The organism is Streptomyces sp. NPDC048270 (assembly GCF_040652335.1).
Taxonomy (GTDB): domain Bacteria; phylum Actinomycetota; class Actinomycetes; order Streptomycetales; family Streptomycetaceae; genus Streptomyces.
Window position 1 is genome coordinate 1 of sequence record NZ_JBEZLV010000011.1, and the last position, 57,671, is coordinate 57,671.

Annotated in this window: 49 protein-coding genes (1 of these 49 running past the window's edge); 27 read left to right on the forward strand and 22 right to left on the reverse strand. The window is 73.1% G+C overall.

Going from position 1 to position 57,671, the window contains the following annotated elements; all coding sequences use genetic code 11:
• Positions 1-130 precede the first annotated feature (130 nt).
• Positions 131-1,096 carry an AraC family transcriptional regulator gene (locus tag AB0D66_RS12490; protein WP_362300830.1) on the forward strand — a complete coding sequence of 322 codons (966 nt, stop codon included), beginning with the start codon at positions 131-133 and terminating at the stop codon, positions 1,094-1,096.
• Here the strand turns inward: AB0D66_RS12490 and AB0D66_RS12495 are convergent.
• From AB0D66_RS12495 to AB0D66_RS12520, 6 genes are all read right to left on the reverse strand, one after another.
• A complete protein-coding gene (locus AB0D66_RS12495; protein WP_362300833.1) occupies positions 1,093-2,880 on the reverse strand; it encodes an immunity 49 family protein in 1,788 nt (595 codons plus the stop codon). The genes AB0D66_RS12490 and AB0D66_RS12495 overlap by 4 nt on opposite strands.
• Positions 2,881-2,972: 92 nt before the next feature.
• Positions 2,973-3,437, reverse strand: a complete 465-nt coding sequence (locus AB0D66_RS12500) for a type II toxin-antitoxin system PemK/MazF family toxin (RefSeq protein WP_362300836.1) — start codon at positions 3,435-3,437, stop codon at positions 2,973-2,975.
• A complete protein-coding gene (locus tag AB0D66_RS12505) occupies positions 3,434-3,571 on the reverse strand; it encodes a hypothetical protein (RefSeq protein ID WP_362300839.1) in 138 nt (45 codons plus the stop codon). Before AB0D66_RS12505 ends, AB0D66_RS12500 begins: the two co-directional genes overlap by 4 nt.
• Before the next feature lie 179 nt (positions 3,572-3,750).
• Positions 3,751-5,214: an amidase gene (locus AB0D66_RS12510; RefSeq protein WP_362301212.1), complete on the reverse strand. Its 1,464-nt coding sequence runs from the start codon at positions 5,212-5,214 to the stop codon at positions 3,751-3,753.
• Positions 5,215-5,298: 84 nt separating this feature from the next.
• Complete coding sequence (locus tag AB0D66_RS12515; RefSeq protein WP_362300842.1) at positions 5,299-5,994, reverse strand: alpha/beta fold hydrolase; 696 nt, start codon at positions 5,992-5,994, stop codon at positions 5,299-5,301.
• A 74-nt stretch (positions 5,995-6,068) separates the two neighbouring features.
• The gene (locus tag AB0D66_RS12520) at positions 6,069-7,385 is read right to left on the reverse strand and encodes an MFS transporter (protein ID WP_362300845.1); all 1,317 of its coding nucleotides are present in this window, start codon (positions 7,383-7,385) and stop codon (positions 6,069-6,071) included.
• A gap of 256 nt (positions 7,386-7,641) precedes the next feature.
• On the opposite strand from AB0D66_RS12520, the gene AB0D66_RS12525 reads away from it, so the two are divergent.
• From AB0D66_RS12525 to AB0D66_RS12550, 6 genes are all read left to right on the forward strand, one after another.
• Positions 7,642-8,775 carry a LacI family DNA-binding transcriptional regulator gene (locus AB0D66_RS12525; protein WP_362300849.1) on the forward strand — a complete coding sequence of 378 codons (1,134 nt, stop codon included), beginning with the start codon at positions 7,642-7,644 and terminating at the stop codon, positions 8,773-8,775.
• A gap of 1,142 nt (positions 8,776-9,917) precedes the next feature.
• Entirely contained in the window at positions 9,918-11,117 is a 1,200-nt protein-coding gene (locus tag AB0D66_RS12530; RefSeq protein WP_362300852.1) for a thiolase family protein, read from the forward strand.
• A gap of 204 nt (positions 11,118-11,321) precedes the next feature.
• Entirely contained in the window at positions 11,322-12,761 is a 1,440-nt protein-coding gene (locus AB0D66_RS12535) for an aldehyde dehydrogenase family protein (RefSeq protein WP_362300855.1), read from the forward strand.
• Positions 12,762-12,842: 81 nt separating this feature from the next.
• Entirely contained in the window at positions 12,843-13,235 is a 393-nt protein-coding gene (locus AB0D66_RS12540) for a thioredoxin domain-containing protein (protein WP_362300858.1), read from the forward strand.
• 41 nt (positions 13,236-13,276) lie between these two features.
• A complete protein-coding gene (locus tag AB0D66_RS12545; RefSeq protein ID WP_362300860.1) occupies positions 13,277-14,704 on the forward strand; it encodes an NAD(P)/FAD-dependent oxidoreductase in 1,428 nt (475 codons plus the stop codon).
• Between the two features lie 161 nt (positions 14,705-14,865).
• Positions 14,866-15,633: a metallophosphoesterase gene (locus tag AB0D66_RS12550; protein WP_362300863.1), complete on the forward strand. Its 768-nt coding sequence runs from the start codon at positions 14,866-14,868 to the stop codon at positions 15,631-15,633.
• On the opposite strand, the gene AB0D66_RS12555 is transcribed toward AB0D66_RS12550, so the two are convergent.
• Positions 15,606-15,908: a DUF2087 domain-containing protein gene (locus AB0D66_RS12555; protein ID WP_362300866.1), complete on the reverse strand. Its 303-nt coding sequence runs from the start codon at positions 15,906-15,908 to the stop codon at positions 15,606-15,608. The genes AB0D66_RS12550 and AB0D66_RS12555 overlap by 28 nt on opposite strands.
• 173 nt (positions 15,909-16,081) lie before the next feature.
• Between AB0D66_RS12555 and AB0D66_RS12560 the strand changes: the two genes are divergently transcribed.
• Entirely contained in the window at positions 16,082-18,835 is a 2,754-nt protein-coding gene (locus tag AB0D66_RS12560) for a penicillin acylase family protein (RefSeq protein WP_362300869.1), read from the forward strand.
• A gap of 121 nt (positions 18,836-18,956) precedes the next feature.
• Here the strand turns inward: AB0D66_RS12560 and AB0D66_RS12565 are convergent, their stop codons facing one another.
• The 6 genes from AB0D66_RS12565 to AB0D66_RS12590 form a co-directional block, all read right to left on the reverse strand.
• Positions 18,957-19,607, reverse strand: coding sequence for a hypothetical protein (locus AB0D66_RS12565; RefSeq protein ID WP_362300872.1), 651 nt, complete (start codon positions 19,605-19,607; stop codon positions 18,957-18,959).
• The gene (locus AB0D66_RS12570) at positions 19,604-20,056 is read right to left on the reverse strand and encodes a DUF6114 domain-containing protein (RefSeq protein ID WP_362300875.1); all 453 of its coding nucleotides are present in this window, start codon (positions 20,054-20,056) and stop codon (positions 19,604-19,606) included. The genes AB0D66_RS12565 and AB0D66_RS12570 overlap by 4 nt, the downstream gene beginning before the upstream one ends.
• Positions 20,047-20,676 carry a DUF6230 family protein gene (locus tag AB0D66_RS12575; RefSeq protein ID WP_362300878.1) on the reverse strand — a complete coding sequence of 210 codons (630 nt, stop codon included), beginning with the start codon at positions 20,674-20,676 and terminating at the stop codon, positions 20,047-20,049. Before AB0D66_RS12575 ends, AB0D66_RS12570 begins: the two co-directional genes overlap by 10 nt.
• A gap of 108 nt (positions 20,677-20,784) precedes the next feature.
• A complete protein-coding gene (locus tag AB0D66_RS12580; RefSeq protein WP_362300881.1) occupies positions 20,785-21,540 on the reverse strand; it encodes a MerR family transcriptional regulator in 756 nt (251 codons plus the stop codon).
• 28 nt (positions 21,541-21,568) lie between these two features.
• Positions 21,569-22,762 (reverse strand): methyltransferase, encoded by a 1,194-nt coding sequence (locus AB0D66_RS12585; RefSeq protein ID WP_362301215.1) that lies wholly within the window; start codon positions 22,760-22,762, stop codon positions 21,569-21,571.
• A 70-nt stretch (positions 22,763-22,832) separates the two neighbouring features.
• Positions 22,833-23,177 (reverse strand): tetratricopeptide repeat protein, encoded by a 345-nt coding sequence (locus AB0D66_RS12590; RefSeq protein ID WP_362301218.1) that lies wholly within the window; start codon positions 23,175-23,177, stop codon positions 22,833-22,835.
• A gap of 121 nt (positions 23,178-23,298) precedes the next feature.
• On the opposite strand from AB0D66_RS12590, the gene AB0D66_RS12595 reads away from it, so the two are divergent.
• Complete coding sequence (locus tag AB0D66_RS12595; RefSeq protein WP_362300884.1) at positions 23,299-24,264, forward strand: pirin family protein; 966 nt, start codon at positions 23,299-23,301, stop codon at positions 24,262-24,264.
• A 147-nt stretch (positions 24,265-24,411) separates the two neighbouring features.
• Positions 24,412-26,880: an excinuclease ABC subunit UvrA gene (gene uvrA / locus AB0D66_RS12600; protein ID WP_362300887.1), complete on the forward strand. Its 2,469-nt coding sequence runs from the start codon at positions 24,412-24,414 to the stop codon at positions 26,878-26,880.
• Between the two features lie 93 nt (positions 26,881-26,973).
• Here the strand turns inward: uvrA and AB0D66_RS12605 are convergent, their stop codons facing one another.
• Positions 26,974-28,635 (reverse strand): helix-turn-helix domain-containing protein, encoded by a 1,662-nt coding sequence (locus AB0D66_RS12605; RefSeq protein WP_362300890.1) that lies wholly within the window; start codon positions 28,633-28,635, stop codon positions 26,974-26,976.
• A gap of 585 nt (positions 28,636-29,220) precedes the next feature.
• On the opposite strand from AB0D66_RS12605, the gene dnaK reads away from it, so the two are divergent.
• The 10 genes from dnaK to AB0D66_RS12655 all read left to right on the forward strand — a co-directional run bounded on the left by dnaK (position 29,221) and on the right by AB0D66_RS12655 (position 41,933).
• Complete coding sequence (gene dnaK / locus AB0D66_RS12610; RefSeq protein WP_362300893.1) at positions 29,221-31,122, forward strand: molecular chaperone DnaK; 1,902 nt, start codon at positions 29,221-29,223, stop codon at positions 31,120-31,122.
• 8 nt (positions 31,123-31,130) lie between these two features.
• A complete protein-coding gene (locus tag AB0D66_RS12615; protein ID WP_362300896.1) occupies positions 31,131-31,739 on the forward strand; it encodes a nucleotide exchange factor GrpE in 609 nt (202 codons plus the stop codon).
• A gap of 6 nt (positions 31,740-31,745) precedes the next feature.
• Complete coding sequence (locus AB0D66_RS12620) at positions 31,746-32,705, forward strand: J domain-containing protein (RefSeq protein ID WP_362300898.1); 960 nt, start codon at positions 31,746-31,748, stop codon at positions 32,703-32,705.
• A complete protein-coding gene (locus tag AB0D66_RS12625) occupies positions 32,705-33,112 on the forward strand; it encodes a chaperone modulator CbpM (protein WP_362300900.1) in 408 nt (135 codons plus the stop codon). The genes AB0D66_RS12620 and AB0D66_RS12625 overlap by 1 nt, the downstream gene beginning before the upstream one ends.
• Positions 33,103-35,742, forward strand: a complete 2,640-nt coding sequence (gene clpB, locus AB0D66_RS12630) for an ATP-dependent chaperone ClpB (RefSeq protein ID WP_362300903.1) — start codon at positions 33,103-33,105, stop codon at positions 35,740-35,742. Before AB0D66_RS12625 ends, clpB begins: the two co-directional genes overlap by 10 nt.
• A complete protein-coding gene (gene trxA / locus AB0D66_RS12635) occupies positions 35,739-36,197 on the forward strand; it encodes a thioredoxin (protein WP_362300906.1) in 459 nt (152 codons plus the stop codon). Before clpB ends, trxA begins: the two co-directional genes overlap by 4 nt.
• An 88-nt stretch (positions 36,198-36,285) precedes the next feature.
• Positions 36,286-36,549, forward strand: coding sequence for a UBP-type zinc finger domain-containing protein (locus tag AB0D66_RS12640; RefSeq protein WP_362300909.1), 264 nt, complete (start codon positions 36,286-36,288; stop codon positions 36,547-36,549).
• A complete protein-coding gene (locus AB0D66_RS12645) occupies positions 36,549-38,300 on the forward strand; it encodes an FAD-dependent oxidoreductase (protein WP_362300911.1) in 1,752 nt (583 codons plus the stop codon). Before AB0D66_RS12640 ends, AB0D66_RS12645 begins: the two co-directional genes overlap by 1 nt.
• Positions 38,301-38,471: 171 nt before the next feature.
• Entirely contained in the window at positions 38,472-39,605 is a 1,134-nt protein-coding gene (locus AB0D66_RS12650; RefSeq protein WP_362300914.1) for a hypothetical protein, read from the forward strand.
• Positions 39,606-39,761: 156 nt separating this feature from the next.
• Positions 39,762-41,933, forward strand: coding sequence for an FUSC family protein (locus AB0D66_RS12655; protein ID WP_362300917.1), 2,172 nt, complete (start codon positions 39,762-39,764; stop codon positions 41,931-41,933).
• On the opposite strand, the gene AB0D66_RS12660 is transcribed toward AB0D66_RS12655, so the two are convergent.
• Together AB0D66_RS12660 and AB0D66_RS12665 are read right to left on the reverse strand one after the other, a co-directional pair.
• Positions 41,907-42,449, reverse strand: coding sequence for a phosphate-starvation-inducible PsiE family protein (locus AB0D66_RS12660; RefSeq protein ID WP_362300920.1), 543 nt, complete (start codon positions 42,447-42,449; stop codon positions 41,907-41,909). The two genes, AB0D66_RS12655 and AB0D66_RS12660, sit on opposite strands and share 27 nt — an antisense overlap.
• A gap of 344 nt (positions 42,450-42,793) precedes the next feature.
• A complete protein-coding gene (locus AB0D66_RS12665; RefSeq protein ID WP_362300922.1) occupies positions 42,794-43,174 on the reverse strand; it encodes a helix-turn-helix domain-containing protein in 381 nt (126 codons plus the stop codon).
• 122 nt (positions 43,175-43,296) lie between these two features.
• On the opposite strand from AB0D66_RS12665, the gene AB0D66_RS12670 reads away from it, so the two are divergent.
• Positions 43,297-43,704 (forward strand): RidA family protein, encoded by a 408-nt coding sequence (locus AB0D66_RS12670; protein ID WP_362300926.1) that lies wholly within the window; start codon positions 43,297-43,299, stop codon positions 43,702-43,704.
• A gap of 134 nt (positions 43,705-43,838) precedes the next feature.
• On the opposite strand, the gene AB0D66_RS12675 is transcribed toward AB0D66_RS12670, so the two are convergent.
• From AB0D66_RS12675 to AB0D66_RS12685, 3 genes are all read right to left on the reverse strand, one after another.
• The gene (locus AB0D66_RS12675) at positions 43,839-44,468 is read right to left on the reverse strand and encodes a hypothetical protein (RefSeq protein WP_362300929.1); all 630 of its coding nucleotides are present in this window, start codon (positions 44,466-44,468) and stop codon (positions 43,839-43,841) included.
• A 192-nt stretch (positions 44,469-44,660) separates the two neighbouring features.
• On the reverse strand, positions 44,661-45,854 hold the full coding sequence (locus AB0D66_RS12680) for a fused response regulator/phosphatase (RefSeq protein WP_362300932.1): 1,194 nt from the start codon (positions 45,852-45,854) through the stop codon (positions 44,661-44,663).
• Positions 45,851-47,452, reverse strand: a complete 1,602-nt coding sequence (locus AB0D66_RS12685; RefSeq protein WP_362300935.1) for an ATP-binding protein — start codon at positions 47,450-47,452, stop codon at positions 45,851-45,853. The genes AB0D66_RS12680 and AB0D66_RS12685 overlap by 4 nt, the downstream gene beginning before the upstream one ends.
• 116 nt (positions 47,453-47,568) lie before the next feature.
• Between AB0D66_RS12685 and AB0D66_RS12690 the strand changes: the two genes are divergently transcribed.
• The gene (locus tag AB0D66_RS12690) at positions 47,569-48,342 is read left to right on the forward strand and encodes a response regulator (protein WP_362300938.1); all 774 of its coding nucleotides are present in this window, start codon (positions 47,569-47,571) and stop codon (positions 48,340-48,342) included.
• A 136-nt stretch (positions 48,343-48,478) separates the two neighbouring features.
• Here AB0D66_RS12690 and AB0D66_RS12695 read toward each other — a convergent pair whose 3' ends face one another.
• On the reverse strand, positions 48,479-48,661 hold the full coding sequence (locus AB0D66_RS12695; protein ID WP_362300941.1) for a hypothetical protein: 183 nt from the start codon (positions 48,659-48,661) through the stop codon (positions 48,479-48,481).
• Between the two features lie 171 nt (positions 48,662-48,832).
• Here AB0D66_RS12695 and AB0D66_RS12700 point away from each other — a divergent pair, with 171 nt between their 5' ends.
• From AB0D66_RS12700 to AB0D66_RS12720, 5 genes are all read left to right on the forward strand, one after another.
• On the forward strand, positions 48,833-48,967 hold the full coding sequence (locus AB0D66_RS12700; RefSeq protein WP_362300944.1) for a hypothetical protein: 135 nt from the start codon (positions 48,833-48,835) through the stop codon (positions 48,965-48,967).
• A 172-nt stretch (positions 48,968-49,139) separates the two neighbouring features.
• Positions 49,140-50,480, forward strand: coding sequence for a pectate lyase (locus AB0D66_RS12705; protein ID WP_362300947.1), 1,341 nt, complete (start codon positions 49,140-49,142; stop codon positions 50,478-50,480).
• A gap of 143 nt (positions 50,481-50,623) precedes the next feature.
• On the forward strand, positions 50,624-51,154 hold the full coding sequence (locus AB0D66_RS12710) for a SigE family RNA polymerase sigma factor (protein WP_362300950.1): 531 nt from the start codon (positions 50,624-50,626) through the stop codon (positions 51,152-51,154).
• Positions 51,154-51,885, forward strand: coding sequence for a hypothetical protein (locus tag AB0D66_RS12715; RefSeq protein ID WP_362300953.1), 732 nt, complete (start codon positions 51,154-51,156; stop codon positions 51,883-51,885). Before AB0D66_RS12710 ends, AB0D66_RS12715 begins: the two co-directional genes overlap by 1 nt.
• Positions 51,886-51,987: 102 nt before the next feature.
• Positions 51,988-54,420 (forward strand): SpoIIE family protein phosphatase, encoded by a 2,433-nt coding sequence (locus tag AB0D66_RS12720; RefSeq protein WP_362300956.1) that lies wholly within the window; start codon positions 51,988-51,990, stop codon positions 54,418-54,420.
• 46 nt (positions 54,421-54,466) lie between these two features.
• Here AB0D66_RS12720 and AB0D66_RS12725 read toward each other — a convergent pair whose 3' ends face one another.
• Positions 54,467-57,124 carry a tetratricopeptide repeat protein gene (locus AB0D66_RS12725; protein WP_362300959.1) on the reverse strand — a complete coding sequence of 886 codons (2,658 nt, stop codon included), beginning with the start codon at positions 57,122-57,124 and terminating at the stop codon, positions 54,467-54,469.
• A gap of 68 nt (positions 57,125-57,192) precedes the next feature.
• Positions 57,193-57,671, reverse strand: partial view of a hypothetical protein gene (locus tag AB0D66_RS12730; RefSeq protein ID WP_362300962.1) — the 3' portion only. The gene runs 4 nt beyond the window's last position; only the last 479 of its 483 coding nucleotides appear in the window; its start codon lies beyond the right edge, outside the window; it ends in the stop codon at positions 57,193-57,195.

Here is a 57,671-nt window from a genome sequence, read left to right on the forward strand (position 1 = left end):
CGCACCCACTCCGCATTCGTCAGATCACCCCGCCCCATGCCGGACCTAACGACCGGACAAGCAGACAGTCACAAGATCCGCCGGACAGGACCTAGCGCCCGCCGACCGTTTCGAGAGCTGGCGGGCCCTGATGTCGCAGACGCACGCGCCCATGGAGATGCGCAGCGAGCACGCAGCCGACTTCTGGGTGAACCAGCGCGTCATCTCGCTCGGCGGGATCACGGTCTACCCGATGGAATGCCGCCCCCTGACCTTCCACCGCACACCGAAGCTGATAGCGAGGTCGGACCCCGAGGCGTTCCACCTCTCGCTGATCAAGCGCGGGGCGGGAGCGGTCACCCTGGGCAAGGACACCGTGGTGCACGGTGTCAAAGACATCCACACCAGTGACACATCACGGCCGTTCGACATCAGTTCCGGCCCGCATTCCGTCGAGATCATCGGGGTCGAGGTACCCAAGGCGCTGCTGCCGCTGCCCCCGCACACCGCCGGCCGGGTCATCGGCAAGCGCATCTCGGCCCGGGAGGGAATGGGGGCCCTGCTGGCCACCTTCCTCGACCAGGTGACCAAGGACAGCCGGTCCTACCGGCCGGCCGAGGGCCCGCGCCTGAGCGGCGTACTGGCCGATCTCGTCGCCTCGCTCTTCGCCGGCGTCCTCGAAGCGGACCGGTCCTTGACCCCGGAGACGCACCGGCGCGCCCTGGCGCTCCGCGTGATGGCCTTCATCCGGGACCACGCCGACGATCCCTTGCTGGACGTCCCCGCGATCGCCGCGGCCCACCACATCTCCGTCAGCTATCTCCACCGGGTGTTCCAGCAGGAGGCGGACGGGGCGACGGTCGCGGCCTTCCTCCAGGGCCGGCGGCTCGCGCGGGCACGCCAGGACCTGGCGGACCCGCTGCACCAGGGGGTGCCCGTGCACGTCATCGGCGCCCGGCGGGGCTTCCGGCACGCGTCCGCGTTCAGCCGGGCGTTCCGCGAGGCCTACGGCCTGCCGCCCGCGGCCTTCCGCGCGCAGGCCCGGCAAGATCCGGAAGGGACGGTGCCGCCCGCCGCCTTCCGCGCGGCCCGGCACGATCCGGAACAGACGGCCTAGCCGGGTTCGGCCGTCTCGAGCAGGTGCGGCGGCAGGTAGGCGGACGAGACCCTGATGCCCCAGCCCCGGCGGCGGGCGTGGCAGGCCAGCGCCAGGACGTCGAGGCTGACCGCCGCGTCCGGGTGGTCGGCGCGGTCCGCGACGAGGAAGTGGTCGCGATGGGCTTCGAGGGCGTCCAGCAGCGCCAGGTTGAAGCTCTCCTCGTCCCCCTCGACCAACTGCGACAGGAGCACGGCCGGCGCCTCCTCGAAGCCCCGGCCCCTGACCCGCGGGGCATCGGCCAGCGCCTGGTCGGTGGCGGGCCCGGGGTCCTCGCCGCGCAGGTAGTCGTGCAGGGCCCGGCGGTAGGACGCGTAGGCGGAACGGTCCTGCTCGTGGCAGGCGGGACCGGTGAGCACGAAGGGGGCGAGGTCCTCGCGGCGCCCGGTGGCCAGGGCGAGGAGCACCCCCGTGTGCCACCGCGCGGGGCCCGCGTTCCCGTCACGCCCGGCCGGGTACGCGAGCAGTTCCCCGTCGACGGTCACCTCGACCCGGCTGCCGGGCTCGGCGAGCGCCGCACGGAAGACCGTGGAGCTCAGCCGGGCCGCGAGGTGCAGGCCCTTCCGCAGCGCGTCCGCGGAGTCCGCGGCTTCCGGAGCCTGCGCGGCGCGCGCCTTGAACAGGAGCACGTGGTAGTCCACGGCCTGCGTCAGCTGCCGGATGCCGTGCGGCACCCCCGGCGCCGGTGCGAGGGCCTCGCGGGCGTACTGCTCGAACAGCGCCTCGGCCCCGGGGTGGACGGGCTGCCTGCGCGCCGGCCGCTCGACCGTGACCGGACCGGCGGCCAGCGCGGCGACCGCGTCGGGCCGGCGGGCCCGTCCGTACGCCTCGACCCGCGGCGCGGCGGCCTCGAAGCCGGTGACCAGCGCCCGCGGCAGGTAGCCGGTCTCGACGGGGGGCTGCCATCCCTCGCGGCGCCGGGCGAGCGCCGTCAGGGCCAGCGGGAGGAGGGGGAGCAGGGAGCGCGGGGCGGGGGCCGGACCGCGGCCGGGGGCGGCCCCGAGGGCCGCGTACGGGAGCAGCAGCGCGGCCGACTCCGCACGGAAGGCGTCCCGGTCGCCGAGGGCCAGGGCGCGCAGGGCGCGGAGCCCGGCGCTGTGCGGGTGGCCCGCGAGGTCCTCCCCGCTGCGGGCCCGCCGGTCGGCGATCCGCCCGAGCGCGGCGTCGAGCGCGGCGAGCTTCTCACCGCGGGTCGGCGGGACCTTCTGGTACTCCCTGCCGATGTCACCGCTGACGTAGGCGAGCAGACCGTTGATCAGCTCGGCCGACGGGGTTCCGGCCCCGTCCCGCTGGGGTTCCCGGCGGGCGAAGTGGAAGGCCTCGCCGTGGTGTTCGGTCCTGCCGACGAGAACGGCGAGACAGAAGGCCTCGATCCACTGCTCCGCGCTGACCGGTTCGGGAAGCCCGTCGGGTTCGGCGTCGTACCGCAGGCCGAAGTCCGCGTAGCGGGTGAGGAAGACGTCGAAGGGCACGCGCGGGTAGTACGCGCCGTACGCCACTGCGCCGACGGCGGCCTCGGCGGCGTCGGCGAGGGCCGCCTCCGCCTCCGGTGTGTCGAGAGCGGGCACCTCGACGGAGAGGGCGCCCAGGTAGTCGAGGAACTCCCGTGCGATCAGCCACCAGGAGCGTCCGGTCACCGGACCGGCCTTCGCCATGGAGTGGACCTGCCCGCCGATCCGGTGGCCGAAGTCCGCACGGGCCGCCGACAGCGCGGCCCCGTCCACCCGGTGTCGCTCGATCCGCACTGCCGTCCGCTCCCCTTGCCCTGCCTGCCGTCGCGCCCCAGGCTAGACGAACGGGCCGCGGGGAGGCCGGGCGGGTGGCCGCCCTCCGGCGGCTACTGCCAGCCGTAGCGCTCGCGCAGCCGGTCGACCACCAGCTGGAAGCGGCCCCGGTCCAGGGCGCAGGCCTCGCGCCGCATGCCCGCCTCGTGCACCCGCAGCACCCGGTCGACGTCCACCCACGACTCCCGCCCGGCGCTGTCCCACGGACCGGTGCCGATGGGCACCCACTCCCGGTCGTGGTCGTGCCTCTTGCTGGACAACTGCACGGCCAGCAGCGTCCGGCCGCCCGGCTCCCGCGCCACGACCAGCACCGGGCGGTCCTTGCCGCGGCCGTCGTTCTCCTCGTACGGGACCCAGGTCCAGACGATCTCGCCGGGATCCGGATCGCCGTCCGGGTCGGGCGCGTAGGAGGTCCGTACGGGGCCGATGGCGCGCGGATCGGCTTCGGCCGTGGCGGTGCGGCCGTCGCGTCCGGGCTGGTCGGTGTGGTGGTTGCCGTGGGGGGAGATAGCCGTCATCCGGGTGAGGTTAGCGGGTCGGGATGCCGGTTGCCCGGCGCCGCGGTCGGGCGTCGCGGCCACTCGGCGACCAGGGCCATGACGAGCCCGTCGTAGCCCATGCTGCCGACGGCCACGGCGCCGTCACGCACCACGTTGCCGCCGATGATGACGCTGCCGGGCCGGCTGGGCCTCAGCGCCCACTCGAGGTAGGCGGGACTGGACGGCTGGACGGCTGGACGGCTGGTCGGCGTCGCGCTGCCGGCGGGTTTCCCCCGGGTACGTACGACAGTCCGTCTGGCCGAGTCGCTCACGGACGGGCACCGGCCGGGGGCTACCGGCCCCCGGAGTCCCCGGGCCACCACGCGGACCATCGCTCCGCCGACTCCACCTGCGCCGCCAGGCTCAGCAGTGTCGGTTCCGAGTCGCCCGGGCCCAGCAGTTGCGCGCCCACCGGCAGGCCGTCCTGCGTGAAGCCCGCCGGGACGTTGACGCCCGGCCAGCCCAGCACGTTCCACGTCCAGGCGTACGGACAGGCGGTGATCATCGCCCGGTCCGTGGCCATCGCCCCCAGGCCGGACAGGGCTCCGACCCGCAGCGGCGGGGTGGCCGTCGTCGGGGTCAGGACCACGTCGAAGCGGCCGAAGATCTCCCCGACCCGCCGGCGCAGCACCGACTCCGCCCGCCGGGCCGCCCGCAGCGGCAGGCCGCCGAGGATCCGGCCCGTCCGCACCGCCTCGTGCGTACGGGGGTCCAGCAGCCCGGGATCGGGGACGCGCGACGCCCAGTCCCGGACGCCGCTCGTCGCCCGGGGGACGAAGGTCAGGCCGATCGGGCCGTAGCGCGGGTCCTGCGGGACCACCTCGTGCCCCAGGGACTCCAACCGCCCGGCCAGCCGCTCCACCGCCGAACGGACCTCCGGGTCGAGCGACTTGGGCGTCGCCGTGAACGGCATCGCGAACGAGAGCGCGATGCGCAGCCGGCGCGGGGTGCGGCGGGCCGCCTCGACGGCCGAGATACGGCCCGGGCGGTGCAGGTCCTCGGGGTGCGGGCCGCTCGCGGCGTCCAGCAGGAGCGCCGCGTCGGCGACGGTGCGGGCCAGTACGCCGTTGACGGTGAGCCCGTGGAAGGACTCGGGCTCCGGCCAGGTGGAGATGCGCCCGCGCTGCGGCTTCACGCCGATCAGGTGCGTCCACGCGGCGGGGATGCGGACCGAGCCCGCGCCGTCGGAGCCGAGCGCCGCCGGGACCAGCCCCGCCGCCACGGCGGCCGCCGAGCCGCCCGAGGAACCGCCGGGGGTGTAGGCGGGGTTCCACGGATTGCGCGTCGCGCCGAAGGCCCCTCCCTCGGTGAACGGCCACTGGCCCAGCTCCGGGGTCTGGGTCTTGCCGACGATCACCGCGCCGGCCGCGCGCAGCCTGCGTACGGCCTCGCTGTCGGCGGTCTTGGCGGGGAAGTTCCCGGCGCAGCCGAAGGAGGTCGGCTCGCCGGTCACGTCCATGTCGTCCTTCACGGCGAGCGGGACCCCCAGCAGCGGGAGCCGCTCGCCCGCGGCCAGGCGCCGGTCCGCCGCGTCCGCCTCCGCGAGGGCCGCCTCGGCGCGCACGCTCCGGAAGGCGTTGAGCTCCGGCTGCGCGGCCTCGATCCGCAGCAGCGCGCGCTCGGTCAACTCCCGTGCCGAGACGGAGCCTTCGGTCAGGGCAGCCGCCATCTCCACCAGGCCCGCGGGCCTTTCCGGGCCGTACCCGGGGCCGTACCCGTACCCGGAGCCCCCCGCGGCCGGTCCGGCCGCCGGCACCGTTGACGCTGAAGGATCAGACACCGCGACCACTCCCCATTACCCGTCGGTAAGGAGACCGTAGTGGGGAGTGGCCGGGGCTGACTAGATCCAGCCCTCCAGCGAGGCCATGAACCCGTCGAAGTCGTCGCGGTGGATGGTGTGTCCGGCCCCGGCGACCGAACGGACCTCGAAACCACGGCTCTTGAGGACCGATGCCCGCTCCGGCGAGATCAGCATGCTCGGGTCGGCGAGCTGCACGAGCGAGGGGACCACCGGCGCCGCCGGCATCAGGTCGGCTCCCGCCAGCGGGCCGAGGCTCAGTGCGGTGGCCTCGTCCCACAGCGCGAGGGTCGCCCGCTCGATGTCCACATCGGCCTCGTCCCACCGCGGGTTCATCGCCTGGATCCGCTCCCTGGGCGCCGTCTTGAACTCCGCGAGCAGCTCCGGCCCGAAGCCCTCCGGGGCGGCGGCGAGGTGCCACGCCGGGTCCGAGAACACCGCGCGCCGCGGCCTGAGCCTCTCCACCGCGAGCGACAGCGTCAGGCCGCCGAGCGAGTGGCCCATGGCGAGTTCGGCGCCGGCCGGGAGGGTCTCGACCACGTCGTCCGCGTAGAGCTCCGGGCGGTACTCGCCCCGGCCGCTGGCCCCGTGACCGCGCAGGTCCACGGCGATGACGCGGTATCCGCGGTCGGCGAGCGCGGGACCGACCCGGCGCCAGGTCCGGTGGTCGGCCATCATCCCGTGGATCAGGAGGGCGAGGCGGTCGCCCTCGCCCCAACTCTGGGTGTGCAGCAGCACGGTGGTGCCTTTCGGAGACGAGTGGATGGAAGGAGGAGGACAGGGGCGGGGGGACGGGGGGACGGGGGGACGGGTCAGCGCACGCTGCGGATCGGTTTGACCGCCAGGGCGCCGGCCACCGCCAGGACCGCCGCGACGACGAACAGGGCGGTGTACCCGCCGCTGAGCGAGACGACGACCGAGGCGATGAACGGAGCGACGATCTGCGGGCCGGCGTTGGCGATGTTGAGCACGCCCATGTCGCGCGCCGCGTCCTCGGCCTTGGGGAGCACCATCGTCACGAGAGCGGTGTCCACGGCCATGTAGCACCCGAACGCCAGGCCGTTGACGACCGAGAAGGCCAGCATTGCCGTCCAGCTGGTCGACACGGCCGGGATCACCAGGGCCACCGCCGACAGCAGGGCGGACGCGCCCACGAAGAGCTTGCGGCGGTCGAAGCGGTCCGAGAGGTAGCCGCCGAGGACCGTGGAGACGACCATCGCCACGCTGGTGAGCGGCATCAGCACCGCCACCGCGGCCTCCGGGGCCATGCCGCCGGGCAGCGCCGTGTGGTCCTGGAGGATGTAGAGCTGGTAGCCGCTCACCGCGAAGTAGCCGAGTACGAGCAGCGCCCGCCCGATGAACGCCCACCGGAAGTCGTGGTCGCGCAGCGCGCTCGCGAAGGCGGCGAGCTGGGCCCTGACGGGCAGCGGCGCGCGGGCCGGCAGCCGCTGCTCGCGGGTGCCGGCGGTGAACAGCACGGCGGAGCCCGCCACGAGCGCGCCGAAGACGAGGTAGCCGGTGCGGTAGTCCTCGGAGAAGGCCGCGCCGACCAGCGCGCCGAGCGTGGAGCCGAAGGGCAGGCCCAGGCCGACGGCTGCGGAGGCCTTGCCGCGCGCGCTCATCGGCACCCGGTCGGGCACCACCGAGGTGAGGGCGGCCTGGTAGATGTTCATGACGGCCTGGCCGAGGCACCAGGCGATCGTGATCAGCAGGATCGTGTCGGCGAAGCCGAGCAGGAACATCGCCGGCACGGCGGCGAGTCCGCCGCCGAGGATCCAGGGATTGCGCCGGCCGCTGCGGTCGGACAGGGCTCCGGCGACCGGGTTGAACACCGTGGCGAAGATCGCCGAGACCCCTGCTATCAGGCCGAAGTTCGCGACCTTGTTCGCCGGATCGATGTCTTCCACCTGGAGCGCGAGCAGGACGCCGGCGACGCCGACGTACAGCGCGTACATGGCGGTGTTGCCGACCAGCAGCAGCGGGAGGAGGCCGCGTCCGGGGCGGGAGGGGGCGGGCGTCTCGGGCGTACGGGGCGCGACGGGCGCGTCGGTTGTGGCAGCGCTGGCGGTGGCGGCGGTGTCGGCGCCGTTGCCGTTGCCGTTGCCGCTGCCGGGGGAGGAAAGGCCCACGATGCCCTCCTGGGCAGGTACGAGGGGATGAGGGGTGCGGGGGGAGGGGTGCGCGCCGCCCTGTCGCGACGGCGGGGGTGCGACGGAGCGCGACAGGGCGACGGCACGACTGGGGAAGCAGGCGACGGCGTGCCCGGTGACGAGGATGTGACACCGGGGTTACACGTGTCAATGAATCGTGTAACCACTGTGTAGCATCCGTTTCAGGCCATCCGCTAGACCCCGGCCGCAACCGGTCTGGAAAGATGCCACGGCAATGTCTCAGTCATCGAAATCGCCGAAGCCGCCGGCGCCGGCGGCCGCTTCCGGGCCGGTCGTGCCGCCACCGCTGCAGCCCCCGCCGCCGCCCGTGCCGACCAGCGCCGACGTGGCCCGGCTCGCGGGCGTGTCGCGCGCGACGGTCTCGTACGTCCTGAACAACGCGGAGGCCGTGCGCATCAGCGAGCCGACCCGCCGCAAGGTGCGCGAGGCCGCCGAGGAGCTCGGGTACGTGCCGCACGCGGCGGCCCGCAGCCTGCGCGCCGGACACACCCGGATCGTGCTGCTGCCCACCTCGCACGTGCCGATCGGGCCGCTGTACAGCACCTTCCTCAACGAACTCCAGTGGGCGCTGCGCCGGCTCGACTACACGGTGGTCCAGTACGGCAGCCTCGGCCTCAGCGGTGACGAGGCCGCCCGCGCGTGGGCGGAGCTGCGCCCGGTGGCGGTGATCTCGCTCGGCGAGATCACGCTCTCGGCGCACAACGTGGCCACCCTCAAGCGGGCCGGGGCCCGCGCGGTGATCACCATGGGTCCCGTCAGCGTGCCGGGAGCGCACGCGCTGGTCATGAACCAGGAGGAGGTCGGGGCCCGCGCCGCCGCCCACCTGATCGAGCGCGGCCGGCGCCGGATCGGCGTGGTCGTGCCGGAGGAGGACGGGCTGGAGCTGTTCTCGGGCCCCCGGTACGCGGGCGCCAGGCAGGCGGTGGGGGCGCTGGGGGCGGCGGGGTCCGGGGGGTCCGCGGGGACCGCGGGGTCCGCGGCCGGTCGCGCAGCGGAGATCGAGGCGCTCCCGATGGCCTACTCCGAGGAGTCGGCCGCGGCGCTCGCGGCCCGCTGGCGCGGACTGGGGCTCGACGCCGTCTTCGCGTACAACGACGAGTACGCGATGCTGCTGATGCGGGCCCTGCAGGACGAAGGGCTGCGCGTCCCCGAGGACGTGGCCGTCATCGGGGCCGACGACCTGCTCATCGGCCGGCTGCTGCGGCCCCGGCTGAGCACGGTGCAGATCGAGCTGCCGACCGGCGAACACCTCGCCTCGCTCGTGGACCGAGCGGTGCGGGAGCCGTCCGAGGTCACCCAGCGGCACGACCTGATGGCGGCCGCGGCCGTCCCCCGCGAGTCGACCTGACCCGCCGCCGGCTCTCCGCGCCGAGGGGCGGGCCGCACCGGGGGGCCGGCCGCACCGCCCTGCCGGCGGCCCGGCGCCCTGCCGTGCCGGCCCCCTGCCGCGCCGGCGCCCCGCCGTGCTGGCGCCCCGCCGCATAGCCGTGCCGGCGCCCCGTGACCCGCCGCATAGCCGTGCCGGCGGCCCGGTGCCTGCCGTGTTGGCGACCCGCCGCACTGCCGTGCCGGTGGCCCGGTGCACTGCCGCGTGGACGACCCAGCGCACCATCGTGTTGGTGGCCCGGTGCACTGCCGTGCCGGCGGCAGGGCGCACCGCCGCACCGCTGCATCGCCGCACGGCCGTGCCGACGACGCGTCATGCCGGCGCCCCGGCGACCCGCCGCATAGCCGTACCGGCGGCCCGGTGCACTGCCGTGCCGCTGCACCGCCGCACCGGCGACGCGTCGTGCCCTCGCACCGCCGCACTGTCGTGCCGGCGCCAGGGCGCACCGCCGCTCTGCTGCATCGCCGCACCGCCGCACCGCCGCACCGCCGCACCGCCGCACCGCCGTGCCGACGACGCGTCGTGCCGTCGTGCCGGCGCCCCGGCGACCCGCCGCATAGCCGTGCCGGCGGCCCGGTGCCTGCCGTGTTGGCGACCCGCCGCACTGCCGTGGGACGGCCCAGCGCACCATCGTGTTGGTGGCCCGGTGTACTGCCGTGCCGGCGGCAGGGCGCGCACCGCCGCTCCGCTGCATCGCCGCACCGCCGTACCGACGACGCGTCGTGCCGTCGTGCCGGCGCCCCGCCGCATAGCCGTACCGGCGGCCCGGTGCACTGCCGTGCCGCTGCACCGCTGCACCGGCGACGCGTCGTGCCGTCGTGCCGTCGTGCCGTCGCCCCGCCGCCCCGCCGCTCCGGCCGCCCCGGCGTCCCGCCGCTCCGGCGTCCCGCCGATGCCCCGGTGCGCGCCCGTGTCGGCGCCCCCGGGGGCCCCCGCGCGGCGGAGGTCGCTTCCAGGGTGGTGCGCGGGGGGCCGTTGACAGGCGGTGACCTGCGGACGGAGACTGCGGGCGCGTCCCACCGGGCGCGCACGGGGGCGTTCCGCGGTGCCCACGCCCGCACCGGAGCGCCACCGACCGTACGGATCCGCCCAGGAGCGACCCCATGAGCATCCGCACCGTCCGCGACGTCTACGTCGTCGACGCCGTCCGCACCCCGATCGGCAAGTTCGGCGGGGCCTTCGCCGGAGTCCGGCCGGACGACCTCGCCGCGCACGTGGTCCGCGCGCTGGTGGACCGTACGCCCGACCTCGATCCGGCGCGCATCGACGACGTCGTCTTCGGCGACGCCAACGGCGCGGGCGAGGACAACCGGGACGTCGCCCGGATGGCGGTCCTGCTGGCGGGCCTCCCGGTGAGCGTCCCCGGGGTCACCGTCAACCGGCTGTGCGGCTCCGGCCTCGAAGCCGTGATCCAGGCCGCCCGTGCCATCGCGCTCGGCGACGCCTCCGTCGCCATCGCGGGCGGCGTCGAGTCGATGACCCGCGCCCCCTGGGTGGTGCAGAAGCCCGAGCGCACCTTCCCGGCCGGCCACCAGCAGATGTGGTCCACCACGCTGGGCTGGCGGATGACCAACCCGCGGATGCCCGCCGAGTGGACCGTCTCCCTCGGCGAGGGCGCCGAGCTCGTCGCCGACAAGTACGCCGTCACCCGCGAGGCGCAGGACGCCTTCGCCCTGGAGAGCCACCGCAAGGCGGCGGCCGCCTGGGCCGCCGGCCTGTACGACGACGAGGTCGTGCCCTACGAGGGCGTGGACCTGGTACGGGACGAGTGCATCCGCGAGGGCTCCACGCCCGAGGCCCTGGCCCGGCTGAAGCCCGCCTTCCGGACGGACGGGCGGGGGACGGTCACGGCCGGCAACGCCTCCCCGCTCAACGACGGTGCCGCGGCACTGCTGTTGACCGACGAGGCGGGGCTGGCCGCCACCGGCCGGGAGCCGCTCGCCCGGATCAGTGCCTCCGCCGTCACCGGAATCGAGCCCCAGCTCTTCGGGCTGGGCCCGGTGGACGCCGTCCAGCAGGCGCTCGGCAAGGCGGGCCGCGGCTTCGGCGACCTCGCCGCCTTCGAGCTCAACGAGGCTTTCGCCGCACAGGCGTTGGGCTGCCTCGCGGCCTGGCCGGAGCTCGACCCGGCCGTGGTCAACCCGCGCGGTGGCGCCATCGCGATCGGCCACCCGCTGGGCGCGTCGGGAGCCCGGCTGGCGGGTTCGGTCGCGCACCAGCTGGCGGCGGCGGGCTCCGGCACCGGCCTGGCGGCGCTGTGCATCGGGGTCGGCCAGGGCATCGCGCTCGTCCTGGAGCGCTGAGGCCGGACACCTCCCGGCAGACCGCTCCAGGCGGCCCCGCACCCGTTCCGGGTTCGGGGCCGTCGATCGTTTCCGGTCACCGTCATCCGTCAACTGCCCAATAACTGAACAGAAGTGGCGCCTGCGGTCTGGCACGATGGCGCGTGCTGCCGCCCCCCGCACCTCCCCGGCCACCCGCCCATCCCCACCCGGAGGCACCGCGCCATGCCGCTCCTCGATCCGACGCTCTGGCAGGACGGACCCACCCTCACCGGCGGCGACGCCCCGGTCGTCGAACCCGCCACCGGCCGCACCCTCGCGACGATCGGCCTGGCCGCGCCCGGCGATGTCGCGGAGGCCGCCGTACGGGCCCGGGCCGCGCAGCGCGACTGGGCGCGCACCACCCACCCCGAGCGGGCCGGCGTACTGCGCCGCGCCGGGGACCTGTTCGCCGCGCACGCCGAAGAGCTGCGGGAATGGCTGGTGCGGGAGTCCGGCTCGATCCCCGGCAAGGCCGACTTCGAGCTGCACGTCGCCGCGCAGGAGTGCTACGAGGCCGCCGCGCTGGCCTCCCGGCCGACCGGGCAGGTGCTGCCGAGCGAGGCGCCCCGGCTCTCGTTCACCCGCCGGGTGCCGTCCGGGGTGGTCGGGGTCGTCGCCCCGTTCAACGCCCCGCTGATCCTGTCGATCCGCTCGGTGGCGCCCGCGCTGGCCCTCGGCAACGCGGTGCTCCTCAAGCCCGACCGGCGCACCGCCGTGTGCGGCGGCCTCGCGCTCGCCGCCGTGTTCGCCGCCGCGGGTCTGCCGGACGGCCTGCTGCACGTCCTGCCGGGCGGCGCGGAGACGGGGGCCGCGGTGGTCGCCGACCCCCGGGTGCGGGTGGTGTCGTTCACCGGATCCACCGCCGCGGGCCGCTCCGTCGCGGAACTGGCGGGCCGTCACCTCACCCGAGCCCACTTGGAGTTGGGCGGCAATTCGGCGCTCGTCGTGCTCCGCGACGCGGACGTCGGGGCCGCCGTGGCCCAGGCCTCCTGGGGCTCCTTCTTCCACCAGGGCCAGATCTGCATGACCGCCGGCCGCCACCTCGTGCACGCCTCGCTCTACGACGAGTACGTGGAGCGGCTCGCCGTCCGCGCCGAGGCACTGGCGGTGGGGGACCCGTACCGCGAGAAGGTCCACCTCGGCCCGCTGATCGACCGCGCCCAGGTGGAGCGCGTCCACGCCCTGGTGGAGGCCAGCACCGCACGGGGCGCCAAGCTGGTCGCGGGCGGCACCCACCGGGACCTCTTCTACCGGCCGACCGTCCTCGCGGGCGCCGGCGACGACACCCCCGCCTACGCCGAGGAGGTCTTCGGCCCCGTCGCGCCCGTACGGTCCTTCGCGACGGAGGACGAGGCGGTGGAACTGGCCTCGGCCGGCCCGTACGGGCTCTCCCTCGGGATCGTCACCCGGGACGCGGCGCGCGGGCTGGACCTGGCCGACCGGATCCCGACCGGGATCGCGCACGTCAACGACCAGACGGTCAACGACGAGGCCGTCGCCCCGTTCGGCGGGCTCGGCGCCTCCGGCACCGGGGCCCGCTTCGGCGGCGAGGCCAACCTGGACGCGTTCACCGAGCTGCGCTGGACCACCACGCGCTCCACCCCCGCAGGGCATCCGTTCTAGGCGCTGTCCGGCCGGGGGCGGAATGATGCGGAGACGTCGTTCGTTCAAGGAGCAGAACGCTCAACCAGGAGGCAGGACACCGTGGCTACAGTCGAGCTCACCAAGGAAAACTTCGACCAGACGGTCAGCGAGAACCCGTTCGTGCTGATCGACTTCTGGGCGGGCTGGTGCCGGCCGTGCCTGCAGTTCGCCCCCGTCTACGAGAAGGCCTCGGAGGCCCACCCCGACCTGCTCTTCGCCAAGGTGGACACCGAGGCGCAGCAGGAGCTGGCCGGAGCGTTCCAGATCACCTCGATCCCCACCCTGATGATCATCCGGGACCAGGTGGCCATCTTCGCCCAGCCCGGCGCCCTGCCGGAGGCCGCGCTGACGGACCTCATCTCCCAGGCCCGCGCCCTCGACATGGACGAGGTGCGCGCCAAGATCGCCGCGGAGCAGCCGGGCGCCGGGGAAACCGGCACGCCGGAGGCCTGATTGCGTGACGCCGCCCCCGGCGGGCGGTGACACTGGCCCGTATGACTGAAGCCGTGGAGTACGACGTGGTGGTGCTCGGCGGGGGACCGGCCGGCGAGAACGTGGCCGACCGGACCCGCGCCGCCGGGCTGAGCACCGCCCTGGTGGAGAGCGAGCTCGTGGGCGGGGAGTGCTCGTACTGGGCGTGCGTCCCGAGCAAGGCCCTGCTGCGCCCCGTGCTCGCCCGGGCCGACGCCCGGCGGGTGCCGGGGCTGGCGGGAGCCGCCGAGGGGCCGCTGGACACGGCGGCGGTGTTCGCGCACCGCGACTACTGGACCGGGAACTGGAAGGACGAGGGCCAGATCGACTGGCTCGACTCGATCGGCGCCCACGTGTACCGGGGCCACGGCCGGCTGTACGGGGTCCGCAAGGTCGCCGTCACCAGCCCCGAGGGGGAGCACCACGTGCTGTCCGCCCGCCAGGCGGTGGTGGTCGCCACCGGGACCCGGGCCGTGATCCCCGACGTGCCCGGCATGGCCGGGGCCGGCCCCTGGACCAGCCGCGAGGCGACCTCGGCCCAGGCCGCGCCGGGCCGGCTGCTGATCGTGGGCGGCTCGGTGGTGGCCGCGGAGATGGCCACGGCCTGGCAGGGCCTCGGATCGCAGGTCACCGTACTCGTACGCGGCCCGGGACTGCTGCCGCGGATGGAGCCCTTCGCGGGCGAGCTCGTCGCCGAGGCGCTGCGCGAGGCCGGCGCCGTGGTCCGTACCGACGTGGCTGTCGAGGCCGTCGTACGGGACGGCTCCACCGGGCCCGTCAGCGTCGTGCTGGAGGGCGGCGAGATCCTCGAGGGCGACGAGCTGCTGGTGGCCACGGGGCGGGCACCGCGGACGGAGGACATCGGGCTGGAGACCGTCGGGCTGTCCGCCGGCCGGTGGATCGGGGTCGACGACAGCTGCCGGGTGCCCGGGCACGACTGGCTGTACGCCGTCGGGGACGTCAACCACCGGGCGCTCCTGACCCACCAGGGCAAGTACCAGGCCCGGATCGCGGGAGCCGCCATCGCCGCCCGGGCGGCCGGCGGCACGCTCGACACCGGCCCGTGGGGTGCGCACGCCGCCACCGCCGACACCCGGGCCGTCCCGCAGGTGGTCTTCACCGATCCGGAGGCCGCCGCGGTGGGGCCCAGCCTGGCCGAGGCCGAACGGGCCGGCCACCGGGTGCGCGCGGTCGACTACGACCTGTCCAAGGTCTCGGGCGCCGGGCTCTACGCCGACGGCTACCGCGGCAGGGCCCGGATGGTCGTCGACCTGGACCGCGAGATCCTGCTCGGAGCCACCTTCGTCGGCCCGGGCGCCGCCGAGCTGCTGCACGCGGCCACCGTCGCGGTGGCCGGCGAGGTCCCGCTCGATCGGCTGTGGCACGCGGTCCCCGCGTTCCCGACGATCAGCGAGGTCTGGCTCAGGCTGCTGGAGGCGTACCGGGGGTAGCGGACTCAGGCGGCGCGGGCGGGCCGTTGCGTGATCGAACAGGGGAGGGACCCTCTGACAACGGGTCGCGGGGGAGGCGTTCGAGGAGCGTGCGCCTGTTGAATGGCTCCGACACGCTTCTCGAGCACCGCGCTCGACCGGAGACCAAGGAGGCATCGCCCGTGATCGTGATCGCCCATCTCAGCGACATCCACCTCGACGGCGGCCCGCGGGCGGCCGAGCGCACCCGCGCCGTCATGGAGTACCTCGACGCACTTCCGTACGACCTCGACGCCGTGCTGGTGAGCGGGGACATAGCCGACCACGCCGCCGCCGGCGAGTACGAGGAGGCCGCCGCACTCCTGCGCTCGCGGCACCCGCTGGTCGTCTGCCCCGGCAACCACGACGAGCGGGCCGCCTTCCGGCGGGGGCTGCTGGGGGAGGGGGAGACGGCGTCCGCGGAGCCGGTCGACCAAGTGGTGCGCGGGGACGGGTTCGTGCTCGCGGTGTGCGACTCGTCCGTTCCCGGTGAGGACCGAGGGTTCCTGGAGGACGCCACGCTGGCCTGGCTGGACGGGGTCCTCGCCGGCACCCCGCGCGAGACCCCGGTGCTGGTCGCCTTCCACCACCCGCCGGTCCCGCTGCACACCCCGTACGTCGACGGCATCCGGCAGTTCGGCGAGGAACGGCTCGCCGCCCTCGTCGAGCGGCACCCCCATCTGACCGCGTTCCTGTGCGGGCACGCCCACACCGCGGCGGCGACCACCTTCGCCGGGCGTCCGCTGCTGGTGGCCCCGGGTGTGGTGTCCACCCTGCGGCTGCCGTGGGAGCGGCAGGCGGGGCCCGACCACCACGTCCACCTCGACGAGCCGCCCGCCGTCGCCTTCCATGTGCTGGGCGAGGACGGGCGGCTGACGACCCACTACCGGGTGGCCGTCGCCCGCCGGTAGCTGCTGCCGTCCCGGGTCCGGGTGAGGTGGCCCGAGGTGATCAGATGGCGCCGCAGCGCCGAGCAGTCCTCGTGCACCGCGCGCAGCGCGTCGTTCACCTCGGGCTCCGTGTACTGCCGGTCCGCGGCGAAGAGGGTCTGCGCCAGGTGGACGAGCAACTGCTCGCGCCGGGCCGCCTTGCGCGGGATCGCGGTGAGGCGGCCGCCGGAGAAGAGGTCGGAGACGTCGCGGCGCGGTCCGGCCGCGGTCCCTTGCTGTTCGGTGCTCTGTGACATGGCAGGGAGCCTCTCCCGGTACCCGCCGCCGGGGCAACGCAATTTCGGAGATCCCGCGCCCCGCGCCCGGCGGCGGGCGGTTCCAGAAAAGTGACGGTCGTTCATCTTACTGAGTGGTAGTTCCGTCAGTACCCTCCCCGTGACCGGTTCCTGCCCCCCACGGAGGAGCACGCATGTTACGTCCCACCGCCCGCCTGAGAACTGCCGTCGCCGCCGCGCTGTTCGCCCTCGGCGCGAGCCTGCTGACACCGCCCGCCGCGGCCGCGGCCGCCGCCGCCGACCCCGTACCGCTGCCGATCGCCGACTACTGCGGCAGCCAGTGCTCGGACATCCTGCCGCCCGGCCAGAACGGCAACGCCACGCTCGCCCAGATCCTCCTGCACAAGGCGTTCGGCGCGCTGCCCGCCCACACCTCCGACCAACTGGCGCGCTACGACTCCCTGGTGGCCGGCTATCCGGGACTGACCGACGCCAAGGTCAACGACTTCTTCAACGACGCCTCCTTCGGCGTGCCCGCCGGCCAGGCCGAATCCACCGCCAGCCCCCGCCCCGACGTCACCATCACCCGCGACAAGAAGACCGGCGTCCCCCACATCAAGGGCACCACCCGCTACGGGACCTCCTTCGGCGCGGGCTACGCCGCCGCCCAGGACCGGCTCTGGCAGATGGACCTCTTCCGGCACGTGGGCCGCGGCGACCTGACCCCCTTCGCCGGCGGCGCCCTCGCCAACCAGGGCCTGGAGCAGCAGTTCTGGCCGCAGGCCCCGTACACCGAGGCCGATCTCCAGGCCCAGGTGGACCGGATCCGCACCACCGAGGGCGAGCGCGGCCGGCTCGCGATGGAGGACGCGCAGGCCTACGTCGACGGCATCAACCTCTACCGCACCCAGTCCAAGAACGGCCGCTACTTCCCCGGCGAGTACGTCCTGACCGGCCACATCAACTCCGTCACCAACGCCGGCGAGATACACCCCTTCAAGATCACCGACCTGATCGCCCTCGCCTCCGTCGTGGGCGGCCTGTTCGGCGGCGGAGGCGGCGGCGAGGTCCAGGCCGCGCTCTCGCTGCTGTCCGCGCAGCAGAAGTACGGCCTGGAGGAAGGGACCCGGGTCTGGGAGTCCTTCCGCCAGCGCAACGACCCCGAGGCCGTGCTCACCGTCCACGACGGCGCGAGCTTCCCGTACGCCCAGAAGCCCGCGAACCCGCAGGGCGCGGCCCTCCCGGACGCCGGATCCGTCGTCGCCGAACAGCTCGTGTACGACCGTACGGGCGCGGCGACCGCCAGGCAGGCCGCCGACCCGCCACGGCCCGTCAAGCAGAGCATGTCCAACGCCCTGCTCGTCTCCGGCGCCCACACCGCGAGCGGCCGCCCCGTCGCCGTCTTCGGCCCGCAGACCGGCTACCTCGCACCCCAGCTCCTCATGCTCCAGGAGATCCAGGGGCCCGGCATCAGCGCCCGCGGCGCCTCCTTCGCGGGTGTCAGCATGTACGTGCAGCTCGGCCGCGGCCAGGACTACGCCTGGAGCGCCACCTCGGCCGGCCAGGACATCACCGACACCTTCGCCGTCGAACTGTGCGAACCCGGCGGCGGCGCACCGTCGAAGACGAGCACCTCGTACCTCTACCGCGGCACCTGCACCCCCATGGAGAAGCTGGAACGCGCCAACGCCTGGAAGAAGTCCGTCGCCGACCCCACCCCCGACGGCTCCTACCGGATGCAGGTCTGGCGCACGCACTACGGCATCGTCACCCACCGCGCCACGGTGGACGCGAAGCCCGTCGCCTACACCGCCCTGCGCTCCACCTACCGGCACGAGGCGGACTCGATCATCGGCTTCCAGATGCTCAACGACCCCTCGTACGTCAAGGACGCCCGCACCTTCCAACAGGCCGTCCAGCACATCGGCTACGCCTTCAACTGGTTCTACGCCGACGCGCGCGAAGCGGCCTACTACAACAGCGGGCTGAACCCCGTGCGCCCGGCGGGCGTGGACGCCGCCCTGCCCGTGCACGCCCGGCAGCAGTACGAGTGGCAGGGCTTCGACCCGGCCGCGAACACCGCCGCCTACACCCCGCCCGCCGAGCACCCGCAGTCCATCGGCCAGGACTACTACATCAGCTGGAACAACAAACAGGCCAAGGACTACAGCGCGGCCGGCTTCGGCATGGGCGCCGTCCACCGCGGCGACCTCCTCGACCGCCGGGTCAAGCAGCTCGTCACGGCCGGCGGGGTCACCCGCGCCACGCTCACCCGGGCGATGGCCGAGGCCGCCGTGACCGATCTGCGCGCCGAGAACCTGCTGCCCGAACTGCTCGCCGTACTGCGCAGCGGACCGGGCGCCGACCCGGCCGTCACCGCGGCCGTCGACAAGCTCGCCGCGTGGCAGGCCGGCGGCGGCAAGCGCAAGGAGACCGCCCAGGGTTCGAAGGCGTACGCCCACGCGGACGCGATCCGGATCATGGACGCCTGGTGGCCGCTGCTGATCAAGGCCCAGTTCGAACCGGGCCTCGGCGCCCCGCTGTACGACGCCCTGCGGGCCTCGCTGACCGTCGACGAGGCCCCCAACGCGGGCCACGGGCCCACCGGTTCGCACGCCGGATCGGCCTTCCAGTACGGCTGGTGGAGCTACGCGGACGAGGACCTGCGGATGGTCCTCGGGCGGCCGGTGGCCGATCCGCCGTCCCGGACCTACTGCGGCGGCGGCTCCCTCGCCGCGTGCCGCGAGGCCATGACCGCCACGCTCCGGCAGGCGGCCGCGGCCACCCCGGCGGCCGTCTACCCGGCCGACGGGACCTGCGCCGCGGGCAACCAGTGGTGCGCCGACTCGATCGTCCAGCGCCCGGTCGGCGGGCTGTCCCACCCGCAGGTCAACTGGCAGAACCGGCCCACCTACCAGCTGGTGGCGGAGTTCCCGGCGCACCGCTGAGGCGGTGGGCCGCGCACGAGGAGGGCCCGCCGTTCCGGAGGAGCTCCGGGGCGGCGGGCCGTGGTGCGCGCGGGGCCCGGGGGGTGCGGGCCGTGGTGCGCGCGAGCCCGGGACGGGCGGGTCAGGGGCCGACGGTGATCTGCTGCGCCGGGTCGGTCGTGTCGGTGACGAGGTAGACCGCGTTGAAGGTGGACGTGGTCGCACTCGTCGGGCAGCCGAACCCGCCGGTGACCTTCACGGGCACGGTCGCGTTGGCGAAGGTCAGGCTGGGCGGGGCGCCGTTGGTCCAGGTGCCCCCGACGTTGGCCGCGGCCGCGGGCGCGGTGGTGACCGTACAGGAGGCGAGCCCGGTCGTCTTGACCACGAGGCCGCCGACCGGCACGGTCATGGTCGCGGTGATCGGGGAGCCGTGCTGCATCGAGACCGTCCAGGCACCGCTGGTGGTGACCGTCGGGGTCACCCCCGGGATGCTCGAGGTGCAGGAGCTGTACGTCGGCGCCGAGATCGGGGACGAGACCGGTCCGGCCGCGTTCTGGTTGCCGGGGGCGGCCGGCACCGTACCGGTGGCCACGGACACGTTGCAGGTCACCGTCACCGAACCGGCTTTGAGGGTGGCCTTGCCGCTGAGGGTGGCCTTGAAGGCGTGCCCGGCCGGGGTGACGGTGGTCGACCCGGCCGCGGGTAACGGCGCGGCGGAGGCGGAGACCGAGGCCACGCAGAGGACTGCGGCGGCGGCCGTGCCGAGGGCGAGCGAGGTACGCGTACGGCTCATGGCTGTGCTCCTTGGGGATCGTGGTGCGAGGGTGTCGTGGGGGAGGGAGCGGCTGACGGGGCGGCTGCGGGGTCAGCGGAAGCGGGGGCCGGGCGGGTCGCGGCGTGCGGCTGCCAGGCGAACATCAGGCCGCCGCCGAGAATGCCGAGCAAGGTGCCGATCAGGAACCCGCCGAGGTTCGACAGGACCAGGGCGGCGGTGGCGATCAGGGTGGTGAGGACGCCCGCGAGGGCGCGCTGGGCGGGGGAGAACCAGGCGGTGAGGCCGAGCACGACCATCACGAGGCCCATCAGGACGGACGGGATCCCCGCCACGCCCTGCTGGAGCATGATCTTCAGTGGTGCCAGCGGCAGGAGGCAGATCCACACCCCGGCGAGCAGGGTGAACAGTCCGCCCCAGAAGGGTCTGCCGCGCCGCCACCGCCGCCACCGCCGACGGCTCAGAAGCATTCCTTCTTGCCCTTGCTGATGTCCATGCGCAGACCGGAGAGCTTGAAGGTGCCGGCGTTGGTCGCCCACGCCGTCTGCTGCAGGTCGGTGATGCTGACCGTGTCGGCCTGCTGGGCGAACAGGTCCTGCATCCCCTGGGCGTCGGCCGGACCCTTGTCGAGGGTGGAGGCGTCGCGCCCGATCTCGATGTTGCTGAAGACCGCGTCACCCGAGAGCTGCGTCGCGTCCACGAACAGGTTGCTCGCCTCGACCGGCTTCTTCTGGCCTGCCGTCAGGTTGAGCGAGATGTCGCCGATCACCGGGAGCGTGGTGACCACCGACTGACACAGGCTGTTGAGCTTCGCCTCCCGGATGGCGGTGACGGCCACCGGGATGAGCTCCTCGCGGGCGTTGACGTCGACGCTGCCGTACTGGGCGAAGCCCTCGCCCTGCAGGCTCTTCGCCGACACCTTGAACTGCTGCCCCGACACCGCGAACGAGGCGGCGAGCGCCCCCTGCGCGAGGGCGATGCCGAGGCCGGCGGTCACGGCCACGGCGGGTACGGTCAGGACGGCGAACCGCCGCCAGCGGACACGGCCGGAGCCGTGGTCTTCGTCGGGTAAGTGCGGGGAATCCGGCATGAGATCGTCCCTTGTGATCGGCTGTGCACCGTTGTTACCGACGAGTTGAATGTAAGAGTGCCAATGGGGGTTGGCAAGGTTGTGCGAGCGCACCCTTTCGGCCGACTCCTACTGCTCCGTACGCAGCAGTTCGGCGACCTCCGCGTCCACCCGCAGGGCCATCGCCCGGGCGAACTCCGTGGCCACGACCTCCCCGGCCACCGGTCGCAGGGCCGTCACCGCCTCCGTGATGTGCTGGAGTTGCATGGCCGAAAGCCGCTCCAGCCCCGCCGGGCCGATCACATGCCGCCGGAACAGTCCGACGAACCGGTCCGCGAGCGCCGCCGCCTGCGCCTGGAGGAACTCCCCGGCGTCCAGGATGTCCGCGAGCGGCACCCCCGCGCGCACCAGCGCGAGCGTCGCGTCCAGCAGGCGGTGGCTGCGGTGGGTGACCAGGTCCCCGTCGACCGTGACGTACCCCAGCTCCGCCGCCCGCCGGGTGTCCTCGGCCGTGGCCGTGGGGCCGAACAGCTCCCGCAGCTCGGCCCGGGTCATCGTGACCGGCTCCTCCCGGACCCAATCCCGCGTCATCTCCCGCTCCAGGCCCAGGAGTCCGGACAGCCCGCCGCCGCCCTCCCACGCCTGCAGGAGCTCGGCGATGCCGTTGACCGTGTAGCCGCGCCCCAACAGGTCGCTGATCAGCCGCAGCCGGGTCAGGTGGTCATCGGAGTACCAGGCGATCCGCCCCTCGCGGCGCGGCGGCGGCAGCAGCCCGCGCTCCTGGTAGTAGCGCAGGTTGCGCACCTTGACCCCGGCCGCGCGGGCCACGTCCTCCCGGCGGTAGCGCCCGCCGCCCGTCCCGTCTCCCACCACCTGGCTGCTCACGCGGCAGAGTGTAGGACGTACCGGCAGGTCACATAGGCCGCGGCCGGTCTTCCTTGACCGCCCGCAGGATCACGAACTTCGGTTCGCTCGCGACGACTTCACTGTTGCCGAACAGCCGCCGCAGGTGGGTGTGGTAGCCCATGTGCCGGTTGGCCACGATCCACAGCTCGCCGCCGGGCCGCAGCACCTTGCGCGACTGCGCGAACATCCGCAGCGCCGTCGCGTCCGTGGTCGCCTGGTGGGAGTGGAACGGCGGGTTGCTCAGCACCAGGTCCACGGAGCCGGGGGCCAGCATCGCGACCCCGTCGCCGACGTGGAACTCCGCCGTCCGCCGGCCTTCGCGGATGTTCTCCCGGTAGGTGGCCCGCGCCGAGGCGACCGCCTGGAAGGACTCGTCCGTGAAGACGACCTCGGCATCCGGGTCGTGGGCCTGCACGGCCGTGCCGACGACGCCGTTGCCGCAGCCCAGGTCCACGACCCGGGCCCCGTCGGTGTTGGTCGGCAGGTTCTGCAGGAAGAAGCGGGTGCCGACGTCGAGCCGGTCGGCGCAGAAGATCCCGGCGTGGTTGACGACGGTCAGCCCGGATGCGGACCCGGCGTCCTCGTCCACCGTGTACGTCACCGGCCACGGCCCGGGGGTCGTGGGCCGCGCGGCGCCCGGGGTGCCCGGCGTACAGAAGATCAGCCGCGCCTTCTTCTCGGCGAGGGAGGTCTTCGTCGGGCCCAGGATCCGCTCGAAGAGCCGCAGCGTGGAGGTGTGGATCTCCTTCACCATGCCGGTGCCGACCACCACGGTGCCCGCGTGCACGTGCGGGGCCAGCCGGTGCAGCTGGTCCTCCAGCAGAGCCAGGCTCTTGGGCACGCGCACCAGCAGCACGTCGATCTTCTCGGGCGGCGGGTCCTGCGTGGTCAGCAGCGTGACCGTCGCCTTGGAGGTCCCGATCCCGTTCCGGTCGAGGTTCGCCGCGGTGGCGGAGCGGGTCAGGGAGGAGTCGGTGATCTGCGTCGGCCGGTACGCGGCGAGCGCCGTGGTCAGCGTCCCCCAGCGGTCCCCCAGGACGGTGATCTGCCCGGCGCCGGCCAGGTCCACCGGCCCGCGCTCGCCGGTACCGGCGTCGAGGTGGCGCAGCAGGTACTCGTCGGCGGCGTCCCAGGCGCGGAGCCGGTCGCGCGGATCCTCGGGGAAGCGGGTGAGCTCGTAGGAGCCGTAAGGCGTGGTCAGGCGGTTCATATGGGACCCAGGCTAACCGAGCCGGAGCCCGGGCCCCGCACGCGCCGGGCCGGGCGGCCCGCTAGTCCTCGAACTCGCCCGCCATCGCGGCGGCCATCCGCAGGTACGGACGGGCCTCCGCGGCCCGCCCGCCGCGCTCCAGCGTGCGACCGAGCAGCAGCTGTGCGTAGTCCTCCACGGGCCAGCGCTCCAGGATGGCGCGCAGCTCACGCTCGGCCCGGGAGAGCTGGGCGGAGTGGTAGTAGGCGCGGGCCAGCAGCAGCCGGGGGGCCAGCTGCTCGGGGGCCCCGGCCGCCAGCGGCTCCAGGATGCGGGCGGCCGTCGCGTACTCCTTCGCCTCGAAGAAGAGCCCGGCCCGCTCCCAGCGCTCGGCTGCCGTCCCGTGCTCCAGGTACGAGGTGCTCATCGCGCTCATCGCGCCCCTTCCGTCCTTCCCGCTCCCAGTGGTTGTCCGCTGCCTCCAACACGCAGCACCGGGGGAAACATTCCACTGACCGCGGCCGCCTCCCCGCCGTTAGGTTGTCCGTATGAGCAATCTCGATCGCCAGCCCGCACTCTCCGTCTGCGGCGGCCGCGGCTTCGTCGTGGCCGAACCGGTCCGCGAGCTCCTCAGCCCGCGCACGGTCCAGCTCGGGGAGTCCACCGAGGTCCGACGACTCCTGCCGAACCTGGGCCGCCGCATGGTGGGCGCCTGGTGCTTCGTGGACCACTACGGCCCGGACGACATCGCGGACGAGCCCGGCATGCAGGTCGCGCCGCACCCGCACACCGGGCTCCAGACCGTGAGCTGGCTCCACGAGGGCGAGGTGCTGCACCGCGACAGCGTGGGCAGCCTGGCGACGATCCGCCCGCGCGAGCTGGGCCTGATGACCTCCGGCCGGGGCATCAGCCACTCGGAGGAGAGCCCGCGCGAGCACGCCCGCTTCCTGCACGGCGCCCAGCTGTGGGTGGCCCTGCCCGACGCCCACCGCGACGTGGCCCCGCACTTCCAGCACCACGCGGAGCTCCCCCGGGTCACGTCCCCCGGCCTGACCGCGACGGTCATCCTGGGCACCCTGGACACCGCGACCTCGCCCGGCACGGCCTACAGCCCGATCGTCGGCGCGGACCTGAACCTGACGGCGGGCACCGAGACCCGCCTCCCGCTCGACCCGGACTTCGAGTACGCGGTCCTGTCGATGTCGGGCGAGGCCCACGTCGACGAGGTCCCGGTCCTGCCCGGCTCGATGCTCTACCTCGGCTGCGGCCGCACCGAACTCCCGCTGCGCGCAGCCTCGGACGCAAGCCTGATGCTCCTGGGCGGCGAGCCGTTCGAGGAGGAGATCGTGATGTTCTGGAACTGGATCGGCCGCACGAACGAGGAGATCGTCCAGGCGCGCAAGGACTGGATGGAGGGCACCCGCTTCGGCGAGGTGAAGGGCTACGACGGCCCCCCGATCCCCGCTCCGCAGCTCCCGCCGGTGCCGCTGAAAGCACGTGGGCGGGTGCGCTGACCTGCACCTTTATGGAGTAGGTCGATCAGTCCGCACGCGGCTGCCGGGTCCATTCGAATCGAATCAACGATCCGGACGCTCGTGTGAGCGAGGCCCGGGGACGGCGCCTGTCGCGCGGTTCCCGGCGCGATCAGGTAATCAGGAACGGTGGACAAGGACGCGATCGACCCCTTCGTGCATGTCCGGGGCGCCAGTGAGAACAACCTGCGGAACATCGACGTCGACGTTCCGCGGGACGCGATGGTCGCCTTCACCGGCGTCTCCGGTTCGGGCAAGTCCTCGCTCGCGTTCGGCACGCTCTACGCGGAGGCCCAGCGGCGCTATTTCGAGTCCGTGGCACCGTACGCCCGAAGGCTGCTGCAGCAGGTCGGTGCACCGCACGTGCAGGAAATCACCGGACTGCCACCGGCCGTGGCCCTGCAGCAGCGACGCGGGTCGCCCAGCTCGCGCTCGACGGTCGGCACCCTCACCACGCTGTCCAATCTGCTGCGCATGCTGTACTCCCGCGCCGGCACCTATCCCCCCGGGGCGGCACGGCTGGAAGCCGAGTCGTTCTCACCCAACACCGCGGCCGGCTCCTGCCCGGAGTGCCACGGACTGGGCGCCGTGCACGACGTCGCCGAGGACCTGCTCGTCCCGGACCCCTCGCTGAGCATCCGCGAGGGGGCGATCGCCGCCTGGCCGGGCGCCTGGCAGGGAGCCAACCTGCGCAGTGTCGTGAGCGGCCTGGGGATCGACATCGACCGGCCGTGGCGCAGGCTCAGGAAGAAGGACCGGGACTGGCTGCTGTACACCGACGAGCAGCCCTCCGTGTACATCGAGCCGGAGGAGGACCGCGTCGACTACGGCTACCAGGGCAAGTTCTGGAGCGCCCGCAAGCACGTCATGCACGTCCTCGCCGACTCCAAGAGCGAGAAGATGCGCGAACGGGCGCTCCGGTTCGTCAGGAGCGTGCCCTGCCCCGAGTGTCACGGCAGCGGACTGCGGCCCGAGGCGCTCGCCGTGACCTTCGCCGGACGTTCCATCGCCGAGATCAACGCGATGCCGCTCACCGGGGTCGTCGCGCTGCTGCGGCCCGTCGCGGGGCGGTCCGAGGCCGACGCCACCACGTCGACCGCCCTGTCCGGGGAGACGACCGAGGTCGCGGTCCGGATCTGCGGCGATCTGGTCGCGCGGGTCGACGTACTGCTCCACCTGGGCCTCGGATATCTCAGCCTCGGTCGCCGTTCGACGACCCTGTCGCCCGGCGAGGCGCAGCGCCTGCGGATCGCCACCCAGCTGCGCTCGGGGCTGTTCGGCGTCGTCTACGTCCTCGACGAACCCTCCGCGGGTCTGCACCCGGCTGACGCGGAACCGCTGCTGGACGTGCTGGAGCGGCTCAAGGCGGCGGGCAACTCGCTGTTCGTCGTGGAGCACGACATGGACGTCGTACGGCGGGCGGACTGGGTGGTCGACATCGGTCCCGGCGCGGGCGAGGGCGGCGGCCGCGTGCTGTACAGCGGCCCGGTCGCCGGTCTGGAGCGGGTGGCGGAGTCGGCCACGGGCCAGTACCTGTTCGGGCGCGCCGAACCGCTCGATCACCGCCCCCGCACACCGCAGGGCTGGCTGCACCTGAGCGGCGTCTCCCGCCACAATCTGCACGACGTGTCCGTCGACGTACCGCTGTGCGTACTGACGGCGGTGACGGGCGTGTCCGGTTCCGGAAAGTCGACACTGGTGACGCAGGTGCTCGCCGAGGTCGTCCGCGGCCACCTCGGACTCGCACCCGAGGAGCCCGATGAGGCGCAGCTGGTGGTTGACGTCCAGGACGCGTCGGGGGTCGAGTCGTTCGACCGGCTGGTCCGGGTCGACCAGCGGCCCATCGGCCGAACTCCCCGGTCCAACCTGGCCACGTACACGGGGATGTTCGACGCGGTGCGCAAGCTGTACGCGTCGACGGACGAGGCCGAGGCGCGCGGCTACTCGGCCGGGCGGTTCTCCTTCAACGTGCCCGAAGGTCGGTGCGAAACCTGCCAGGGCGAAGGATTCGTCGCGGTGGAACTGCTCTTCCTGCCCGGCACCTACGCACCGTGCCCGACCTGCCAGGGCGCCCGGTACAACGCCGAAACGCTGGAAGTGACCTACCGCGGCAAGAACATCGCGGAAGTGCTGGGGTTGTCCGTCGATGACGCCGCCACGTTCCTGTCCGCCGTCCCGGCCGCCTCCCGCAGTCTGGAGACGTTGCGCGACGTGGGACTGGGGTACCTGCGGCTGGGGCAGCCCGCGACGGAACTCAGCGGTGGTGAGGCGCAGCGCATCAAACTGGCCACCGAACTGCAGCGAGCCCGCCGCGGCCACGCGCTCTACCTGCTCGACGAGCCGACGGCGGGGCTGCACCCCTCGGACGTCGCGCTGCTGCTGCGACAGCTGCACCGGCTCGTCGACGCCGGCAACACGGTCGTCCTCGTCGAGCACGACCTGGACACGATCACCACCGCCGACTGGGTCATCGACCTCGGGCCGGGCGGCGGCGACGCGGGCGGGCGGGTGGTCGCGGCGGGCCCGCCGGCCAAGGTGGCGAAAGCCCGCCGCAGCGCCACCGCGCCCTACCTCGCGGCCCGGCTCGCGCGCTCCTGACGACGGCACGAGGGGCTGAGCACCAGCCGTACGGCTCGTGCGAACCGGGCTCCTCGCTGCAAGCGGACCAGGTCTGCACGTGTCGCGTGGTGATCAACCGGCCGCATCGCGTTCAACGACGCCGTTTCCTGCTTGTTCGCCCAGCACGATCTTCCACACCCGGGTCGCCACCTGGAGGTTGAGCCGGTCCTCGACGTTCGCGAGGTCGTTGCCGCTGATGTTGCGGATGCGCTGGAGCCGATAGCGCAGCGTGCTGCGGTGGATCGCGAGGGATTCGGCGGTCTCGTCGTAGTTGCCGCCGCAGTCGAAGTACTGGGACAGCGTCTCCACCATGGCCGTGTGGTGCCGGGAGTCGTAGTCGATCAGCTGCCCGAGCCAGTCGTGGACGAACGTCTCCAGTTCCCGGTAATCGTTGCCGGGTCCCAGGATGCGGTAGAGGCCCAGCTCGTCGAAGAACGTCGTGCCGTAGTGCTCATGGGAGTGGCGGCGCACTTCCAGGGCGCGCTGCGCCTCCTGGTAGCGGTGGGGGATGTCGGCCAGGGAGTCGCAAGGGGCGCTCACCCCGATGCTCCCGGACCGTGTCCCGGTCTCCCGGGCGAGCGCCTCGTACAGCGCGCGGGCGTGCGGCCTGTCGTCGGCCACCAGGACCACGTGGTCGGAACGTCGGGTCAGCAGCGAGTGCATGCCCACGGCAGAGGCCGCCCGGCCCACCGTCTGCGCGAAGGGACCGTCCGCGGTCCGGTTCGACCACTGCACCACGACGACGTAGTGGCGGCGGTGCAGGTCGTGTCCGACTGCCTCGGAACGGGCGTAGGCGCTCGCCTCGTCCGTCCCCGCCAGGAGGTCGTCGGCCAGCTCGCGGTGCAGCTTCGACTCCACTTCGGCCAGATTGCGCAGGTGCGCCAGCTCCGGGGCGAGTGAGGTGGCGCCGTCCTCCAGCGCGCGCAGGGTGTGCTCGTCGGCCTCGCCCCGGACGTCGACCAGGGCCAGTACGCCCAGGATCTCGCCGTGCGGGCGGACCAGGGTGACCAGCCGGTCCTTCACCCGCACCGGCCCGGCCTCACGGCCGACGGCGTACAGCATTTCGTCCTGGCGCACGGGGTCCGGTTCGGGATAGGGGTCTGGGCGATCGGGACCGGTCCAGGACCTCAGCCGACCGAAGCGGTCCTCGACCAGCGCGGGGAGTCCGGTGAGCCCGTGCAGTGCGCGGGTGACGGCTTCCTCGCCGCCGCCCGAGACGGCGACGTCGGCCAGGAGCGCGTGAACGGACCGCTGGTACCCCATCTCGGCCACGACGGAGATCAGCTGCCCCTGGAGGGCTGTTCGCTGCTCCCTCAGCCGGTGCAGCTCCAGCGCGTCCTCGCGCCGGCGGCGGTGTGCGAAGGCGAGCGACAGTGCAGCGGCGGTGTGCCGGACCAGCGTGGCGAGCAGGGACCGCTCGGCCTCGGTGGGCCGGGAGCGGGAGGTCACCACGAGGTAGCCGTGAAGCCTGTCCAGCCCGCGTAGCCCCAGGGCCCGGCCCCAGGGCCGGCCGGGCACGGTCACAGGGCCGTCCTCCCCGACCAGCTGCCGCACCCTCCGGTCCACGGCCAGGGCATGGACCTGCCCGTTCCTCGGGCTGGGGAGCAGGGCGCCGTCCACCGTGAGGTAGCCGGCCTCGGCGCTGTACGGCCCCGCGGCGGCTATGTGGTCCATGGCCAGGCTCAGGATCTCGCCTTCGTCCAAGGTGGCGAACAGGGCGCTGGAGAGCCCCATCAGATCGTGGGGGGCATGGTTGGCCGGGGTCGGAGCGGGCCGGCGGGGCCCTCGCCGCGCCGCCGTGGGGCGCCACCCGCTGCCGGGGGGTGGGACGGAACCTCTCCGCGCGGCCATGAGGAGCCGCCCGCCGCTGCCCCGCGGAAGGCTGCTCTCCCGGCCGCAGCGGCGGAGGTACAGGTCGTGCGCCCGGCTCCTGGCCATGGGATCACTCCGTTCCTTTCGAGCCTACAGCCGAGCCGTGGTGCCTGCCGGGCCGGCTCATACCGAGATGTTCGGATTCCTCCTCTCGTACTCGCGGGGCGACCGGCCCCGTGCCTTTCTGACTCGCCAGGCGCAGGCGTGCAACCACTCGGCCCGCCACCCTGAGGAGCGGAGGAGCGGAGGAGTGCTCGAGACCATCCGCGCGCACCGGGCACCGGTGGGAAGGACGGGCGGTGGGCGAGCAGCTCCACAGGGTTGCCCGCGGTGTCCTGCTCCGCCCGCTGATCGGCGGGCTGCAGACCACTGGCAGAGGTCCCACCCGTACCTGAACGAACGTGATCCGGACAGTCGGCGCAGGCGCCGTACCGGGAGGAGTTCCTCATGGCCAAGGCAGTGGGCATCGACCTGGGCACCACCAACTCGGTGATCGCCGTGTGGGAGGGCGGAGAGCCATCCGTCGTGCCCAACAGCGAGGGCAACCGCACGACACCGTCCGTGGTGGCCTTCACCGATACCGGGGAACGTCTGGTGGGCCAGCTGGCCCGGCGCCAGGCGATCCTCAATCCCAAGGGCACCATCTATTCGGCCAAGCGGTTCATCGGCCGGCATTTCGACGAGATCTCCGACGAGGCCAGGGCGGTGGCGTACGACGTCGTCGAGGGCGACGGCGGGGCGGCCCGCTTCGAGGTGCGCGACAAGCTGTACGCGCCTGAGGAGATCAGCGCACAGGTGCTGCGCAAACTCACGGACGACGCCTCCAAGCAGCTCGGGGAGCGGGTCACGGAGGCGGTCATCACGGTGCCCGCCTACTTCAACGACGCTCAGCGCACCGCCACCAAGGACGCCGGACGGATCGCGGGACTGGAGGTGCTGCGGATCATCAACGAGCCGACGGCGGCCGCCCTCGCGTACGGCGTGGACAAGAAGGAGCACGAGACCGTCCTCGTCTTCGACCTGGGCGGCGGCACCTTCGACGTGAGCATCCTCGACGTCGGCGACGGCGTGGTGGAGGTGCGCTCCACCGCCGGCGACAGCCACCTGGGCGGTGACGACTTCGACCGGCGTCTGGTGGATTACCTCGCGGACGACTTCCAGAAGGAGAACGGCATCGACCTGCGCCAGGACGCGCAGGCGCTGCAACGCTTGTTCGAGGCGGCGGAGAAGGCCAAGACCGAGCTGAGTTCGGTGACGCAGACGCAGGTCAGCCTGCCGTTCATCACCGCCGACGCCTCCGGGCCCAAGCACCTCACCGACTCGATCATGCGGTCCACGTTCGAGCAGATCACCGGCGACCTGGTGGAGCGCTGCCTGGGACCGGTCCAGCAGGCCATTGCCGACGCCAAGGTCGGCGAGAGCGACATAGACGAGGTCATCCTCGTCGGCGGGTCCACCCGCATCCCCGCTGTCCAGGCCCTGGTCCGCCGGCTGACCGGCGGCAAGGAACCCAACATGAGCGTCAACCCCGATGAGGTCGTGGCCCTGGGGGCCGCGATCCAGGCAGGGGTGCTCAAGGGCGAGGTCAAGGACGTCCTGCTGCTCGACGTGACCCCCCTGTCGCTGGGCGTGGAGACGCGCGGCGGAGTGATGACGAAGATCATCGAGCGGAACACCACCATCCCGGTGCGCCGCAGCGAGACCTTCTCCACCGCCGAGGACAACCAGCCGGCCGTTGATGTGGTGGTCCTCCAGGGCGAGCGCGAGCTGGCCGCCGACAACCGGGTGCTGGGCCGGTTCCAGCTCACCGACATCCGGCCGGCGCCGCGGGGCGAAGCACAGATCGAGGTCACCTTCGACATCGACGCCAACGGCATCCTCGAGGTCAAGGCCCGTGACCGGGACACCGGCAAGGAACAGGGCATCACCATCAGCGAGAGCTCCAACCTGGACCGCAGCGAGGTCGAACGCATGGTCCAGGAGGCCGAAAGCAATCAGGGCCAGGACAAGGCACTCCGCGAGGCCGTCGACGCCCGCAACGAACTCGACGCCATCGCCTACCAGGTCGAGAAGCGTCTCGCCGAACTGGGCGACGCAGCGCCCGCGCACGAGAAGGCACGCGGCGAGATGCTCGTGTCGGACGCCCGGGCGGCGGTCAAGGAAGAGGCGGGCGTGGAACGCGTGCGGCCCCTGACCTCCGAACTCCAGCAGGTGCTGGCCGGGCTGGCGGCCCATCAGGGCGCCGCCGCTACGGGCGGGGGTCCCGCCCAGGACGCCGCCACCGGCGGTCCCACGAGTGGCGGTGGCGGTGACGATGATGTCATCGACGCCGAGTTCGACAAGGGCTGAGGCGCGCCATGCCCATCTACCCCCAGGAACCCGACCGGGCCGTGCCGGATCCGGTCGAACCGGTCCCGGAAGGCGCCGGACCCCCGCCTCGCGGGGATCTGCCCCAACCGGGCCCGCCCCGGCCCGGAGCTGCGAACGGCGAACCGGGACCCGATGCCGCCGGCCCCGCGCTCGCCGAGGACGAGTACACGACCGCGATCCAGGAACTGGAGGACCGCTGGCGGCGCGCACTCGCCGACCTCGACAACCTTCGCAAGCGCCACGCCAGGGAACTGGAGCGCGAACGGGCGGTGGAGCGTGCCCGCACGGCGGCCGCCTTCCTGCCCGTCCTCGACAACCTCGAACTCGCCCTGACCCACGCGGGCGCCGATCCGGGCGCGATCGTGGAGGGCATCCTGGCCGTACGCGACCAAGCGGTGAACGTCCTCGAACTGCTCGGCTACCCGCGGCACGCGGAGACCGGCGTCCCCTTCGACCCGGCCCGGCACGAGGTGGTCGGCGTCGTCCAGGACCCCGACGCCCCGCCGGGCACGGTCGTCGAGGTACTGCGCCCCGGTTACGGGGACGGCGAGCGGCAGCTCAGGCCCGCCGCCGTAACCGTCGCGAAGCGGGAGTGAACGGTCATGGCGCGGGACTACTACGAGGTGCTCGGGGTGTCGCGGTCCGCGAGCCAGGACGAGATCCAGCAGGCATATCGCAAACTCGCCCGCAGGCACCACCCCGACGTCAACAAGGACCCTGGGGCGGAAGAGCGCTTCAAGGACCTCAACGACGCGTACAGCGTCCTGTCCGATCCCAAGACCCGGGCCCGCTACGACCGCTTCGGCGAGGATTTCCGCAAGATCCCCGAGGACTTCGACGAACGGGCCGCGGCGGGAGCGGGCGGCGGCTTCCGGGGTCGGACGACCGCAGGCGGGGGCGGCCCCCGGGTCCGGTACGCCGGCTTCGGAGACGACTTCGGAGACGACTTCGGAGCGGAGGGCATCGATATCGAGGACCTGTTCGGCTCCATGTTCGGAGCCGGCGCCGCCCGAGGGGGCGTACCCGGAGCGGACCAGGAGGCCGAACTGGCGCTCACCGTCGAGGAGGCGTACCAAGGCGGCCGTCGCACCGTCACGCTCGCCGGTCCCACGGGGCAGCCGCGGCGGTACGAGGTCGACGTGCCGCCGGGCGTCACCGACGGGCAGCGCATCCGGCTGGCGGGCGAGGGCGGCCGGGGCCGTGGTGACGCCGCCGCGGGCGACCTGTACCTTCGCGTGCGCATCCAGCCCCACCCCCGGTTCCGGCTGGACGGCCGCGACGTGCACGTCCAGGTCCCGGTGGCACCCTGGGAGGCGGCCCTGGGCGCGACCGTGCCGGTTCCCACCCCCGGCGGGGGCACGGCCAAGGTCACGGTGCCCGCGGGCTCGTCCAGCGGCCGGCGGCTGCGGCTGCGCGGCGAAGGCATGCCGAACCCGCGCGGCGCGAACGGCGACCTGTACGCCGAACTCCGCATCGTGGTGCCGCCCACCCTCGGCGACCGGGAGCGCGAACTGTTCGAGGAGCTCGCCGCCGCCTCCTCGTACGACCCCAGGAGGACGTGATGAACGAACCACCCGCGGGAGCGGCAGGCCCCGGCCGGGCCGGCGTGGGCAACCGGCCGGTACGAACGGGAGCCGATCTCACTGCCTCGACGGCCGTCCGGTACGCGCTCGTGCCCGTCCCCAGGCTCTCCCTCGATGCCGTGGCACGTCGCTCGGGCCTCCACCCCGATCTGATCCGCCGGTTCGTCGCCCTCGGCCTGATCGACGCCGAACGCGACGCCGCGGGGAAGCTGGTGTTCGACCCGACGGCCCCGGCGGTCCTCGCCCGCATCCAGCGGCTGCGCACGGGTCTCTGCCTCAACTACGCATCCATCGGCCTGGTGCTCGACCTGCTCGACCGCATCAGCCTGCTCGAAGCCGCCCTGCGCGGCCGCGGCACGAGGAGTGAAACACCCCCATGGACATGAACCGTCTCACCCAGAAGTCCCAGGAAGCCCTCCAGGAGGCCCAGACCGCGGCTGGTCGCATGGGGCACACCGAGGTCGACGGGGAGCACCTGCTGCTCGCACTCCTCGATCAGGAGGACGGTCTGATCCCGCGGTTGCTGGAGCAGGCAGGCAAGGAGCCGGAGGGACTGCGCGAGGCCGTGCGCGGGGAACTGTCCCGTCGTCCCAAGGTCACCGGCCCTGGCGCGGCTCCCGGACAGGTCTTCGTCACCCAGCGCCTCGCCCACCTGCTCGACGCCGCCGAACGGGAGGCCAAACGCCTCAAGGACGAGTACGTGTCCGTGGAACACCTCCTGCTCGCCCTGGCCGAGGAGAGCTCTTCCACCGCGGCCGGGCGGCTGCTCAAACAGGCAGGCATCACCCGGGACTCCTTCCTGAACGCGCTCACTCAGGTGCGCGGCAACCAGCGCGTCACCTCCGCCAACCCCGAAGTGGCCTACGAGGCGCTGGAGAAGTACGGCCGCGACCTGGTCCTCGAGGCTCGGTCCGGGCGGCTGGACCCGGTCATCGGCCGTGACGCGGAGATCCGCCGCGTCACCCAGATCCTCAGCCGAAAGACCAAGAACAACCCCGTCCTCATCGGCGACCCCGGCGTAGGCAAGACCGCCATCGTCGAGGGCCTGGCCCAGCGCATCGTCCGGGGCGATGTGCCCGAGGGCCTGCGCGACAGGACGGTGTTCGCCCTCGACATGGGCTCCCTGGTCGCCGGCGCCAAGTACCGCGGCGAGTTCGAGGAACGCCTGAAGGCCGTGCTGTCCGAGGTGAAGGCCGCCCAAGGGCGCATCCTGCTCTTCGTCGACGAACTCCACACCGTCGTCGGCGCAGGAGCCGCCGAAGGAGCCATGGACGCGGGCAACATGCTCAAGCCGATGCTGGCCCGCGGCGAACTCCACATGATCGGCGCCACCACCCTCGACGAGTACCGCAAGCACATCGAGAAGGACGCCGCCCTCGAACGGCGCTTCCAGCAGGTCCTGGTCGAGGAGCCCAGCGTGGAGGACACCATCTCCATCCTGCGCGGCCTGCGCGAACGCCTCGAGGTCTTTCACGGCGTGAAGATCCAGGACACCGCGCTGGTCTCCGCGGCCACCCTCAGCCACCGTTACATCACCGATCGGTTCCTGCCCGACAAGGCCATCGACCTCGTCGACGAGGCGTGCGCCAGGCTGCGTACCGAGATCGACTCGATGCCCGCCGAACTCGACGAGATCACCCGCCGCGTCACGCGGCTGGAGATCGAGGATGCCGCCCTGTCCAAGGAGACCGACCCCGCCAGCAAGACGCGCCTGGAGGAGCTGCGCAGGGAACTGGCCGACCTGCGCGGCGAGGCCGACGCCAAACACGCCCAGTGGGAGGCCGAACGGCAGGCGATCCGCCGCGTGCAGGAACTGCGCCAGGAACTGGAACAGGTCCGCCACGATGCCGAGGAGGCCGAACGCGCCTACGACCTCAACCGCGCCGCCGAACTGCGCTACGGCCGCCTCCAGGACCTGGAGCGCCGACTCGCGGCGGAGGAGGAGCAACTGGCCGTCAAACAAGGGCAGAGCCGGCTGCTGCGCGAGGTCGTCACCGAGGAGGAGATCGCCGAGATCGTCGCCGCCTGGACCGGCGTCCCCGTCGCCCGCCTCCAGGAGGGCGAACGCGAGAAGCTGCTGCGCCTCGACGAGATCCTGCGCGAGCGCGTCATCGGCCAGGACGAGGCCGTCAAGCTCGTCACCGACGCCATCATCCGTGCCCGCTCCGGTATCCGCGACCCCCGCCGCCCCATCGGCTCGTTCATCTTCCTCGGCCCCACCGGAGTCGGGAAGACCGAGCTGGCCAAGACCCTCGCCCGGACCCTGTTCGACTCCGAGGAGAACATGGTCCGCCTCGACATGAGCGAGTACCAGGAGCGGCACACCGTCAGCCGGCTCATGGGCGCACCGCCCGGATACGTCGGCTACGAGGAGGGCGGCCAGCTCACCGAGGCCGTGCGCCGCAAGCCGTACTCGGTCGTCCTGTTCGACGAGATCGAGAAGGCGCACACCGATGTCTTCAACACGCTGCTGCAGATGCTCGACGACGGTCGCATCACCGACGCCCAGGGCCGCACCGTCGACTTCCGCAACACCGTGATCATCATGACGTCCAACATCGGCTCCGAGCACCTCCTCGACGGCGCCACCGCCGAGGGTGAGATCAAGCCCGACGCCCGAGCCCTGGTGATGGGCGAGCTGCGCGGGCACTTCCGTCCGGAGTTCCTCAACCGCGTCGACGACATCGTGCTGTTCAAGCCGCTCGGTGAGCGGCAGATCGAGCGGATCGTGGAGCTGCAGTTCGACGAGCTGCGGCGGCGGCTCGCAGAGCGCCGCATCCACGTCGAACTATCCGCTTCTGCAAGGGAGTTGATCGCCCACCAGGGCTACGACCCGGTGTACGGGGCCCGGCCGCTGCGGCGTTACATCTCCCACGAGGTCGAGACGCTGGTCGGGCGGGCCCTGCTGCGCGGCGACGTCCAGGACGGGGCGACGGTGCGCGTCGACGCCGAGCACGCACAGCTGGTGGTCACCTTCGACCAGCAGGAGGGCGACCGGGAGGCGAGGGCGGCGTGAACACCACCCGGACGACGACGGCGACCTGCCCGAACTGCGGGCGCGGCAACCGGATTCCCGCGGTTGCCGAGGGGCGGCCCCGATGCGGCCACTGCAAGCAGCCCCTGCCCTGGGTCGTCGACGCGGGCGACGAGGACTTCACCGAGGTCGCCGACAACGCCACGGTGCCCGTCGTCGTCGACCTCTGGGCCACCTGGTGCGGCCCCTGCCGCATGGTCAGCCCAGCCCTCGAACAGGTCGCCCGGGACCTCGCCGGACAGATCAAGCTCGTCAAGGTCGACGTCGACCAGAACCCACGGCTCAGTCGGCGGTTCGAGGTGCAGGCGGTGCCGACCCTGCTCGTGCTTGACCGGGGCGAGACGGTCGCCCGGCAGGCCGGCGCGGCACCCGCGCACGTCCTGCGCTCGTGGGTCGAGCAGGCGATGGCGGGTCGGCAGACCACCGCGGGAGGGTGAGGGCGACGGTGCTGAGGAAGATCGTCGCCCGCGGCCGATCAGGCCCATTCACGGGCCGATCAGGCCCGTTCACGGAAGGAGAATCCTCATGGCCACGATTGCCGACCCGCACCTGGCGATGGTTCGCCCAGTGACGCCGCGTACCCCGAAGGGCTGCGAGGAGTGCCTCAGGGCGCAGTCCCCGTGGCTGCACCTGCGCCTCTGCCTCACCTGTGGGCACGTGGGCTGCTGCGATTCCTCCCCTCTCAAGCACGCCAGATGGCACGCGGGGAGCGTCGGCCACCCCGTGGTGCAGTCCTTCGAGCCGGGAGAGGACTGGCGCTGGTGCTACGTTCACGAGGCCCTGGTCTGATGAGCACGGCCGAGCACGAGAACGGTGCGGTCCGCGAGACGCCGGACCGGTACGGTGCGTTCCCCCGCCTCACGCCGGAGCAGCTCGAGGACCTGACCGCGCACGGTGAGCGCCGCAGAACCGCCGAGGGCGAGGTGCTGTACCGCGAGGGCGAGCCGTTCCGGGAGTTCCTCGCGATCCTCAGCGGGACCGTCGAAATCCTCCACGACCAGGGCGGCCCCGACGAGCAGACGGTGGCGGTGCACGGACCCGGCAGGTTCCTTGGTGAACTCGGGCTGTTGGAAGGCCAGGCAGCGTTCAACACCGCCGTGGTGCGCGAGGCCGGCGAGATCCTGGCCGTACCGGTGGAGCGGCAACGCGCCCTGGTCGGCAGCGACCCCATCCTCGGCGATCTGATCCTCCGCGCCTACCTGGGCCGCAGGTACCTGCTCATCGGCCTCGGTGCCGGCTTCCGGATCCTGGGGTCGTGCTACTCACGGGACACGATGCGGCTGCGCGAGTTCGCTGCCCGCAACCGGCTGCCCCACCGCTGGGTGGATCTGGAGAGGGACAAGGAGGCCGAGGCGCTGCTGCGCCGGTTCGCCATCCGTCCCGAGGAGACGCCGGTGGTCCTCTGGCAGGGTGAGCGGCTCCTGCGCAATCCGAGCAACGCCGAACTCGCCCGGCTCATCGGTCTACCCGCCCCCTCGCCCGAGAACGGACGGTGCGACGTCATGGTGGTCGGTGCGGGGCCCGCGGGACTGGCCGCCGCCGTGTACGGTGCCTCCGACGGTCTCAGCACGGTCACCGTCGACGCCGTGGCCACCGGAGGCCAGGCCGCGACCTCGTCCCGCATCGAGAACTACCTCGGCTTCCCGTCCGGCATCTCCGGGGGCGAACTCATCGAACGTGCGGTGCTCCAGGCCCACAAGTTCGGCGCCCGCCTCATGGTGCCGGCGGAGGTCAGCGCGCTCACCCCGCAGGACGACGAGTACGTCGTCACCTTCGCAGACGGGTCCCGGGCCCGGGCCGGCGCCGTGGTGCTCGCCTCGGGCGTGCGGTACCGCAAGCTCGAAGTGCCCGGCATCGACCGCCTGGAAGGCATCAGCGTCTACTACGCGGCGACGGTCCACGAGGCCGGCCTCTGCCGGGCGGACCCGGTCGCCGTGGTCGGCGGCGGGAACTCCGCCGGGCAAGCGGCGCTGTTCCTCGCCCACCACGCGTCCGGGGTCCACCTCCTCGTCCGGGGCGGCGACCTCAACGCGGACATGTCGCGCTACCTGGTGGACCAGGTGGAGCGGCACCCCAGGATCGAGGTGCTGCTCCACACCGAAGTACGGGCCGTCGCAGGGGAGCAGCAGCTGGAATCGCTGACGGTGGAGGACAACGCGAGCAATGAGCGCCGTGAGCTGCAGGCCGCGGCGCTGTTCGTGTTCATCGGGGCCCGGCCGCGCACGGAATGGCTCAAGGGCGTGCTGGCCCTGGACGGGAGGGGTTTCGTCCTGACCGGCGCCGACGCCCGGGCGGTGGCCGACGAGAACCGGTGGGCCGCATTGGGCCGCGAACCGATGCTGCTGGAGACCACCCTTCCCGGGGTCTTCGCCGCCGGCGACGTCAGGAGCGGTTCGGTGAAGCGCGTGGCCTCGGCGACCGGTGAAGGCGCCATGGCGATCCGTCTCGTGCACGAGCACCGGGAACGGAGGGGAAACCTGGTCACCGCCGACTCCGAGGGACGCCGGCCGGTAGCGGGGGAATCCGTGTCCTCGCGCTGACCCTGCCCCTGCCGGCCCCCACAGGTGGCCCACCCCGCCACCACGGTCGCCGATCGACGAGCAGCGCATGGAGGTGAGCCGAACAGCGTGTCCCCGCGGCTTCGCCTTCACCCCGGGGCATGCTGTGAACCCTTGCAATCGCGGAGGGCAGCCGAGGAGGATGGTCCGGTCGTGCGGGTGTCGTCGCAAGGCGTTACGGTCGTAGCTCTCCTGGCGGATCCGGACGCGCCCACGGACATCGCGCAGCGCATGGTCCGGATCCTTCCTGGCCGGCTCGCCGAAAAGGCGGGCCAGGGGCGACGGTTCGACGTCAAGGTGATCAGTGAGCCCTTCACCTCGGGGACCGAGAACCTGCCCACCTTGATGCGCCGGATCATGGACCGTGGAAGTGCGGAGGACTGGGACATCGTCGTGGCCCTCACCGACCTTCCGCTGTACTCACACGGGCGCAAACTCGTGGTGAATCTGAGTTACGAACACGGCTTGGCGCTGCTGTCTCTTCCCACGCTGGGGGGCTTGCGGCTGCAGACGAGGGCTCGGCGGGCCGTGGAACAGGCTGTGCTCGGCTTGGCGGGTCCGCAGGCCACCGGGGCTGAGGGGCTTCCGCAGAGCCAGCCGCTTCTGGGCCCTTTTGCCGGTCGTCTCGCGCCTGTCCACCCGGGCCCGATCGGTGAGGAGGAGACCGCCGATCTTCGGTACGTCGTCAGCGGGCCCCGCGGATACCTGAGGGTGCTCGCCGGTATGGTCCGCGCCAACCGGCCGTGGCGGTTGGTGCCCGGAATGTCGAAAGCCCTGGCGGCCGCACTCGCCACAGGAGCGGTCGCCACCGTGAACTCCACCACCTGGAGCCTGGCCGAGGCCCTGAGCGCGCCACGCCTCGTGATCGCCATGGTCGGATCCGTCGGACTTATGATCGGCTGGCTGATCGTAGACGGGGAGCTGTGGCATCGATCCACAGAGGGCTCGCCGGAGGCGAGGCAGAGGGCGAGGCTCTACAACGCCTCGACGGTCATGACCGTGGGTATCGGTGTGCTCGTCTGCTACGTGGGTTTGATGGTCATCAACTTGGTGTGGGCGCTGTTCATCCTCAACGACCGAGTGTTCGCTTCCGTGACAGGAAGCCCGCTGCATGCCACGGAGTACTCGACGCTGTCCTGGTTCGTCGCTTCGGTCGCCACGGTGGGCGGCGCGCTGGGATCAGGCCTGGAGAGCGACGAGGCGATCCGTGCAGCCGCCTACTCCAAGCGCGAACAGGAACGTCGCCACATGCTGCAAGGCGACCAAGGTGACCAGCCGGCGACCTGAGTCGGAGATGCGTCGGTGGTGGGTGGTCGTGCGGTGCCGAAGATCCCGCAGGTCGATCGCCGCCCCCAGGGACACGAGGACCCCCGCCTCACGCTCAACGGCCTCGGCGGCGTGGCCGGCGCGGCCCGGTAGCGGGGCCGGGCTAGGCTCCGGTCCGTGACGTGGCTGCGGGCCCTCCGGGAAGTCGTGCGATCCGGGCTCACGATCGAGGAGGCGCGACTGGAGCCCCTGCTCGCGCTGCGCACTGCCGTCGGGGTGGCGATCGTCATCGGGCCGGCGCTGTGGCTGGCCTCCCCGGCGTACGCCGCGTCCGCCGCCCTCGGTGCCTACTCCGCGGGCGCAGCCACTTTCCAGCGCAGCTGGCGTCCCCGCAAAGTGATCGCGCTCGGCGCGGGTGCCGGTCTGGCGCTCAGCACCTTCGTAGGCTATCTGGCGGCGGGGCGACTCGCGACGTTCCTCCCACTGCTGGCCGTATGGGCCTTTGCCGCAGGGATGGCGTGGGCCGTCGGATCGACCGCCGGGATCGTCGCAGCGACGATGGTCGGCAGCATGCTGGTGACCGTCACCCTGCCCACGAGCATCGGGCGGGCTCTGGAGCACGCCGGGATCATCGCGCTCGGGGGCGTGGCGCAGGCCCTGGTGATCCTGCTGTTCCCGATCCGCCGTTGGGGGGCGCATCGCGACGCGCTCGCCGACGCCCTGGCCGCCGTGGCGGACTACGCCCGCCGGCTGCGGCACGACCCGACCGCCCCGTTCGACCCGGAACCGTTGATGACGGCCCGGGACGCGGCCGCCGTGACGCCGTCACAGGCCCGCACCCGTCCCTCCGTCCTGCACGGCCCCCGGGGACTCGCCGAGCGCATTCGGCCCGTCCTCGCCGCACTCGCCGACCCGGACGTCGGCGCCCCAGCGGAGGGACCAGGGCGGGACCGGGCGAGGGAGTTGCTCGACGCGGCCGCCGAGGTCCTGGATGCGGCCGCCCGTTCGATCCGCCGCGGCACTCCCGCCGAGGTGTCGCCCGGAAGCACGGACGCCCTGCTCGTCGACCAGGGGCAGGAGGTACTGGAGGGCCCCGCGCGGCAGGCCGCCGAGCGGCTCGTGGAACTGCTCGGCGAGGCCTTGGAGATCGCCCGGTGCGGCACGCGCGGGAGGACGCCCGCGCCGCCCGGCCCCGAGGACGCCCAGTTCCTGGTGCGCCCGACCATGTTCCGGCTGGTCCCGGTCGTGGTCCGGGCGGTCCGCCGTGAGCTCCGCCGGGACTCGCCCGTGCTCCGGCACGCCGTCCGCCTGGCGGCGGTGGCCACGCTCGGCTACCTGATCGCCGCCCGGCTACCGGTGGGCCACGGCTACTGGGCGCCCATCGCCTCGGTGATGGTGATGCGGCCGGACTTCCACCGGACGTACGCGCGGGCGGTGGCCCGGCTCGCCGGGACCCTGGCGGGGGTCGCGCTCGCCACCGGGATGGTGCGGGCCCTGGGCCCGGACGCCCAGGTGTTCGGCCTGCTGGCGGTGGTCTCGGCGGGCCTGTCGTTCATGCTGAACCGTACCGGCTACGCCTACTCCCAGTGCTTCACTGCCGCATACGTCGTCTTCCTGCTCGGCATGGGCGGCCAGGCGTGGGAGCAGACGGTCCCGGAGCGGGTGGTGCTCACCCTGCTCGGCGGGGCCCTCGCGATGCTGGCGTACGTGGTGTTCCCCGCATGGGAGACACCCCGGCTGCCGGGCCGGCTCGCGGACTGGCTCGCCGCCGAGGGCCGTTACGCGGCCGCGGTGCTCCGCGGCTACGCCGACCCGACCCGGGAACACCACGCCGACCTGCGCAGGGCGCTGCTGGCGAGCAGGGAAGCACGTGCGGCCTGGCAGGAGGCATACGACCGGGCAAGGCAGGAACCGGTCCGCCCCAGGGGCTTGACGTCACGCGAGGCGGAGGAGGCGCAGGAGGCGCTCAAGGGGTTCGGCCGGGCGGCGATGCTCATGGAGAGCCACGTCCCGCGGGTCGACAGCCGTCCCGTCCCCGAGGCGGAGCGGTTCGCCGAGGCCATGGAGACGGACACCGCGCAGGCGGCGGTCGACGTGCGCGAGCACAGGAATCCGGACTGGCCACGTGTGGAGGAGGCGCTCCAGGCGTGGGAGGGCGCCGCCGGGGACGGGAGCCCGGTCGTGCGGCGCGGGGCGGAACTGCAGAAGCGGGCCTTGGAGGACCTCGCGACGGCCGTGAGCCGTACACCCCTGGAACGGGACGTCGGCTCCGCTCGCGAAGAGCAACGGGTGCGGGCGGCCGCGGCGGCGGAAGACGACGGATCAGGACCCGCCCACCGGGGCGGGTGACGGCTTCGGCGACGGAGGAGTGCGCCGCACCTCCTGGAGCGGGAAGTAGTCTCCCGGCCGCGTCGAGCGACGCCACACGTACGCCGCTGTCGCCATCACGAGGATCAGACCTGTCAGGATGAGCAGTTCGATCCCCTCGACGTTCCACCGGAAGGACTTCTCCGCCTCGGCCGTCACGATGAGCACCTTGCGGATGCCGGCAACCAGGCCGACGACGAGGAACGGCTCCGCGTCGAGGGTCTGGTTCCTGATGGTCAGGCGGACGGTGTGGAGCAGCTCGGCCACGATGAACAGCACAAGGCTGTTGTCCAGGGCGGACAGAACGACCGTCTCCTCGCGGTACGGACCTTGGATCGACCTGACGATGTCGTGGACGACCCCGACGGTCAGGATCCCCGCGAGCAGTACGAGGAGCGCCGCGACAATGAGGTGGATGCCGTCCTCGAGGAGTTGCAGGAGGCCCTGTACCCGGCCCCCGCCCTCGGTCTTCGGGAGTTTGGGTCTCACAGTCGGCATCCTAGGGGCGCCCAGGCCGGCAGGCGCGGTGGGCTGTGCTGCCAAACGGGTGGACGAGGGGATTCCTCCCTGGTGGCAGCCTGCGGGGGTGGGGCGGCGCGCGACATCACCGACCGAGTTCTACCCCCGCGGCCGGAGAAGGCCGGGCCGGCGCCGGCCTCGTTCCTCGCAGCAGCCCTGCAGGCCACAGACGACGACTCGCGGGTCGGTTCTCCGTCGGATCATTCGGCGATGTCGACGCCATAGCAGCGCCAACGTGCACAGGCGCCGTGACACGGGCAGATGCGACCTGGGGGATCAGGCCCGACGCCCGGCGGCTTTCGCGTGGGCGGGCTTCGTTTGGGTCAGGCGTCGAAGCGGCGGCGGGAGGCCTCGATGTGGCCGAAGTACCGGTGCGTCCAGTCGCACAGGCCGTCGATCGTCACCCGCAGGGCCTGGCCCGGCTCGGTGAGGGTGTAGTCGACCCGTGGGGGTACGACGGGGTGCACGGTTCGGTCGAGCAGTCCGTAGCGCTCCAGCATCCGCAGGTTCTGGGTCAGCATCTTGTGGCTGATGCCCTCGACCTCGTCCCGCAGCGTGCTGAAGCGCAGGGTGCGCTCGCCGAGGGCTTCGATGATCAGGAGCGCCCATTTGTTGGCGACGTCCGAGAAGATCTCCCGCCCCAACGAGTCCGCCCGCCTGAGGTCCGCATCGTCGGGCGAGCCCGTGAACTGCTTGGTCACCATATGGTTCCCCAGTCACTGAAAAGTGCGTTCTTCCATGTCGGAGGCCACTCTCCTACGGTTCCCGAGTAACCACAAGAGAGCACGAGCGCCCGCAGGCGCCCACGCACATGGAGGCGGACAGCATGGCCATCACCCTCGTGAACCCCAAGGGGCTGCCGGAGATCGACGCCTACCGGCAGGTGTCGATCGCGACCGGATCGAAGCTCGTCTTCATCGCCGGACAGGTGGCCTGGCAGGCCGACGGTGTCACGGTCGGCGAAGGTGACCTCGCCGCTCAGGTCGAGCAGTGCTACCTCAATGTGAGCACCGCTCTGGCCGAGGTCGGTGCCTCCTTCGACGACGTGGCGAAGCTGACCGTCTACGCCGTCGACTGGACCCCCGACAAGATGCCGTTGCTGCTGGAGGGGATCAGCCGGGCGGCCGCGCAGCTGGGCGCCGCGCCGGTCCCGCCGGCCTCGCTGCTCGGCGTCGCGGCACTGGACGTACCCGAGCACCTGGTCGAGGTCGAAGCCATCGCAGTCCTCGACTGAGGGGGTGCCCCCGGGGCGATGGGGGAGCGAGGTCAGCTGGCGGCGCGGGCGGCCTTCCCGATGAGGCGGGCCGCTGCCATGTCGTGCGGCCCGCCGTCGGCGCCGGCTTGCGACGCAGATCGGAAGGTCACGCCCTAGTCGTTCAGGAGTTCCAGCTCTTCGTCGGTGAACTGGCTCGTGCAGGCGTCCTCGGTGGCGATGATCGTGGCCATGCGCAGCAGTCCCGATTCGGTGCTGTGGGCGTACAGGGTCCACTTCTGCTTCTTGTACTCGGCCGTGAGCATGGAGCCGATGTCACCGAGCGGTATCTGCGCGGCGGGCCGGGTCTCCTTCCAGCCCCGTTCCGCGAGGCCGGCGAGAACGGCGCGGAACTGCCGGTGCCCGTCGGCGGGGTCCTCTCCTCGGGCGGCCGGAGGGTCGCTGGACGACCAGGCGGGCCCACAGGTCGCTATCCGGGCCATCAGCTGCTCCTGAGCCCGCTCCTCGTCGGTGGTGGGCGGGTCGGCCGAGGCGTCGGGGGTCGGGGCTCCCGTCTTCGTCCCCTCGGGGAACCCGGCGGCCGCGACGGCCGCGTCCAGGTCGGCCCGTACGTTCTCCCTGCCGAAGGCGCCCGAGGGTGAGGGCGAGGGTGAGGAGAAGGTTGCGGGGGCGGAGGGTGGGGCGGCCGGGGCCCCCGGCTGCGTGCCGCTGCCGCATCCGGCGAGGAGCAGCGTGCCGAGCGCGGCTGCGGCTGCCCGCCCGGATCTGGTCATGGTGGTGCGCATGTGCGGTGATTCCCCCGTGAGATGGCGACCGGAGACCGTTCCTCCGATGGCGGTCGGAGGAGTTTCGCACGCGGGTCACCGCGGCTCGGCACGGCACCATGATGTTCGGTGCCCGCGGCTGGAGCCCCTGCCGGGGGGCGGCGGCCCGCCGCGGGGGCGGGGCGTCAGCGGCGGAGCGCCGTGCGGGACGGCCTAGCGCAAGCCCCAGCCGAGGCGGAGGACGGCGAGGTCGTCGGTGTGCCGTCCGGCGTTGAGGGCTCGGGTCTGGCGGATGAGGCTGTCCAGGTGTGCGGCGGGGTCCTCGGACGGGGTGGTGTTGATCAGGGGGAGGAGCCCCTCGATGCCCAGTCGGCCGTCGGCGTCGCCGTTGTGTCCTTCGGTGAGGCCGTCGGTGTAGAGGGTGAGGGCTCCGGAGTCCGGGAGGGGGATGACCGTGGCGGGCCAGTCGCGGTGGCCGGGGACTATGCCGAGCGCGATGCCGTGCTCGGCGGGCACCTCCAGGGTCTCCTCCGCGGTGGTGAGCAGGGGTTCGTGGTGGCCCGCCAGGTAGAGGGTGGCCGTGGCGGCCTTCTGGTCCAGGGTGAGCAGGGTGCAGGTGGCGAACAGGGGCTGGGTGCCGCGCTCGGCGACCAGCAGGCGTTCCATGAGGTGCAGGAGTTCGGTGCCGTGGTGCCCGGCCAGGACGAGCGAGCGCCAGGCGATGCGCAGGCAGACGCCGAGGGCGGCGGCGTCGGGGCCGTGTCCGCTGACGTCGCCGACGACGGCGTGCAGCAGGCCGTCATCGCCCTCGACGACGTCGAGGAAGTCGCCTCCGAGCAGGGCCTTCTCGGCGCCGGGCAGATAGCGGGTGGTCACCGTGACGGTGGAGGTCTCCAGGAGCGGCCGGGGCAGCAGTCCGCGTTCCAGCCGGGCGTTCTCCTGCGCGCGCAGCCGGGCCGACTGGGCTTCGGCCGCCGTGCGCTCGGTGTGGCTGCGGTAGACGGCGTAGCGGACCGTGCGGCGCAGCAGCTCGGCTTCGACCTTGCCCTTGACGAGGTAGTCCTGGGCCCCGGCGGCCATCGCCTCGGAGCCCGCCTGCTTCTCGGACAGGCCGGTCAGGACGATCACGGCGGTGTGCGGGGCCATGGCGCGCACGGTGGTGACCGCGTCGGTGCCCGATACGTCGGGCAGGTGCAGGTCGAGGAGGATGCAGTCGACGGCGCGGGCCGCCAGCTGCGAGCGGGCCTCGGCCAGCGAGGTGCTCGTGGTGAGCTCGAAGCGCAGCTCGGTGTCGTGCAGGAGCTCCTCGACGAGCAGGGCGTCGGCGTCGTCGTCCTCTATGAGCAGGACGCGGTAGACCGGTTCGTTCGCGGCGATGTCGCCGACGTGGGGGAGGGTCGCGGTCATCGCGCCGGCTCCGCGGTGGCCCGGGTGGCCTCCGCGATGGTCGAGGGGGCCTGGGGGGCTTCGGTGGCGAGGGTGAAGCTGATGCGCGCCCCGTCCCGGTAGTCGGGGTCGAGGGCGATGGCGCCGCCGTGGAACTCGACGATCTTCTTGCACATCGCCAGGCCGATTCCGCTTCCGGGATAGACGTCCTTGGTGTGGAGCCGCTGGAAGATCACGAACACCTTGTCGGCGTACTCGGGCGCGATGCCGATGCCGTTGTCGGTCACCGTGAACCGCCACAGCTCCCCTTCACGGGCAACACTGACATGGATCTCCGGTGCCCGGTCCGGACGGCGGAACTTGACCGCGTTGCCGATCAGGTTCTGCCAGAGCATGCCCATCTGGGTGGGGTCGGCGACCAGGGAAGGCAGCGGATCGTGCGTGATCGACGCGCCCGCCTCCTCGATGCCGACGCTCAGTGCGGACACGGCCCGCTCCATGACCGCCTCGAGGTCGACCTCCACGGGGTCGTGGTGGACTCGGCCCACCCGGGAGAAGTCGAGGAGGTCGTTGATGAGGGCCTGCATGCGGTTGGCGCCGTCGACCGCGATGGCGATGTACTGGTCCGCCTTGGCGTCGAGCTGCCCCCCGTAGCGGCGCTGGAGGAGCTGCGTGAAGCTGGAGACCTTGCGCAGCGGCTCCTGCAGGTCGTGGGAGGCCACGTACGCGAACTGCTCCAGCTCGGCGTTGGAGCGCTGCAGGTCGGCGGTCTGCACGTCCAGGCGCCGCCGCGCCTCCTCGCTGAAGGCCAGTTCGCGTACGAGCCGGCGGCGCATGAAGTCGATCTCGCCGCTCAGCCGCCGCAGGTCCGCCGGACCGGCGGGGGTGATGGGATGGCCGAAATCGCCGGCGGCGACGGTGCGGGCGTCCGCCGCCAGCTGCTCCAGCGGCTGGTTGATGCCGCGGCGCAGTCCTTCGAAGACCAGGCCCGCCAGCACGGCGATCACGGCTGCGATCGCCGTGAACAGCCAGTTCCGCAGCCTCATGGTGGCGGCGAGGTCGGCGCGTGTCCGGGCCCGCTCCGCGCGCAACCGTTCCTGCTGGTCGGCCATGGCCCGGCGGACCGCGTCGAACGCCGTCTTGGCCTCGGCGGCGCGTTCGGTCGTCAGGGGCGAGGGCGCCCCGGGCGGGGAGGCGGCGGTGGGCCGGGCGATCCTCTCCTGCCACGTGGACAGCGCGTCCTGGACGGTCCTCAGGTCGCCCTGCGCGCGCGAGTCGCCGTGCAGGAGCTGCGTGAGCTGCGCGGTGTACGTGTTCTGGTCCGTGAGCCCCCGCTGGTAGGGCTCGAGGAACTCCGGGGTGCCGGTGAGCCCGTAGCCCCGGATGCCGGTCTCCTGGTTGAGGAGCGCCGATTCCAGCCGGAACGCGGTGGACAGCGCGGGCGAGCGCCTGTCCACGAGCTCGTCGCTGATCGTCGCCGTACGGCCCAGCACCCACGCGCCGGTCATACCGAGCACGGCCAGCACCGCCAGCGAAGCGGCGACGCCGACGCGCAGCCACCGCCGGGTCGTCCACGCGGAAGGCCTCCGCACGCGCGGCTGCCACGTCATGCCGGTCATCCTCTGGGTCCCTCCCCGTATACGGCCGCCTCGAACAGAGGGCGCAGCGCACACTGTAGAGGGCATCGGACAACAATTGTTGTCCGATGCCGTGCCGGGGGTCTAGGGTGCGGGGTATGCCAGGCAAGAACTTCCACCTCCGGACCACCCCGCAGGAGACAGCCGCCGTCGCCGACGCGGTGGTCGCCGACCTCGCCCGGCGCCTGGCCCTCCAGCTGCAGCAGGACCTCTCCCATCCGACGGCGGACGACCGCGCGCAGGCCCTGGCACGCCTGCACGTACTGGACCACCTCCAACAAGCCGCGGAACGGCTGCGACGCGTGGCGGCCACGGACGCCGCGCGTGCGGGAGCCGGATACCCCCAGATCGGCCGTGCATGCGGCATGACCCGCCAGGGCGCCCGCCGCCGCTGGCCGGGGCTCTTCAACCACACCGACGAAGCACCCACGGAGCAACTGACGATGAACGCCCCCGCCCGACCGTTCGATGTCCTGCTCGTGGAAGACGACATCGCCGACGCCATGCTCATCGAGGAGGCGCTTTCCGAGCGCGGGGCCCGCAACCTCGTCCAGGCCACCGACGGCGTCGCGGCACTGGAGCACCTGCGCAACCCGGACACCCCGCGCCCCGACCTCATCGTGCTCGACCTGAACATGCCCCGCATGAACGGCCGCGACCTGCTCCGCATCCTCAAGAGCGACGCCGACCTCCAGACCATCCCGGTCGTCGTCCTCACCACGTCCTCCGCCCCCGACGACGTCGCCGACGCCTACACCAGCCACGCCAACGCCTACGTGACGAAGCCCGTCAACCTGGAGGAGTTCGAGCAGGCCGTCCAGAGCATCGACGCCTTCTACCTGGACACCGCGACGCGCCCGCCGCGCGCCTGACGGCCGGGCAGGTGACCTGCCGCTCCGGTCGCGTTCCGTCCTGTGATCGCCACTCCGTGGAGGAGGGGACCGGCACGCCGCCGAGCTGCTCGCCGCCACGAAGGGCGCCGAGAGCGCGGTGGCGTCCCTCGGGATGTCACCGGTCGCGGTCCAGCCGCTCATGGTGTTCGCCGGGCGACGGCTCGACGCGGGCCTCGGCCGGATACGGCTCCTGGGTGAACACGAGATCGGCCCCGTGCTGCTGTCGCAGCCGCGCAGGCTTCGGGCGGAGTCGGTCCGGGCGATCGCCGACCATCTCGAACGGGTGCTGCCGGACCATGCGGGGGCGGCGGTCGACCAGCGGGCCCCGTCGGCGCCCGGGCCTCACCGGCCGGGCCCCCCGGACGGGCTGTTCGACCTGGGGCATCGACATCCGCGGCGACCGGGGACAGGTACTGCGGACCAACTACCGCAACAGCAGGCAGATCCTGGACGCCGGGCCCTCACCCTCGTGGCCGACGACGCCTTCGAGGACCTCGACGGCACACGCACCCCGGGCCGCCGGGACGTCGACCTCACCTACCACGACGGGGACGTCATGACCCGGGCCCGTGACCTCCTCTGGCTCGGCAGCGTCAGCGGGTAGCGGGTAGCGGGTAGCGGATAGCGGGGCCCGCGGACGCGGGGGCGGCGGCCGCCGTGTGTGACGCACATCGCACCGGCTTCTGCGCGGCCCCGGCAACTCCGGGGCGGGCGGCGGCAACTGAAGGGCGACAGAGCAGCACTCCGCTCCGCTTCCGGACAAGGAACGCCACCCGATGCCGCCCTCCTCGCACCGCCGCTTTCCCGCCCGCCGCCGTCTCGCCCTCGTCACCACGGGGTTCGCCGCCGCGGCAGGTCTCGGCCTCCTGCCGTTCGCCCCGCGCGCCGACGCCGGCGCCGTCGATCTCGCCCACGCCACCCTGCCCGCCCAGGACGGCTGGGCGTCCAGCGGTTCCGGTACCACCGGCGGCCGAGCAGCCGGCGCCCGGCACGACGTCACCGTCAGCACGCGGGCGGAACTCGTCAGGGCGCTGCGCGCGGGCCCGTCCGGCGCCCCGAGGATCATCCGGGTGAAGGGTCGGATCGACGCCAACACCGACGACCAGGGACGCCCGTTGACCTGCGCGGACTACGCGAGGGGTACGGGATACACGCTCGCCGCCTACCTCAAGGCCTACGACCCCGCGGTGTGGGGACGGTCGAAGCTGCCGTCCGGCGCGCAGGAGTCCGCGCGGGCGGCCGCGCAGGCGAGGCAGGCCGAGCGGGTGCGCCTCGCCGTGCCGTCGAACACCACCCTCATCGGCGTGCCCGGCACCGGCGCGGGCATCAGCGGAGGCAGCCTCCTGGTGCAGAAGGCGGACAACGTCATCATCCGCAACCTGGCCTTCGCCGACACCCGCGACTGCTTTCCCCAGTGGGACCCCACGGACGGATCCGAGGGCAACTGGAACTCCGCGTACGATGCCGTCACGCTTCGGGGGGCGACCCACGTGTGGGCCGACCACAACTCGTTCACCGACAGCCCCCACTTCGACGCCGCGAACCCGCGCCACTTCGGCCGCGAGTACCAGGTCCACGACGGAGCACTCGACATCACCAACGCCTCGGACCTGGTCACGGTCTCGTACAACCGCTTCGCCGACCACGACAAGACCATGCTCATCGGGAGCAGCGACCAGGACTCCAAACTCCGTGTCACGCTGCACCACAACGTCTTCCAGGGCATCGTGCAGCGCGCACCGCTCGCCCGGGTCGGACAGGTGCACCTCTACAACAACCACTTCGACACCACACCGCGCAACGGCTACACCCACGGCTACAGCGTGAGCGCCCGGGCCGGCGTCCGGATCGTGGCGCAGAACAACCACTGGACGCTGTCCCGCGACCGCAAGACGTCCCAACTGCTGTCCGGCGACGGCACGGGCGCCTTCGCCGGCACCGGGAACATGGTCAACGGCGCGGTCACCGACCTCGTCGCCGCCCACAACGCCGCGAACAAGAAGAAGATCAAGCCCGAGGCGGCGTGGCAGCCCGCCCTCGCCCGGGGGCTGGAGGCCTCCGCCGCCGACCTGCCCGCGTCACTCGCCCGCCGTGCGGGCGCGGGCGTCCTGAAGTGATCCACCGCCCCGGTGCCCGGGCGCCCGCACCCGCCCCGCCCGAGCACCGCGGGGACCAGCCGCCGAAGACGCCGGGACCACCCCGACCCGGCGGGAACGAGCCGCCCGGGCGGCCGGTCCGCACCCCACACGGAGACTCCGGTATGGACCTCGACGACGCGTCCGCGGAGTTCCACGACTTCTTCGAGCGCCACCACGCCGAACTGGCCCGCCTGGCCCACCTGCTCACCGGCGAGGCGGAGACCGCCGACGACCTGGCCGCCGACGCCTTCGTGGCGCTCTGGCACCGCTGGGACCGCGTCCGGCGCGCCGACCGCCCCGTGGCCTACGCGCGCGGGGTGGTCACCAACATGGCCCGCGCCCGCATCCGCGCCCTCACCCGCGAACGGCGCCGCGTCCACCTCTTCTGGACGGCCCTCCCGGGGAGCCGCGCGCAGCACCACCCCGACGTGGACGCCGTCATGGACGTACGCCGCGCGCTGGCACGACTGCCGTTCCGCAAACGCGCGTGCGTCGTGCTGCGCCACGCGCTGGACCTGTCGGAGAAGGACACCGCCCTCGCCCTCGGGACGTCCGTCGGCACGGTGAAGAGCCAGACCTCCAAGGCAATGGCCGAACTGCAGCGCCTCCTCGGTGCGCAGGCCGCCGAAGAGCTGACCGGAACGAGGAACTGATGGAGGACCTGAAGCGCCGGCTCCGGGACGCGGCCGAGGCCCACGCTCCCGACCGGGACGCCATGCTGGAGCGGGTCCGGCACGGCCTGTCCCGTACCCCCCGGCCGGCCCGCCGGGCGGCCGGGCCCCTGTCCTGGCCCCGCATCACCCTCGCGACCCTCGCCTCGACGGCGGTGCTCGTGGCGGGCGGGTACACGATCGCAGCCACCGTCCCCACCGACGCCCCCGCACGGGGAGCCGCCGCGACCCCTGCGGCGCCGCCGCCCCCGCCCACGGCAGACGCCGCCCGCACCCCCTCCGCCCCTTCTGTCACGACCCGTACCGAGGACGGGCCGCTCCGCTCCGAAGGCGCCGTCGACCCCCACGCCAACGCCTACTGGTCCCAGAGCAACATCACCCTCCAGACGGGTGCGCCCCTGAATGCGCTCACGCTGGAGGTCCGCATCGCCCAGACCGGCGGCGTGGCGCCCACCGGCGCCTGGCGGACCCTGCCCGCGGAGGACTTCACGCTGACCACCACCCACGAGGGCGGCACCCTCACCCACCGGTGGACCCTCAAGCCGGGCCGGACCGTGCCGCAGGGCCGGCACGTCTTCGCCGTCCAGTACGACCACGCCCCGGGCCCGCGAGCGGTGACGGGCGACTCCTACGCCGCCACCGCCACCACGGCGACGGGAGAGCGGCACAGCGTCACCGGACCGATCCGGCCGGCGCCGGGCGCGGCGGGTTGAGGCGCGGGTTCCGCGCCGCCCCGACTCGCCCGTACGGTCCCGGGCGCGACAGCATGGAGGGAGGCGGTCGGCGGGGAGGCCCGGCTGGAGGTGGTACGGACAGTGACCAGTCATCGCTTTGCGTTCTGCGGGGCCGAGCTCGCCGCCGTCTACGTGGTCGCCCACCAGGGCACGGAACTCCACCTGGCCGAGCTGACCGGAAACCGCAGCGTCCTCTACGGACTGCCCGCGATCCTCGCCGTGGCCGGGCATTCGCCCGCCGCCAATGCCCTGCGCTCCGGGCGCCCGCTGTGGCTGACGCCCAGGGAACTCGCCACGTTCGTCGAGGACGATCCCCACCACTTCCCCACCCGCGTCCGGGACGGCGAACCCGCCTCGCCGGCCAGGATCTCGCTGGGCGCCCTGCCGCTGGGCCACGGAGACCAGGAGTTCGGGTGCCTGATCGTCGCCGGGGAGGCCGGGGACGGCTTCAGCGCCGACGACCGCAGCCTCTTGGAGCTCTACGCCGACCAGGTGGCGGCCGGACTCGAATCGGTCGCCGCCCGCTTCGCCGGGCGCAAGGCCCCGCAGGCGCATCTGGGTCAGTCCCTGGTGCCCCACCACGGAGGCGCCTTCATCCTGGAGCTGGGCACCGGCCGCCTGGAAGCCCACGCGCATGTGCTGGAGCTGCTCGGCCTGTCTCCCGCGCAGTTCGACGGACAGGTCGAGACCCTGCTCGCCTGCGCCGTTCCCGACGACATGCCCGCGCTGATGGCGATCGTGGAGCCGGACCGGCCGGCCGCCGACGGACAGCAGCTGGCGTTCCGGGTCCGCCGCCCGAACGGGGAGCTGCGCTGGCTGGGGCTGCGGTGCCGGGTGGAGGTGGACCCCGAGGGGAGACCGCGGCGCGTCCTGGGCGTGGTGGCCGACGCGACCTATCTGCGCCCCAGCGCCGACGAGGTCTCCCTCGTACAGCGGCTGTCGGCCACGCTGGCGGGAGCGGCGACCGTCCGAGAGGTCAGCAGGCTGGCGGTCGCCGCCCTGCGCGAGCCCCTCGGGGCCGCCCGGGTCGCGGTGGGCGAAGTGGAGCACGAGCGGCTCGTCGTCACCGCCCTCGACCCTCCGGAGGCCGCTTCCTGGCCGGAGGTCTGGCGCTCGGAATGGCGGTCCGAGTGGCCCGACGCGTCGCTCGGTGACCTGCCCACCCTGCAGAGCGCGCTGCGCGGCGGGCACATGAGCCTGTGGCCGCCGGGCGCGGCGCTCGAGCCCGGCCTGCTGGGCGTCGGACCCGGGGGCCTCGCCGTTCTGCCGCTGCCCGCCGAAGGCCGGATGGTCGGAGTGTGCCTGGTGGGGTGGGACCACGAGCACCGGTTCGGCCCGGAGGAGCGCTCGCTGCTGACCGCCACCGCGGGGCTGGTGGGGCAGGCCCTGGTGCGCGCCCACGCACTGGACGCGGGCCACGAACTCGCCACGATGCTCCAGCGCAGCCTGCTGCCCCGCAAGCTCCCGGAACTGCCGGGCGGGGTCGCCGTCGCCCGCTACCTGCCCGCGACGGCGGGACTCGAGGTCGGCGGCGACTGGTACGACGTCATCCCGCTCGGTGACGGGCATGTGGCGTTCGTCATCGGGGACGTACAGGGGCACAGCGCGGGAGCCGCCACGATCATGGGCCAGATGCGTACGGCGGTCCGGGCCTACGCGGTGGAGGGCCACCCGCCCGACGTGGTGGTCGCGCGGGCCAACCGCCTGCTCGTGGGCATGGAGACCGACCTGTTCGCCACCTGTACGTATGCGGACCTGGACATGGAGGAGGGCATCGCCAGGTTCGTACGGGCCGGCCATCTGCCGCCGGTCCTGCGCCATCCCGACGGCGTCACCGAGGAGTTGGCGGTCGAGGGCGGGCCTCCGCTCGGCGTGCTCGCGGAAGCCGAATTCCCCATGACCGAGGTGGGGTTGCTCCCCGGCACCCTGCTCGTCCTGCTGACGGACGGCCTGGTCGAGTCCGCCCGGCTGCCCCTGGAGGAGGGCATGCGGCGGGTGTGCGACGCGCTCGCCGTGGCCAACCCGGTGGATACCGGAAGGATCGCCGACGAGCTGGTCGTCGGGGTGGGCCGCCGCGACGACGATGTGGCCCTCCTGCTGCTGCGCTACGACGGCACGGGGGGCCGCCCGATGCGGTGCCACTGGACGGTGTGGCGGCTGCCCAACGCCGTCCTGCACGCCCGCCGCTTCACCGCGCGCACCCTGCGCTCGTGGGGGGTGGTGGAGGAACTCGACGCGGCTCTGCTCGTCGTGTCCGAGCTGGTCACCAACGCCATCGCGCACACGCAGGGCGAGGTGGGCATGGACCTGACCCTGTCCGCGGACCGGCTGCGGATCGCCGTGAACGACGCCTCGCCCCGCAGCCCCGTCAAACCGGTATGGGTGAGCTGGGAGTCGACCGGCGGCCGCGGCCTGCTCATCGTCGAGGCGACGACGACGGCCTGGGGCTCGGTCCCGCTCAGCGGCGGCAAGCAGGTCTGGGCCGAGATCCCCTGGCACGGCCCGAACGGCTGACGCCCGGCGCGCGGCAGGCGCCGTCCGACCCGTGGCCGGGGGAGCGTCAGCGAAGGTCGGGCGAAGGGTCGGTCCGACTCCGCCAGCGGGCAAGGCTCCCGCGGGTGGTGAGGGTGTCGGGGTGATCCGGGCCCAGGACGCGCACCTGGTCGACGAGCAGCCGCCCGAGGGCTGTGGCGGCCCCGGCCGGGTCCCCTGCCTCCCCTCGCCACTGGGCGAGGCTCTGGCGGGTGATGAGGGTGCGGGGATGATGGGGGCCGAGGACCCGCAGCCGGTCGGTCAGCAGAGCCTCGAAGGCCCGGGCGGCGCCTGCTGGATCTCCTGCCTTCCCCGTCCAGTGGGCAAGGTTGCCGCGGGTGATGAAGGTGTGGGGGTGGTCAGGTCCGAGAACCCGCACGCGGTCGGCCAGCAGCTGTCCGAGTGCGGCGGCGGCGCCGGCCGAGTCCCCCGCCTCGCCCCGCCAGGAAGCGAGGTCGTGGCGGGTGGTGAGGGTGTCGGGGTGGTCGGGTCCGAGGACGCGCAGCTGGTCGGCCAGCAGGTCCTCGAAGGCGCTGGCGGCTCCCGCCGGGTCGCCTGCCTTGCCCCGCCATCGGGCGAGGTCGTGACGGGTGGCGAGGGTGTGGGGGTGGTCGGGTCCGAGGACGCGCAGCTGGTCGGCCAGCAGGTCCTCGGAAGCGGTGGCGGCTCCCGCCGGGTCGCCTGCCTTGCCCCGCCATCGGGCGAGGTCGTGACGGGTGGCGAGGGTGTGGGGGTGGTCGGCGCCGAGGATCCGCAGCTGGTCGGCCAGCAGGTCCTCGAAGGCGGTGGCGGCACCTGCCGCGTCCCCCGCCTCCCCCCGCCACAGCGCGAGGTGGAGACGGGCGGCCAGCGTCTTGCGGTGGTCCGGGCCGAGCAGGCGCACGGTGTCCGCCAGCAGGTGCTCGCAGGCCGCCACGGCGCCGGCCGGATTCCCGGCCTCCCCCGTCCAGTGGGCGAGGTTCTGGCGGGCGGTCAGGGTCTGGAGGTGGTCGGGGCCGAGTACCCGCGCGGTGTCCCTCAGGACGGCCTCGGAAGCGGCGCCGGCTCCGCCCGGATCTCCCGCGAGCCCCTGAAGGGCACCCAGATCGCCGCGGGTGGCCAGGGTGTCGGGGTGGTCCGGGCCGAGGATCCGCAGTCGGTCGGCGAGCAGGTGGGCCATGGCGCCCCTGGCACCGGCGATGTCTCCCGTGTCCCCCTGCCAGTGGGCGAGGTGGTGGCGGGCGGTGAGGGTGTCGGGGTGGTCCGCACCGAGGTGGCGGCATGCGGCGGCGGCCAGGTCCCGGAAGTAGGCGAGGGCTCCGGCGGTGAGGCCGGCGTCGCCGAGGCTGCCTCCGGCCCGTATCAGGACGGGGTGCAGGCCGGCCCGCCACAGCTCAGCGGAGGCATGGGCGGCCAGGGCGGCGGTGTTGGCGCGGAGAGCCTGGGCGAGGGCGGTGTCGAGATCGGTCTCGGGCCACACCTCGAGGAGGGCGTCCGCGCAGGTGACGGCCAGGGCCCCGGGTGCCGCGGCGGGCAGGGTCTCGCGGGTGGTGCGCTGGATGAGGTTGTGGACGCGTACGGCGTGGTGGGGGGTGTCGGGGCTGTGGTCCGCCAGGCTGAGCCGGTGCAGACAGCGCAGGGCGTCGGCCGCGTCCTCGACGCCGACCCGGCGCGAGGAGGCCCCGGCCGCCTCCCTGTCGTCGGGTGTCCGGTGCTCGGTCAGGTAGGCCAGGACAGCCGGACTGGTGAGGACGACGGCGGGGATGCCGTTGGGATTGAGCAGACTGGAGAGTCGCAGCATCGGACGAGCGAGGCCCCTCGGGCGGAGCCGGTCGGCGTGCTCGATGGACAGGGACCAGGTGGCGGCGACGGTGGCGCGGTGGGCGTCGGGCAGGCCGCTGTCCTCGGGGACGAGGTCGGGCAGCGCGTGGGCGCGGTCGGCCAGACGCGCGCGGTAGGCGGCGCAGTCCAGGTGAAGGTCGATGAGGTAGGTCGCGGCCTGGGCCAGCGCCAGCGGCAGATGGCCCAGGTCTCGAGCCAGTGCGGCCATCTGTTCGCGGCTGTCCTGGCGTCGCGCGGCGGAGAGTTTGGCGGTCAGGTAGGCGTCTGCCTCGTCGGGAGTGAACAGGCCGACGTCGATGGGGTGACCGGGCAGTGCGGCGTCCCGGCGGCGGGTGGTGACCAACGTGCGGCCGTTCGCGCTCGGAGCCGGCCACAGGTCACGCCGGCCGTCGAGGGCACCCAGGTCCGCGGGGTCGCTCAGGTCGTCCAGGACGATGAGCCATCGCCGCCCGGTGCACTGCGTCCAGGCCAAGAAGCGGGCGGCGGCCTTCTCCGGGTCGTCGAGGTCGGCCGTCACCGCTTCGTCGGGGCCGGTCACCGTGACGGCGGCTTCGGCGTAGGCGCTCAGGATCGCATCCCTGCTGGTCGCGGTGACCCAGACGAGCAAGTCCACTTCCCCCGCCTCCCAGGCGGTGCGGGCGTGGCGGGCGGCCAGCTGTGTCTTGCCGACTCCGCCGGTCCCGGACAGGATCTGGCACGGAACGGGCGTCCCACCCCCGGCCAACGCGCCGTCCAGGGCGCCGACGGCCTCGCGATGCTGGAAACAGTCCGCCTGTCGGGGGACCACCCCGACCCGCCGCGGCCAGGAGAGCGGCTGCCGCGGTGCGGCGAGGTGCGTCACCGTATCGGCGCGACCGACCACCACGGCGCCGGCGTGGGCGTAGAGCGACGTCTCCGCAGTGATGTGGGGGGCTTGGCCGATGCCGGGTGCGGTCAGCCCCGATCCGGGCCCGGCTGCGGAGGGTTTTCCATGCGGATCCCCCCGTGGATGACGCCACCGGCGACCGACCCGCCCTCGGCGCGGATGTCGACCTTCCCGACGACGGCCAGCCCGCCGTCCCCGGCCGAAGGCCCTCCGGCGGGCCGCGGGCACAGGGCCACGAGCTCGCGCAGCTGCTCGGCCACCACCGCGCGGTCGGACTCGTCCAGAGATTCCAACAGGTCTTCGAACCGAGCCTGCCAGGAGGCCCCCAGGCGGGGGCGCACCAGCTCCTGCGCACCATCCGGCTCGCCGGCGTTCAGCGCGGCCGCCGTCCGGTCCAGACGCTCCAGGGTCACTTGGGCCGTTGGTGCCCCGCCGCGGCCGAAGACGCGGGCCGTACGGTCCCGCACCGCGGTCCAGGCCTCCGTACCCGCTGCCTGAGCGACCGCCGCACCGGCCGCCGAAGCCAGCGCGATCAGGGCTTCCGTCA

Coding starts and splice junctions, on each gene's coding strand:
- AB0D66_RS12490 (WP_362300830.1), top strand. CDS start 131: ATGTCGCAGACGCACGCGCCCATGGAGATGCGCAGCGAGCACGCAGCC.
- AB0D66_RS12500 (WP_362300836.1), bottom strand. CDS start 3,437: ATGACGGCTATCTCCCCCCACGGCAACCACCACACCGACCAGCCCGGA.
- AB0D66_RS12525 (WP_362300849.1), top strand. CDS start 7,642: ATGTCTCAGTCATCGAAATCGCCGAAGCCGCCGGCGCCGGCGGCCGCT.
- AB0D66_RS12530 (WP_362300852.1), top strand. CDS start 9,918: ATGAGCATCCGCACCGTCCGCGACGTCTACGTCGTCGACGCCGTCCGC.
- AB0D66_RS12535 (WP_362300855.1), top strand. CDS start 11,322: ATGCCGCTCCTCGATCCGACGCTCTGGCAGGACGGACCCACCCTCACC.
- AB0D66_RS12545 (WP_362300860.1), top strand. CDS start 13,277: ATGACTGAAGCCGTGGAGTACGACGTGGTGGTGCTCGGCGGGGGACCG.
- AB0D66_RS12555 (WP_362300866.1), bottom strand. CDS start 15,908: ATGTCACAGAGCACCGAACAGCAAGGGACCGCGGCCGGACCGCGCCGC.
- AB0D66_RS12560 (WP_362300869.1), top strand. CDS start 16,082: ATGTTACGTCCCACCGCCCGCCTGAGAACTGCCGTCGCCGCCGCGCTG.
- AB0D66_RS12565 (WP_362300872.1), bottom strand. CDS start 19,607: ATGAGCCGTACGCGTACCTCGCTCGCCCTCGGCACGGCCGCCGCCGCA.
- AB0D66_RS12570 (WP_362300875.1), bottom strand. CDS start 20,056: ATGCTTCTGAGCCGTCGGCGGTGGCGGCGGTGGCGGCGCGGCAGACCC.
- AB0D66_RS12575 (WP_362300878.1), bottom strand. CDS start 20,676: ATGCCGGATTCCCCGCACTTACCCGACGAAGACCACGGCTCCGGCCGT.
- AB0D66_RS12590 (WP_362301218.1), bottom strand. CDS start 23,177: ATGAGCACCTCGTACCTGGAGCACGGGACGGCAGCCGAGCGCTGGGAG.
- AB0D66_RS12595 (WP_362300884.1), top strand. CDS start 23,299: ATGAGCAATCTCGATCGCCAGCCCGCACTCTCCGTCTGCGGCGGCCGC.
- AB0D66_RS12605 (WP_362300890.1), bottom strand. CDS start 28,635: ATGGGGCTCTCCAGCGCCCTGTTCGCCACCTTGGACGAAGGCGAGATC.
- dnaK (WP_362300893.1), top strand. CDS start 29,221: ATGGCCAAGGCAGTGGGCATCGACCTGGGCACCACCAACTCGGTGATC.
- AB0D66_RS12615 (WP_362300896.1), top strand. CDS start 31,131: ATGCCCATCTACCCCCAGGAACCCGACCGGGCCGTGCCGGATCCGGTC.
- AB0D66_RS12620 (WP_362300898.1), top strand. CDS start 31,746: ATGGCGCGGGACTACTACGAGGTGCTCGGGGTGTCGCGGTCCGCGAGC.
- AB0D66_RS12625 (WP_362300900.1), top strand. CDS start 32,705: ATGAACGAACCACCCGCGGGAGCGGCAGGCCCCGGCCGGGCCGGCGTG.
- clpB (WP_362300903.1), top strand. CDS start 33,103: ATGGACATGAACCGTCTCACCCAGAAGTCCCAGGAAGCCCTCCAGGAG.
- AB0D66_RS12640 (WP_362300909.1), top strand. CDS start 36,286: ATGGCCACGATTGCCGACCCGCACCTGGCGATGGTTCGCCCAGTGACG.
- AB0D66_RS12645 (WP_362300911.1), top strand. CDS start 36,549: ATGAGCACGGCCGAGCACGAGAACGGTGCGGTCCGCGAGACGCCGGAC.
- AB0D66_RS12660 (WP_362300920.1), bottom strand. CDS start 42,449: ATGCCGACTGTGAGACCCAAACTCCCGAAGACCGAGGGCGGGGGCCGG.
- AB0D66_RS12665 (WP_362300922.1), bottom strand. CDS start 43,174: ATGGTGACCAAGCAGTTCACGGGCTCGCCCGACGATGCGGACCTCAGG.
- AB0D66_RS12670 (WP_362300926.1), top strand. CDS start 43,297: ATGGCCATCACCCTCGTGAACCCCAAGGGGCTGCCGGAGATCGACGCC.
- AB0D66_RS12675 (WP_362300929.1), bottom strand. CDS start 44,468: ATGCGCACCACCATGACCAGATCCGGGCGGGCAGCCGCAGCCGCGCTC.
- AB0D66_RS12680 (WP_362300932.1), bottom strand. CDS start 45,854: ATGACCGCGACCCTCCCCCACGTCGGCGACATCGCCGCGAACGAACCG.
- AB0D66_RS12685 (WP_362300935.1), bottom strand. CDS start 47,452: ATGACCGGCATGACGTGGCAGCCGCGCGTGCGGAGGCCTTCCGCGTGG.
- AB0D66_RS12690 (WP_362300938.1), top strand. CDS start 47,569: ATGCCAGGCAAGAACTTCCACCTCCGGACCACCCCGCAGGAGACAGCC.
- AB0D66_RS12695 (WP_362300941.1), bottom strand. CDS start 48,661: ATGGTCCGGCAGCACCCGTTCGAGATGGTCGGCGATCGCCCGGACCGA.
- AB0D66_RS12705 (WP_362300947.1), top strand. CDS start 49,140: ATGCCGCCCTCCTCGCACCGCCGCTTTCCCGCCCGCCGCCGTCTCGCC.
- AB0D66_RS12710 (WP_362300950.1), top strand. CDS start 50,624: ATGGACCTCGACGACGCGTCCGCGGAGTTCCACGACTTCTTCGAGCGC.
- AB0D66_RS12715 (WP_362300953.1), top strand. CDS start 51,154: ATGGAGGACCTGAAGCGCCGGCTCCGGGACGCGGCCGAGGCCCACGCT.